Consider the following 42,720-nt stretch of genomic DNA (forward strand, 5'->3'; position numbering starts at 1 on the left):
CGACGGCGGCCTCGCGGGCGGCGAACGCGTCTTCCTCGCCGGCGAGTTCGAGCCAGTACACGCCGCCGAGTCGGACCGCCGGTCGCAAGAGGATAGCGGTTCCGACCAGCCACCTTTTTAGGTGCTTCAACTGTGTATCGAGGTAGAATGGCCGATCCGAAGGAGACGATCACAATAGAGAACGTCGTTGCCTCCACGGGGATCGGGCAGGAGCTCGATCTCCAGAGCGTCGCGATGGACCTCGAAGGCGCCGACTACGACCCGGAGCAGTTCCCTGGACTCGTCTACCGCACCACGGACCCGAAGTCGGCCGCGCTGATCTTCCGGTCGGGGAAGATCGTCTGTACGGGCGCAAACTCCATCGACGCCGTCCACGAGAGCCTCGATCTGGTGTTCGACGAGCTCCGCAAGCTCCAGATTCCCATCGAGGACCCGGAGATCACGGTCCAGAACATCGTCACCTCGGCCGACCTCGGCGAGAGCCTCAACCTCAACGCGATCGCGATCGGGCTCGGCTTGGAACACATCGAGTACGAGCCGGAGCAGTTCCCCGGACTCGTCTACCGGATCGACGACCCCGACGTCGTGGCGCTTCTGTTCGGCAGCGGAAAGCTCGTCGTCACCGGCGGGACGAGCCCCGACGACGCCGCGGCCGCCGTCGACGTGATCGTCGAGGAGCTCGACGGGCTCGGGCTCCTCGCCTGACGGCCGCCGCGCTCGTTCCGATTCCGCGACCACTTTTACCCGTCACCTCGTAGGCCACCTATGCTCCTCCAGACGGTGACGCCGATCACGGTGCTGGGGACGACCGTCGCGCTCGCGTTGTTTCTCTCCGTGACCGCCCACCTCGCGGCGCGGAACGTCCTCGGCGACGTGGACCCGCGCCGCGCGCTCTACGTCGGTCCCCTCCCCGCGGTCACCGCGATCGTCGGCGTCACGTACGCACTGCCGGAGGCCCTGATCGTTCTCGTCGCGCTCCTTTTTGACGCCACCATGTTCGCGTGGAGCTACGACCAACCCCGTCGACTCATTGTCGGGATGACCGTGATCCACGCCGTGATCACGACGCTACTCGCGATCGTGTTGTTTAGCCTCACGCTGCTGTTCGCGACGATGCCGGGATGACGCGTCACGGCTCCGGGGGCACTCCCTCGTACGCGTCGTGGTCGCCGTAGAAGTTCAGCATCGCGAACTTCAGCTTCGCCGGATCGATGTCGAGCAGCTCCGCGCGCTCCTCCGGCGGGAACGCGCCGCGGACCGAGTACTTCCCCATGTCCGCGGACGTGTACCGACGGTCCGCGAGGATCCGGACGCCGAAGTCGTCGGGACCGCGGACGACCCGCCCGAGCGCCTGTCGAGTCTTGCGGACCGTCGGGATCTCGACCGCGTACGCCCAGCCGGGGTCCCGGGCGCGGTCGCGGTCGGCGAACGCCCGGTCGTAGGCGTCCTGCACCGCCTCCATCCGGTCCGACAGGTGCGGGTACGGGACCCCGACCACCACCGCCGTCCGGGCGTCGTCGCCGTCGAAGCTCACGCCCTCGGCGAGCGTTCCCCACAGCGAGGTGAAGAGGGTCGCGTCGTCGCTCTCGACGAACCGCCGGCGAAGCTCTTCCTCGTCTTCACCCGGGCCGTCGAGGTAGCGGCTTCCGAGGCCGNNCGGCCTCGGCGTACGAGGGGAAGAAGGCGAGCGTGTTCCCCGGCGTGAAGCGGATCGCGTCGCGCAGCAGCGCCGACACCGTCTCCTGCGTCTCCGGGTCGTTGCGCTCGGAGGCGAACAGCGGGGGCGTATCGACCGCGAACGTCCGGCGGTTCTCCTCGGGGTATCCCATCTCGTACGCCAGCGCCGCCACGTCCTCCAGCCCGAGCACGTCCTTGGTGACGTCGAAGGGGCGGAGCGTCGCGCTCATCAGCACCGACGCGGCGACCTCGTCGAACAGCGCCTCGGTGACGCGGCGGGGGATGCAGGTGTACAGCTCCGCGCGGCCGTACACCTCGTCGGTGGCGCCGTCGCGGCGCACGGAGACCACCGGATACTGCCCCAGTTCGGTCCCCTCCTCCATCCACGTCGAGACGAACCGGGCGACCTGCAGGGTCTGACACTCCGTGCGGGTCGTGGTCTCGCCGTCGCGGTAGCGGCGCTCGTACTCCTCGTCGAGCGCCTGCCCGAGCTGGACGGCGAGCTCGGTCTCCGTGTCGATCCCCTTCCCCTCGTAGTTGCGGAGGAACGCGAGCGTCAGGTCGTCGCGGCGGTCGTCGTTGGCGATCGACAGGTCTTCCCAGTTCTCGCCGACCGACTCGCGCTGCCCGACGCCGAGCGCGTCGTCGCGAGTCTCCACGAGAGCGTCGCGGAAGGCCCGTACGACGTTCTCGGCCGCCTCGGCGCGGGAGTCGTCGCTGTCAGCGAGCTCGTCGAGGGCGGCGTCGAGCGTGTTCTCGGTGAGGGTGCGGGTGGCGTGGTCGCGGGCGGCGTCCTCGACGTTGTGGGCCTCGTCGAAGACGGTGATTATCTCGGCGGGGTCGCGGTCGATCCACCGGAAGAACTGCTCGCGGATGTTGGGATCGAGCAGGTGGTGGTAGTTGCACACCACCAGATCGACGCCCTCCATCCCCTCCTTCAACAGCTCGTAGCCGCACAGCTCGCGCTCGTCCGCGTACGCGTACACGTCCTCGGGGGTGCGGACGTCCTCGAACAGCCACCCGAAGAACTCGTCGGTGTCCTGGACCAGGTTGTTCCGGTAGTGGGCACAGACGTTCGCGGTCTCGTACTTATCGATCGCTTCTTCCAGCTCGTCGAGCTCCTCCATCACCGACTCGCGAGCCTCGGCGGCCCCCGCGTCGCCCTCGCGGCTCTCGGCCAGCAGCTCGCGCTGGCGCGTCTCCAGCTCGCGGACCTCGCTCTCCGTCTCCACCAGCTCGCGGGTGGTGTCCCGGAGGGTCTGACACTCCTGATAGTCGACGTCGATGTGGCACATCGACGACTTCCCCTTGAAAACGACGGCGCGGATTGGCTCCTCGCGGGTGATCGCGCGGGCGTCCTCGACGAACTGCCGCATCTGCTGGTGGACGTTGGTCGTGATCACGACCGTGCGGTCGTGTTCCCGGGCGTGCTCCAAGGCGGGCACGAGCGCGGAGAGGGTCTTCCCCGTCCCCGGCGCCCCCTCGAACAGCACGTCCTGCCCGCGGTCCAGCGCGTTGGCGACCCTGTCCATCGCCTCGCGCTGGTTCGGGTACGGCTCCTCGTACGGGAAGAACCGAAGATGCGGCGACTCTGACACGGGACGAAGTTCGTCGCCATCGGCTAAAAGGGGTGGGGTGCCGCGGCGGAACTGATCGGCTCGCGTCGGACTCGGAACATTTCACACTCGCTAGTTTCAATGTTTATATACGTTCGGGGAATGTGCATCCGAGACACACGTTACCAGCATATATTACTGGTACTCTCCCGACCTCCGAGCCGCTATGGCGACTGAAACCGCGACCGCGACGACCGACGTATCGACCGGAACGGGAAGTTGGAAGGCGGGCGTCGTCGGAGGGCTCACCGGCAGCGTCGTCTTCGGACTCGTGATGACGTACGCCATTCCGAACCCGCTGTTGGCGATCGTGATCCCGTCGATGTACGGCCTTGCCCCGCCCGCGGCGCCGTTCGTCGGCTGGGTGATCCACATGTCACACGGAGCGGTTCTCGGCGTCGGCTTCGCCGCGCTCGTCGGTCTGAGGCCCTCGATCGGCGGGAACGCCGCGAAGTCTCTCGGCGTCGGTGCGGCCTACGGGATCGCCGTCTGGATAGCCCTCGCCGTGATCGTGATGCCGATCTGGCTCTCGGCGGTCGGTTCGCCCGCGAACCCGCCCCTGCCCAACGTGAGCGCGCTGAGCGCCCTCGGTCACCTCGCGTACGGAGTCGTGCTCGGAGGCACGTACGCGGGGCTGTCTGGCTGATACCGAGACACCGTAACTCTGCGATCGTCGCGCCGTTTCCCCGGTGGTCTGAGGGCTCCCCCGGGTGTTTTAACCGTTCGCGGCGACCAGCCGGAGACGAATGTTCGACGAGATCCTCGAGAAGTTCGAGGGATCGCCCAGTCAACAGGCGGTGATCCGGCTGTTCTTGGAGCGCGGCTTCTCGGTCAACGAGGAGGGCCGAGTCGTCTCCGGCGGGATCGAGATTCCGTACACCGGTATCGCGCGCGAGCTCGACGTCGATCGGCGCGTCGTGGATTCGACGACCGACGCGATACTGGCTGACCCGGAGCTGAAACGCATCTTCACCAACATCTCGTCGGTGCCGAGCCTGATGGACTTGGCCCCCGTCCTCGATCTCACGGTCCTCACGATCGAGGTCGCGGCGGCCGACGAGGCCGGAATCGTCGCCGAGGTGACCGGTATCCTCGCCGACCACGACGTCTCGATCCGCCAGGTCCTCAGCGAGGACCCGGAGTTCACCGACGACCCGAAGCTGTACGTCATCACCGACGCCGACCTCTCCGGCGACCTGCTCGTGGAGATCCGCGATCTGGCGTACGTCCGCCGCGTCGGGTTCTGAGGCGGTCGGCCGAGGCGAGAGCGACGCTCACCGATCGGCGAGCACCTGCCGACGGTCGAGCGGCGAACCCCGATCAGTTCCGCCGCGACGATGAACTGTCACCTCCCCCGGAGCCTTACGTGCGATGCCGAGCCAGTCCTGAGCGCTGTTCCCGCCCGATTTTCACTTTCACTCGGGTGTAAACCAGTCTTTATACGGGGTGGCGAACAAGAGTGGAGTACATGCCAGAAGACGAACTCGAGGACCTCCCCGGAGTCGGCCCCGCCACCGCAGACAAGCTCGTCGAGAACGGGTTCGAGAGCTACCAGTCGATCGCCGTCGCGAGCCCCGGCGAGATGTCGAACACCGCCGACATCGGTGAATCTTCGGCCGCAGACATCATCAACGCCGCCCGCGACGCCGCCGACGTCGGCGGCTTCGAGACGGGCGCGACCGTGCTGGAGCGCCGGCAGGAGATCGGGAAGCTCTCGTGGCAGATCGACGAGGTCGACGATCTGCTCGGCGGCGGGATCGAGACGCAGTCGATCACCGAGGTGTACGGCGAGTTCGGGTCCGGGAAGTCGCAGGTGACCCACCAGATGGCGGTCAACGTCCAGCTCCTGCCGGAGAACGGCGGGCTCGACGGCGGCTGCATCTTCGTCGACACCGAGGACACGTTCCGCCCGGAGCGGATCGACGACATGGTCCGCGGGCTCGACGACGAGATCCTCGCCGAGGAGATGGAGCGCCGCGAGATCGAGGGTACGCCGAGCGACGAGGAGGCGATGGAGGAACTGGTCGAGGCCTTCTTGGACCAGATCCACGTCGCCAAGGCGTTCAACTCCAACCACCAGATCCTGCTGGCGGAGAAGGCCAAAGAGCTCGCCGGCGAGCACGAGGAGGGCGAGTGGCCGATCCGGATCGTCTGTGTCGACTCGCTGACCGCCCACTTCCGCGCGGAGTACGTCGGCCGCGGCGAACTCGCGGAGCGACAGCAGAAGCTCAACAAACACCTCCACGACCTGATGCGGATCGGCGACCTGTTCAACACCGCCATCCTCGTCACGAATCAGGTCGCCTCCAACCCCGACTCCTACTTCGGCGACCCGACGCAGGCGATCGGCGGAAACATCCTCGGGCACGCGTCCACGTTCCGGATCTACCTCCGCAAGTCGAAGGGTGACAAGCGGATCGTCCGCCTCGTCGACGCGCCCAACCTCGCCGACGGCGAGGCCGTGATGCGCGTGCAGGGTGAGGGGCTGAAGCCGGAGTAGCGGCTGAACGCTCGCAGACCGATCGCTGCGTCCGCCGGCCGGTCCGGCTGACCGGCAGCCCGCTTCGGACGGATTTTGCGGCGAACGCACGTGGAACACGCGACGCTGTAGGAATGGAGTCCCCGGACCGGACGCCGACAGACAGATCGGTTGACAAACGTCATTTTCTCGCAGGACCGCCTGATACGCCCGATAGCGGGTGATTCAGGTCGGATCGGTCGTCTCCGGCGATTTTCCGGGTGGCAAGTATTTCCACCAGACGCCGCGCCCGGCGTTTTGCGGCCCGAAACCGCCCGTTCCGGCAACTTTTGACGCTCAGATAACACAACACCCGTCCGCTTTCGTCGCAAATATTGCTACTGTCTGCTGAAGAATATGTCCTTATACAACATTGATCTGACCTTATATTGAACACCTTCTGTATCATCAAACGTATTTCTTGTGAAACTCAACTAGAACGTTTATATATCCTCATTACTCCCTGTGGAAACGTGATTCAGAACATGAACACGGACGAAACGCGCTGTATGACGAACAAACGTTCACCCGAGGTGGTCGAGGCGTGACGGCCGACGTACTCGCGACCGTCGACCCGAGCACGTTCGCGTCCGCGATGAACGGGACGTGGATCCTCGTCGTGACGTTCCTCATCTTCTTCATGCACGCGGGCTTCGCCATGCTCGAAGCCGGGCAGGTCCGCTCGAAGAACGTCGCCAACCAGCTGACGAAGAACCTCCTGACGTGGAGTGTCGGGGTGACGGTGTTTTTCCTGATCGGAACGGCGTTCACCAGCGTGATGAGCGGCTCCGGCGGGCCCGTCTCGGCCGCCGGGTCGCTGTTTTCCGGCGGTGAACTCGCGGTCGACGCCGGCGCGGTCGGCCCGTACGTCAACTGGCTGTACGGCGCCGTCTTCGCCATGACGGCCGCGACGATCGTCTCCGGCGCGGTCGCCGGCCGCGCGAAGCTCCGCGCGTACGTGACCTACACGTTCCTGCTCGCCGCCGTCATCTACCCGATGGTCATCGCGTTCACCTGGTCGGCCTCCGGCGACGGACTCGTCGCGCAGCTGACCGGTACCGCCTTCCACGACTTCGCGGGCGGGATGATCGTCCACGGGATGGGCGGCATCGCTGGTCTCACGGCAGCGGCCGTCCTCGGGCCGCGGATGGACCGCTACGCCGAGGACGGCTCGACGAACGTCATCCCCGGTCACTCGCTGACCTTCGCCGTCCTCGGGACGCTCGTTCTGGCGTTCGGCTGGTACGGTTTCAACGTGGGTACGGCCTCGATCGTCAGCGGCGGCGTGTTCAACACGCTGACGCTCAACCTCGTCGCGATGGGGACGACCATCGCGATGGCGGCCGGCGGGATCGGCGCCGCCCTCGTCGTGTGGCTGAAGACCGGCAAGGTCGACACGCTCTACGTCGCCAACGGCCTGCTCGCCGGGCTGGTCGGTATCACCGCGATCCCGGACACCACGGCGTGGTGGGGGGCCCTGGTCGTCGGCGGGCTCGCCGGCGCGCAGCTCCCCATCGTCTTCGAGTTCGTCTCGGACACGCTCAAGATCGACGACGTCTGTGCGGTGTTCCCGGTCCACGGCAGCGCGGGCGTCCTGGGGACGCTTCTGTTCCCCTTCGTCGCCGCGCCGGGCACCCTCAGCGCCGGCGTCGGGGCGCACTTCATCGCCCAGCTGACCGGGGTCGTCATCATCGGCGGCTGGACGCTCACTGCGACCGCGGCCGTCTGGTACGCCCTCAAGCTGAGCGGTGAGGCACGCGTCACGCAGGAACACGAACAGGAGGGTCTCGACATCTCCGAACACGGCGTCGAGACCTACCCCGAGTTCGGTGGCGACCGCGTCGCGACCGACGGCGGCCCCTCCGTCATCGACACCACCGACGACTCCCCGCGTGCCGACGGCGGCGTGGAGGCCGGCACGGGGATCAAGATGGTTACGGCGGTCGTCCGCCCCGACAAGCTCGGGGCCATCAAGCAGGCGCTCGCGGAGATCAACGCGCCATCGCTCACGGTGACGAACGTCTCCGGCCGCGGCAGCCAGCCCGCGAAGACGGGCCAGTGGCGCGGCGAGGAGTTCACGGTCGACCTCCACCAGAAGGTGAAGATCGAGGTGGTCGTCGCGGACATCCCGGCGGACGAGGTGGCGGACGCGATCGCCGACGCCGCGAAGACCGGGGAGCCGGGCGACGGCAAGGTGTTCATCATGCCCGTGGAGGACGCGCTGCAGGTCCGCACGGGAACGACCGGTCCGGAGGCGGTGTAAGCCGGACCGACGGTTTCGACGCGGACCGACGCTGAAACGACGGCGGACGCGGCGACTTTCGGCTGCCGACTTTTGCGCGACGCTGCGTCACCCGGCGGTGGCACCGCTCGCGGTCGCGACGCGCCCCCGCGTTCCGATCGCTTCTCGTTGCCCGGTTCGGCAACAACTTTCACCCCGCCGACCGAACGCCGGGACATGAACCACGAGCGCTCTCGCGGGCTGTACGACCGCGCCCTGTCGGTCATGCCCGGCGGCGTCAACTCTTCCGTCCGAGCGACGATGCCGCACCCGTTCTTCGTCGAGCGCGGGGACGGCGGCCACGTGATCGACGCCGACGGCAACCGGTACGTCGACTGGGTGATGGGGTACGGCCCCCTCCTCTACGGCCACGACCTCCCGGAGCCGGTCGAGGCGGCGATCCAGTCCCACGTCGCCGCGGGCCCGATGTACGGCGCCCCGACCGAGATCGAGGTCGAACACGCCGAGTTCGTGGCGCGGCACGTCCCGAGCGTGGAGTCGATCCGGTTCGTCAACTCGGGGACCGAGGCCACCGTCTCGGCGGTGCGACTCGCGCGCGGCCACACCGACCGCGACAAGATCGTCGTCATGCAGGGCGGCTACCACGGCGCCCAGGAGTCGACGCTCGTCGAGGGGTCCCCCGACGACCATCACCCCTCGACGAAGGGGATCCCCGACGAGTTCGCCGAACACACACTCCCGATCCCGTTCAACGACCCGCAGGCCGCCAAGGAGGTGTTCGCCGAGCACGGCGACGACGTCGCGGCCGTCCTCGTCGAACCGATCCTCGCAAATATGGGGATCGTGACGCCGATCGACGGCTATCACGAGACGCTCCGTGACCTCTGTGACGACCACGGCTCGCTGTTGATCTTCGACGAGGTGATCACCGGCTTCCGCGTGGGCGGGCTCGGCTGCGCGCAGTCGAAGTTCGGCGTCACGCCCGACGTGACGACGTTCGGCAAGATCATCGGCGGCGGCTTCCCGGTCGGCGCCATCGGCGGGAAAGCCGAGATCATCGAGGAGTTCACCCCCGCGGGCGACGTGTTCCAGTCCGGCACGTTCTCCGGCCACCCGGTGACGATGGCCGCCGGGAAGGCCGGGCTGGAGTACGCCGCCGAAAACGACGTGTACGAACACGTCAACCGCCTCGGGCGGAAGCTCCGCGAGGGAATCGCCGAGATCTGCGCGGAGCGCGCGCCCGAGTACACCGTCGTCGGCACCGATTCGATGTTCAAGACGGTCTTCACCCGCGAGGCGCCCGACGACCCGACCGCCTGCTGCGCCGGCGGCTGTCGGCAGGACCCCGACTGCGACCGCTACGACGGCTGCCCGAAGACCGGCGCCGACGTCGCCGACGCCGCCACCGACCGATGGGAGCGCGTCTTCTGGCAGGAGATGAAAGACCAGGGCGTGTTCCTCACCGCCAACCAGTTCGAGTGCCAGTTCACGTCGTACGCGCACACCGAGGAGGATGTCGCGGAAACGCTGGCGGCGTACCGGGAGGCGCTGTAGCCGACGCCGCCGACCGGCAAACGTTGCGATCGGTCACCAAGTGCGGAACGCTTTTATACCGGAGATCAGATAGTTACGGACGATGATCGCGGAGGCTCGTCTCGACGCCGCCCTCGGCCGAGGCCGACGAGCCCCGCGACCGCGACGAGGCGTCCGACCGCCGCGACCGGCTTCCGGCGCGGCGCGACGACCGGCCCCTTCGGGCCAGTAACCTTCCTCCCTCGTCGCGTTCGCGCCGCTCCGTTCCGGAGAGTGACAGCTACGTCGTCGGTTAGCGCCTGCGCCGCCATTTGTTTACAACATCTAAAGCGATGAATTTAAGGGGTATAGGCTACTCTACTCCGGTAATGGCAACCGTTGCACTCGCGTTCAGTGGGGGACTCGACACGACAGTCTGCGTGCCGCTGTTGAAAGAGGAGTACGGCTACGACGAAGTCATCGGCGTTAACGTCGACGTCGGGCAGCCGACTGAGGAGTTCGACGAGGCCGAGGAGACCGCGGAGGCGCTCGGCCTCGACATCCACGTCGTCGACGCGAAAGCGGAGTTCGCGGACCTGTGTTACGACGCGGTGAAGGCGAACGCGACGTATCAGGGGTACCCGCTCGGCACCGCGCTCGCGCGTCCCGTCATCGCCGAGGCGATCCTCGGCGTCGCCGAGGAGGAGGGCTGCGACGCCATCGCACACGGCTGCACGGGGAAGGGGAACGACCAGCTCCGGTTCGAGGCCGTCTGGCGCGGCTCCGACCTCGAAGTGATCGCCCCCGTGCGTGAGCTCGGCCTCACCCGCGAGTGGGAGATCGACTACGCCGCGGAGAAGGACCTGCCCGTCGAGGCCGGCGACGGCGGCGTCTGGTCCATCGACGAGAACATCTGGTCGCGCGCGGTCGAGGGCGGCAAGCTGGAGGACCCGAACTACGAGCCGCCGGAGGACATCTACGAGTGGACCGCGGAGCCGGAGGGCGAGACCACGATCGAAGTGGCGTTCGAGGAGGGCGTCCCCGTCGCCGTCGACGGCGAGGCGATGGACCCGGTCCCGCTCATCCAGCACCTCAACGAGTACGCCGGCGGCTACGGCATCGGCCGCACCGACGTGATGGAGGACCGCATGCTCGGGCTGAAGGTGCGCGAGAACTACGAGCACCCGGCGGCCACCGTCCTCCTGACGGCCCACCAGGCGCTCGAGGACCTCGTCCTCACCAAGAACGAGCGCTCCTTCAAGAAGGGGATCGAGCAGGAGTGGTCGGAGAAGGCGTACCAGGGACTCGTCTTCGCCCCGGTCGTCGACGCGCTCGACGCGTTCATCGACGAGACGCAGGACGTGGTGACCGGCACCGCGACCGTGAAGGTCTCCGGCGGCAACTGCCGCGTCGTCGCCCGCGACTCCGAGTACGCGGTCTACTCCGAGGAGATGGCCTCGTTCAACACCGAGGACGTGGCCGGCATCGCGCAGGAGGACGCCACGGGCGTCGCGAAGTACCACGGGCTGCAGGAGCGCCTCGCCAACGACGTGAAGCAGTCGGTGTCGAAGCCCGAACTGGCGACGGACGGCTCCGGCGAGGCGGACGAGAAGTAGATGACCGACGACGATCCCCACCCGGTGGCCGACGACGCGGACGCGTCCGACGCGACGAGCGGAACGGCCGTCCGCCGCAACCGCTTCAGCGGCGGTCCCGCCCGCGAGTTCCTGTCGAGCCTCGCCGCCGACGCGGCGATCTTCGAGGCCGACCTCGCGGTCGATCGCGCGCACACGGTGATGCTCGCCGAGCAGGGGATCGTCGACGACGAGACCGCCGGGGAGATACTCGCCGCCCTCGGCGACGTGGAGTCCGCGGGCCACGACGCCCTCCCCGACGGCGAGGACGTTCACGAGGCGATCGAGACGGCGGTCATCGACCGGATCGGCCCCGACGGCGGACGGATGCACACCGCCCGCTCGCGCAACGACGAGGTGGCGACCTGTATCCGGTACCGCCTGCGCGAGGACCTGCTCGCGGCGGCCGAGGCGACGGTGACGCTCCGCGAGGCGCTCGTCGACGCGGCGAGCGAGCACACCGAGACCACGATGCCCGGCTACACGCACCTCCAGCCGGCCCAGCCGACGACGGTCGCGCACTACCTGCTCTCCTACGAGAGCGGGGTCGCCCGCGACACCGAGCGCCTGCTCGACGCGTACGACCGGGTCAACCGGTCGCCGCTCGGCGCGGCCGCGTTCGCGGGGACGCCGTTCGACGTCGACCGCGATCGGACCGCCGAGCTGCTTGGCTTCGGCGGGACGGTCCGGAACTCGACGGACGCGGCGTCGGCGCGCGACTTCCTCGCGGAGGGCGCGACCGCGTGCGCGACGCTCGCGACGACGCTGTCGGGGCTCGCGGAGGACCTCATCCTCTTCTCCAACAAGGGGTTCGTGGAGCTGTCGGACGCGTACTCCTCGACCTCCTCGATCATGCCCCAGAAGAAGAACCCCGACACGCTGGAGCTGACTCGCGGCGTCGCCGGCGACGCGATCGGTGAGGCGACGGGGACGCTGAGCCTCCTCAAGGGGCTCCCCCGCGCGTACAACCGCGACCTCCAGCGCGCCCACGCGAGCGTGTTCGAGATCGTCGACGACGTGCGCGAGGCGACCGAAGTCGCCGCGGGCGCGGTCGCGACCGCCGGCTGGGACGAGACGACCCTCGCGGACGCGGCCGGCGAGGGGTTCTCGACGGCGACCGGCGTGGCCGACCTGCTCGCGATGGGCGGTATGCCGTTCCGGACCGCTCACGAGATCGTCGCGACCGCCGCCGAGAGCGTCTCCGACGACGACTCGCCCGCGGCCGCAGCCGCAAAAGTTGACGAGGCCACTCGAAACGTGACGGGCGAGCCCCTCTCGACGCACGTGAGCCGCGACGACGTGGAGTCCGCGCTCGATCCGGCCGCCAGCGTCGCGAGCCGCGACTCCGCCGGCGGACCCGCCCCCGACGCGGTCGCCGACGAGCTCGCGACCGCCGAGGCGGGGATCGAGGCCGACGCCGGGTCGCTCGCCGACGAGCGGGAGTCGCTCGCGGCGGCGGCGGCGCTGCTGGACGCGGAGGTGGAGTCGTATGCGTGAGCCGCCGGCCCCCGTTTCCGGACGGCGACCGCGACCGCCGCGCCGACCGGCGCCGTCGACGGTCGGGTCCCGACCGCCGACGACGCCGCCGTCCCCGCGAGGGGACACACTAACTACTGAAATCTGACACCGGATTTCACACGGCGGTTGTACAACCGATTTTCGCCCGCTAGCGGGTAGCTTATTTACTGTAATCTGTTTTACAAGTTCGAAGGGTTTATGCGGGTTCACGGTCGAGTAGGTGGTACGATGACGAGCGACACTGATCCGGTGATGGCAGAGGACCCGATTACGGGCGAGGAGATCGAGCTTCCGGCCGATGTCGAGGTCGGTGAGATCATCGACAGCCCGGTCACCGGGACCGAGCTGGAGGTCATCTCGCTGGACCCCGTCGTGTTGGAAGAGGCCCCCGAACTCGAGGAGGACTGGGGCGAGTAGATGGCGACGACCGCCACGACCGCGACACGCGAGTGGTCGACATGCAAATAGGGATCCTCTACTCGCGGATCCGGAAAGACGAGAAGCTGCTGCTCGGTGAGCTCCGCGAGCGCGGCCACGAGGTCACCAAGATCGATGTCCGCAAGGAGCGGTTCGGGTTGGAGTCGACCACGGCCGACGTCGCCGACCTCGATCTGGTCGTCGACCGCTGCCTGTCGACCAGCCGCTCGCTGTACGCGACCGAGTTCCTCGACAGCTACGGCGTCCCGGTGGTGAACGCCCCCGAGACGGGCGACGTCTGCGCCGACAAGGCGAAGAACTCGCTCGCGCTCGCGGAGGCCGACATCCCCACCCCGGCGACGGAGGTCGCGTTCACCAAGGAGACCGCGATGGAGGCCATCGAGGAGTTCGGCTACCCCTGCGTGCTCAAGCCCGTCGTCGGCTCGTGGGGCCGGCTGATGGCGAAGATCGACACGCGGAGCGCCGCAGAGGCGATCTTAGAGCACAAGGAGACGCTCGGCCACTACGAGCACAAGGTGTTCTACATCCAGGAGTTCGTCGATAAGCCCGGCCGCGACATCCGCGTGCTGGCGGTCGACGGCGAGCCGGTCGCCGCGATGACCCGGTCGTCAGACCACTGGCTCACGAACGCCGCGAAGGGCGGCGAGACCCAGTCGTTCGAGCTCGACGACCGCGCGCTGGAGCTGGTCGAGCGCGCGTCTGCGGCCGTCGGCGGCGGCATGCTCGGCGTCGACCTGATGGAGGTGGGAGTCGAGCCGGAAGCTGACACCGGGGAGACCGGCGGCGCCGGCTCCGGCGAGTACACCGTCCACGAGGTGAACCACACGGTCGAGTTCAAGGCGCTGAACACCGCCACCGACGTCGACGTGCCCGCGAAGGTCGTCGACTGGCTGGAGGCGAAGGCGGCCGCGGCGGCCGGTGACGACGCCGCGGAGGCGCACACATGACCGACGAGACGTACACCGCGAGCGTCGTCGGCGGCACCGGCTTCACCGGCGGCGAGCTGTTGCGGATCCTCTCTGGTCACCCCGAGTTCGAGGTCGTGCAGGCCACGTCGCGGTCGGCCGACAACATGACCGTCGGGCGCTCGCACCCGAACCTGCGCGGGCTCGACCTGCGCTTCTCCGACCCCGACGACCTCGAATCGGTCGACGTGCTGTTCTCGGCGACGCCTCACGGCGTCTCGATGGGCCGGATCGACGAGTACTTCGAGGCCGCCGACACGGTCGTCGACCTCTCGGCGGACTTCCGGCTGCCCGAGGCCGCGCTGTACGACGAGTGGTACGACGGCCACGAGTCGCCCGAGTACCTGGAGCGCGCGGAGTACGCGCTCCCCGAGCTCAACCGCGACAACCTCTCCGGCGCCGACCTGATCGCCGGCGGCGGCTGCAACGCGACCGCGACGATCCTCGGGCTCAAGCCCCTCGTCGACGCGGGCGCGCTCGGTCCCGACGCGGGCGAGGTCGTCGTCGACGTGAAGGTGGGCTCCTCGGAGGGCGGCGCCGGCGGCGGCGCGGCCTCCTCGCACCCGGAGCGGTCGGGCGTCGTGCGCCCGTACGCGCCCACGAGCCACCGTCACGAGGCGGAGATAGAGGCGTACCTCGGGCTCGACGTCTCCTTCACCGTCCACGCGGTCGAGATGGTGCGCGGCGCGAGCGCGACCTGCCACGTCTTCCCCGACGAGCCCGTCTCGAAGGCGGACCTCTGGCAGGCGTACCGCGGCGCCTACGCGGACGAGCCGTTCATGCGGATCGTCTCCGGCGGGGGCGGCGTCTACCGCTACCCCGAACCGAAGGCGGTCGCCGGCACCAACCACGGCGAGGTCGGCTTCGAGCTCGACCCCGGCAACCGCCGCATCGTCGTCTTCTCGGCGATAGACAACATGATGAAAGGCTCCGCCGGGCAGGCGGTCCACGCGGCGAACGTCGCACTCGAACTGCCAGAAGACGCCGGCTTGGAGTTTCAGGGGCTTCACCCCGTGGGATCGCCATGACGGGCGAGCAGTCCCGTGCCGGCGGCACGCCCGCCGACGAACCCCCCGTCGTGGTCAAGATCGGCGGCGCGAAGGCGGTCGATCCGGCGGGCGCCGTCGGCGACGTGGCCCACCTCGCCGCCAACGGGCGGCGGGTCGTCGTCGTTCACGGCGGCTCGACCGTCGTGGACGAGGTCATCGAGCGGCTCGGCATGGAGCCCGAGTACGTCGAGTCCGCCTCCGGCGTCACGGGTCGGTTCACCGACGCGGAGACGATGGAGGCGTTCACGATGGCGATGGCCGGCAAGCTCAACACCGAGCTGACGGCGCAGTTCCGCGAGGCCGGCGTCGACGCGGTCGGCCTCTCCGGCGTCGACGGCGGGCTCCTCTCGGGGCCGCGCAAGTCGGCGGTCCGGGTCATCGAGGACGGGAAGAAGAAGATCCGCCGCGGCGAGCACTCCGGCCGGATCGAGTCGGTGAACGCCGACCTGCTCTCCGGCCTCCTCGCCGACGGCTACACGCCCGTCGCCTCGCCCCCGATGGAGGGGACGGAGAGCGACGGCGGCGTCACGCCCGTTAACGCCGACGCGGACCGGGCGGCCGCCGCGGTCGCGGGCGCGCTCGGCGCAGATCTCGTCCTGCTCACGGACGTGGCCGGCGTGTACGCGGACCCCGACGACCCCGACACGCTGATCGAGTCGGCGGCGACGCCCGACGAACTGGCGACGGTCGAGAACGCCGCCGAGGGGTTCATGGGGAAGAAGGTGATGGCCGCGACGGAGGCGCTCTCCGGCGGCTCCGGGCGCGTCGTCGTCGCCGACGCCAACATCAACGATCCCATCGTCGCCGCGCTCGGCGGCGGCGGGACGACGATCGAGCGGTCGGCGCTCGGGGACGAGGCAGACGGCGACGCCGAGGAGGCGGACGCCGAAACCGGAGGTGAGACCGCATGAGCGGGTTCGTCTTCTCCGAGAAGCCGATCGAGATCGCCTCGGGCGACGGCGTGACGCTCACCGACACGAACGGGACCGAGTACCTCGACTTCGGCGCGAGCTACGCCTGTACGCCCGTCGGCCACTGCCACCCCGAGGTCGTCGACGCCGCGACGAGTCAGATAGAGGAGCTCATGTACGTGCAGGCGTCGTACCCGCACGCGGCGCGGACCGCGCTGTACGAGCAGCTCTCCGACGCCGGGCCGGGCGACGTGGACAACGTCTGGCTCTGTAACTCCGGCACCGAGGCCAACGAGGCCGCCCTGAAGTTCGCCCGGCACGCCACCGGTCGCGAGAAGATCGTCGCGACGGCGCAGGGGTTCCACGGTCGGACGATGGGCGCGCTCGCGACCACCTGGAAGGAGAAGTATAAGGACGGGTTCGAACCCCTCGCGGGCGGGGTCGAGTTCGTCGAGTACGGCGACGCCGACGCGATGCGCGAGGCGGTCGACGACGAGACCGCCGCGGTGATCCTCGAGCCCCTGCAGGGCGAGGGCGGGATCAACCCCGTCGCCACGGGGTATCTGCAGGCAGTCCGGGAGGCGACGGACGAAGCGGGCGCGGCGATGGTCCTCGACGAGATCCAGACCGGGCTCGGTCGCACCGGCTCGCTGTGGGCGGCCGAGCGCCACGACGTGGTGCCCGACGTGCTCACCACCGCGAAGGGGCTCGCCAGCGGGCTCCCGATCGGCGCGACGCTGTGTCGCGACTGGATCGCCGAGGACGCCGGCAACCACGGCTCGACGTTCTCCGGCGGGCCCGTCGTGTCGGCCGCGGCGGGGGCCACGCTCGACGTGATCGAGCGCGAGGACCTCGCCACGCACGCCGACGAGACGGGCGCGTACATCCGCGGGCAGATCGAGGAGCGCCTCGGCGACGACGTCCGCGACGTCCGCGGTGACGGCCTGATGATCGGCATCGAGGTGAAGCGCGGTTCGAACCGCCTGCTGCGGGACCTGGCGATCGAACACCAGGTGCTCGCGCTGCCGGCGGGCCGCACCGTGTTGCGTCTGCTCCCGCCGCTGACGATCGACCGCGAGCACGCCGACGCGGTCATCGACGCGATCGCGGAGGTGATCGGGTGATGTCGACCGGGAAGGAGCGCGACGCCGCCGACGCGGACGATCCGGTGACCGAGTCGGACGCGGACGAGTCGTCGGCGGCCGGGACCGACGTGGTCGCGGGCGGCGGCTACCCCGAGGCCTGCGACACGCCGGCTCGGAAGCTGCTGTACGACATGGTCTCTATCCCCTCGCCGTCGGGCGAGGAGGAGCAGGCGGCGAAGCGCCTCGTCGACTTCTTCGAGGCCAACGGCCGGGCGGCGCGGATCGACGAGGCCGGCAACGTCCGCGCGCCCGCCAGCGACGCGGTCCTGCTGACCTCGCACATCGACACCGTTCCCGGCGACATCCCGGTCGAGGTGAAGCCGGCGGCCGAGGACGGCGCGGTCGGCGAGCCGGGCGAGCCAGTGCTCTGGGGGCGCGGGAGCGTGGACGCCACCGGGCCGCTCGTCGCGATGGCGGTCGCGGCGGTGAAGACGGGGGTCTCGTTCGTCGGCGTCGCCGGCGAGGAGACGAACTCTCGGGGCGCCCGGTTCCTCGTCGAGGACCGCGACGCGCCCGAGGCGGTGGTGAACGGCGAACCCTCCGGCTGGGACGGCGTCACCCTCGGCTACCGCGGGTTCCTCGCGGGCACGTACGTGAACACGAGCGAGTCCGGACACACCTCGCGTCCGGAGCCGAACGCGATCCAGCACGCGATCGACTGGTGGCACGGCGTCGAGGAGGCGTTCGACCCCACCGACGACGACACGCCCGTCTTCGAACAGGTGACGACCAAGCCCGTCTCGGTCGACGGCGGGCTCACCGACGACGGGCTCGCCGTCGAGGCGACGATGGACGTGCAGCTCCGCGTCCCGCCCAACCGGACGGTCGACGAGATCCACGAGCTGGCCGAGACGGAGCTGTCGACCGGCTCGGTCCACTGGAAGGAGCCCATCCCGCCGGTGATGGAGAGCCCGCGGACGGAGCTGGCGCGGGCGTTCCGGGTCGCGATCCGGGGCGCCGGCGGCGACGTTCGGCTGCTGCGCAAGACCGGCACGAGCGACATGAACCTGTTCGCGGCCGCGTGGGACTGCCCGATGGTCACCTACGGCCCCGGGAACTCGGACCTCGACCACGCGCCCGACGAGCGGCTCCCCCTCTCGGAGTTGGACCGCGCGACGACGGTGTTGAGCGACGTCTGCCGGGACCGACCGTAGGCGTCACGGCACCGCCCGTGGCGCCGGCTCCTTTTGACCCGCCTCGCGTCGCTTCCGACGATTGACCGCACCGCGGTCACGACCCAAGACCACCGACACCATCTCGACTCTACACACACCACTTACCCATGCCACTCGCCACCGACGACTTCCTCGACATCGACGACGTGACGCCAGTCGAACTGGACGCCCTGCTCGACCGCGCCGCCGCGATGAAGGCGGGCGAGACCGACCCCCGACTCGGAGATTCGACGCTCGGAATGATCTTCGAGAAACCCTCGACGCGCACCCGCGTCTCCTTCGAGACGGGGATGACCCGACTGGGCGGTCACGCGATGTTCCTCGGGCCCGACGACATCCAACTGGGCCACGGCGAGCCGCTGCGCGACACCGCTCGCGTGCTCGGTCGGTACGTCGACGGGGTGATGGCGCGGCTGTTCGATCACGACGACGTCGAGACGCTCGCCGAGTACGCCGACTGCCCCGTGATCAACGGGCTCACCGACGAGGCGCACCCCTGCCAGACGCTGGCCGACCTCCTGACGATCCGCGAGACGGTCGGCGAGGACGCCACGGTCGCGTGGGTCGGCGACGGCAACAACGTCGGGCAGTCGTTCGTCGTCGGCGCGGCGATGGCCGGGATCGACGTCGAGGTCGCCACCCCCGCCGACTACGGTATGAATCCCGCCGTCTTCGATCGCGCCGCGGCGTTCGGCGCCGACGTGACCCCGACGACCGATCCCGAGGCCGCGATCGACGGCGCCGACATCGTCTACACCGACGTGTGGATCTCGATGGGGCAGGAGGACGAACGCGAGGAGAAGCTCGCCGCCTTCGACGGGTTCCAGGTGAACGCTGACCTGCTCGCCGGCACCGACGCGAAGGTGATGCACTGTCTACCCGCACATCGCGGCGAGGAGGTCACGAACGACGTGCTCGAATCCGACCGCGCGCTCGTCTGGGACCAGGCCGAAAACCGGATGCACGCGCAGAACGCGCTGCTCGTCGAGCTGCTCGGCGGGGAGTGACCCGGTACGCCGGCGGACCCACTGATTAATACCTCGGCGGCGGATCGTGCGACTGCGAAGCCATGAACGTGCCCTCCAAGCGATCGATAGACGCGCTCGCGGTCGGAACGATGGCGCTCCCGCTCGTCGCCGCGGTCCTGCTCTGGGGATCGCTTCCGGCGGAGATGGCGGTTCACTGGAGCGGCGGGACGCCGGACACGGTGGCGTCGAAGCCGGTCGCGACGGTCGGCCTGTTCGCGTTCGGCGTCGCGACCGTCGCCTTCGTCCGGATCGCGCCGGACTCGATGACGAACACGCCGGGCGGGACGACCCTCTCCGTGCTCTTTCTCGGCGCCACGTTCGGCTGGGTCCAGACGATCGTCCTCGTCTGGAACCTCGGGTACCGGTTCGACGTGACGCTCGCGCTGCTGCCGATCCTCGCGGTCGCCGCGCTGCTGGTCGCGTTCGCGGTCCGAACGGGTCGGCGCTGACTGGGGACGCCCGCCGGGCCGCGCGGCCCGCGGCCCGCGATCAGCGACGGTCACGGCCGCCGCGGCGGCTCGCGGTCGTCCATGAGGAAGACGCTGTCCTGGTTCGGGTCGAAGTACACCTCCAGCGCGCGGAGGGCGCCCACGTACGCCGCGACCGCGGCGAACACGAACGAGACGGCGGCCGGAACGAGGAGTCCGAGGACCATACCGAGCCGATCTGCCGCGGCGGACTAATGCGTATCGGCGGAGCGGCTGGGGCTTTGGGGGTGATCGTCGGCGATCAGCAGGTGTCTGCGTATAGCCGAGCGGCTGAGTCTTTGACAATGTCCGCCGTCGATCCGCAATCAATGGTGTAAACAGCACCGACCCGATCTAGTTGCCGGTCCAGCGCAGCACCGCGAGCGTCCCCTCGTACAGGATGATCATGGTGAGCGTCACGATGATCGGCGCCATCCCGGTCGGGTCGGGGCTAAAGAGGAACGCGATCCCGAGGAACGACCCCCAGAAGATCAGGCGCTTCGCCTCCAGCCACTGCCGGGTGACAAGGTTCATCATGATCGCGAGCATGATGAACAGCGGGATCTGGAACACGATCGCCATGAACGCGAGCATGATGACGATCAGGTTGAACGTCTCCGCGAGGCCGAACGCGATCGTCGCGGCGTCGGACGTGTAGGTGGTGAAGTACGAGAAGATCGCGGGCAACACGAGGAAGTGCGCGAACGCGATGCCGACGCCGCCGAGGACGAGACTCGTCGGGACGGCGGCGAGGTAGTAGCGCCGCTCGTTCTCGTACAGCCCCGGTTTCATGAACCGGTAGGTCTGGTAGACGAACGCCGGGAGCCCGACGACGACGCCCGCGAGCCCGGCGACCTTCAGCCGCGTGAGCGGGAGCTCGAGGGGGCCGTACAGCCGCGGGCGGTTCTCCATCGGCGCGGGGATGTGGTAGCTCCAGAAGTAGTTGATGAGGTCGGTCGACTCCGTGACGACGACCAGCGTCGCCAACCCGCCGAAGACGAAGACGACCGCGAGCCGCCGCATCATCTCCTCGATGTGGGCCGCGAGCGGCATCTCCTCGTCCGTCTCGGGAGCCTCGATCCCGCTGAACTCCTCCTCGCTCTCGACGGACCCCCCACTCGCGATACCGCCGTCTTCGACGGTCAGCGCGTTTGCGTCGTCCGCGTCTGTATCGTCGCCATCTGCGTCGTCCGCGTCGTCGTCGGAGTCGGAACCGAGATCCGGCTTCCTGCTGTCGTCGAGGTGCTTCGCGCTTCCCGGCTCGTGCGCGTCGAAGGTGTCGTCGCCGTCCTCGTCGCCCGCGCTGTCCTCGTCCGTCCCGATCTCCGACGTGACCTCGGGCGAGACCTCCGGCTCGACGCCCGCCGACTCGCCACCTTCCTCGTCGCCTACTCGGCCGTCTCCGGGAGTCTCATCGGATTCTTCGGCCGATCCGTCCTCCGGAGAGTCGGCGCTGTCGACCCTCCCGTCGTCGGCGACCGAGTCGTCCTCGGGGGCCGAGGGCTCGTCACGCGACCGGTCCGAGTCGTCCATTCACTTCTTCTACGCAACCGGGTGACTATAGGCCTTTTCGGATGGCGGCGAGCGCCGCCGCGGCACGCGGACGCGAGCGCGGTCGAAAAGGTTGATAACGGCGACGGACTTCCGGTCTCGTATGGCGAGTGCCCTCGACGAGGATACCCAGCAGTCGCTCGCGGAGGGACGCGAGTCTGCGAAGGCCTTCCTCCGGTCGGTTCAGAAAGACCTCCAGAAGGTGTTCGTCGTCTTCCTGCTGGGGTTCCTCGCGACGTTCTGGGCGCTCCGCGTCTACATCTGGGACCAGCTTCGGGCGATCACCGAGGCCAACATGTCGCCCTCGGTCGCCGCCGAGACGGACGTGATCGCGACGACCCCGTTCGAAGTGATCCTCCTGCAGGCGAAGATCGGGCTGATCGTCGGCGTCATCTTCGCGATTCCCCCCTTCATCTACGTCTCCCGCGACGAGCTCCGCGCTCGCGGGGCGTGGCCGCAGTCGCCGATCCAGCGCTGGAAGCTCGCCGGAATCGGTCTCCTCGGCTTCGGTCTGTTCGCGGTCGGCGTCGGGTACGGCGTGTACGCCTTCTTCCCGATCATGTTCTCCTTCCTCGCCGGCTTCGGGTTGGAGGCCGGGCTCCAGCCCACCTACGGGATCGTGATGTGGACGGAGTTCATCGTCTTCCTCTCGCTCTCCTTCGGGCTCGCCGGGCAGATGCCGCTTCTCATCACCGGGCTCTCCTACTCGGGGATCGTCCAGTACGAGACGTTCCGCGACAAGTGGCGCTACGCGGTCGTCGCCATCTTCGTCTTCGGTGCCGTGTTCTCGCCGCCGGACCCGTTCACCCAGCTGATGTGGGCGTTCCCGCTGATCGTTCTGTACGGCTTCAGCCTCTACCTCGCGAAGCTCGTCGTCACGGCCAAACGAAGCTCCGACCGCATCCACGTGCTCGGCGCGGCCTGGAACCACTGGAACGTCGTCGGCGGAGCGGCCGTCCTCGGCGGCGGGCTCGTGTACGCCTTCTACGAGTACGGCGGCCGGACCGCCGTTAACGATCTCCTCCGCCTCGCCAACAGCGACTGGCGCTTCCTCGAGCCCGGCGCGGGCCTCGGCACCGACCCCGCGACGGCGGCCGGCATCTACGCCGCCGTGTGGGCGCTCGCGTTCGTCGCTGTCGCGACGCTGTGGGCCGTCTACGCCGACCTCGACACGACGAGCGCGGGGTACCAGTACGGCGATCCGTCGGCCATCGACGTGAGCGAACTCGACGCCGCCGGCGTGCGCGCAGCGCCGGACGACGTGTTCGCGGCGATGGACGAGGAGGAGTCGCTCGCGATCGCGCAGGCCGCGATCGACGACGACGACCCGGAGAAGGCGCAGGCGGTCCTCGACCGGTTCGACGCGGTGCACGACGGCGACGCTGGGGGCGGTGACGGCGACGGTTCGGCTGCCCCCGACGCGACGGGAGGCGGCGGCGGTGCGGGTGGCTCCGGCGGTTCCGGGGGTGGCGACGGCCTGGTGGGCACCGTTCAGGACCGGACCTCTCGGGCCAGCTCCACGTTCCTCTCCGAGCTCACCGACGGCGACGAGGACGAGGCGGAAGACGACATCGGCGGCTACTACAAGGACCTCAAGTTCATCTTCGACTCGCTGCGGTCGCGGTCGTTCCGACTCGTCGCCGTCTTTGGCGGCGTGATGGCGGCCGCGTTCACGTGGCTGTACCTCGGCGGGCTCGCGACGGTGCGCAACGACTTGGAGTCCCGCGTCCCCGCCGAGATCGGGGGTGGGATCAACATCATCACGCTCCACCCGGTCGAGGCGCTGATCTTCATGGTGAAGTTCTCCGTCCTGCTCGGGATCGTCGCCGTGTTCCCGGTCGCCCTCTACTACGCGTGGCCCGCCCTCCGCGAGCGCGGTTTCGTCGCCGGCCGCATCTATCAGGTGTATCTCTGGGCCGGCGCGCTGTTCGCCGGGCTGTTCGGCGGCTTCGCGCTCGGGTACGCCTACATCGCCCCCGGGATCATCGGGTGGCTCGTCACCGACGCCGAGCTGGCGAACATGGTCATCACCTACCAGGTGAGCGACTTCCTCTGGCTCGTCGTCTACACCACCATCGGGATCGGCTTCCTCGCGGACATCCCGATCGCGATGCTCCTGTTGAACAACGCCGGGGTTCCGTACCGGGTCTTCCGGAGCCGCTGGCGCGAGGTCACCGTCGGGATCATGCTGTTCGCGGCGGTGTTCACCCCCGCCGACGTGATCACGATGCTCCTCGCGACGCTCCCGCTGATGGCGGCGTACGGCGTCGGTGTCGGCGTCCTGTTCCTCGTCACCTTCGGGGGCCGGCGGAACCTCTCGCCGCCCTCGGAGTTCGTCGGACGCTGACGCGCACCGGGGTCGGTTCTCGCTCCTCGTCGTCCCTCTTCTCGCTCCGCCAGCGCCGCAGACCGCCGAGACCGACGGGTATTCCCGCGCGCGCACGCAACAGGGGACAAGAATGAGCAAGGACTACATCGAGGTCCGCGGCGCCGAGGAACACAACCTCAAGGACCTCGACGTCCGGATCCCGCGCGAGGAGTTCACCGTCGTCACCGGGCTCTCCGGGTCGGGGAAGTCGTCGCTCGCGTTCGACACCGTCTACGCCGAGGGGCAGCGCCGGTACATCGAGTCGCTTTCGGCGTACGCCCGCAACTTCCTCGGGCAGATGGACAAACCGCAGGTGGAGTCGGTCGAGGGGCTCTCGCCGGCGATCTCCATCGACCAGAAGAACGCCGCGAACAACCCCCGCTCGACCGTGGGGACCGTCACCGAACTCCACGACTACCTCCGGCTGCTGTACGCCCGGATCGGCACCCAGTACGACCCCGTCACCGGCGAGGAGGTCGGCGAGCAGTCCGCACAGGACATGGTGAACCAGATCCTCGAACTGCCCGAGGGGACCCGCGCGAAGGTCGCCGCGCCGGTCGTCCGCGACCAGAAGGGCGCGTTCGAGGACCTGTTCGAGGAACTCGTAAGCGACGGGTACGCCCGCGTCGAGGTCGACGGCGAGGGGATGGACCTGACCCTCGACGACCCCGACCTCGACGAGAACTACGACCACACCATCGACGTGATCGTCGACCGGATCCGGGTGTCGCCCGACGCCCGCTCGCGGATCACGGACTCGGTGGAGACCGCCTTGGAGGAGGCGGACGGCGCGCTCAAGCTGATCGTTCCCGACCCGCCCGAAGACGTCCCCTTCGCCTCGAACGCGCGGTCGACCGGGTCGCTGGCGGCGGACGCCGACGCCGACGACCGGCTGGTCGTCGAGTTCTCCGAGGAGCTCGGCAACCCCAACTCCGACGTGCAGTTCTCCGCGATCGAGACGCGCTCCTTCTCCTTTAACAGCCCGTACGGCGCCTGTCCCGAGTGCGAGGGGATCGGCTCGACGAAGGAGGTCGACGAGGACCTCGTGATCGAGGACCCCTCGAAGCCGCTCAAACACGTCTTCGAGCCGTGGAGCTACGACCGCACCTACTACTCCCGCCAGCTCGACAACGTCGCCGACCACTTCGGCGTCTCGCTCGACACGCCCTTCGCGGAGCTCGACGAGTCGATTCGGCGGCAGTTCCTCTACGGCACCGACGACCTCGTCCATTTCGAGTGGACCACGAAGAACGGCACGCGCGAGAAGACCGAGCGCTTCGAGGGGGTCATCCCGAACCTGGAGCGTCGCCACGTCGAGACCGACTCCGAGCGCGCCCGCGACCACATCGAGGAGTACATGGCCGTGACGACGTGCCCGGAGTGTGACGGCACTCGCCTGAAAGAGCAGTCGCGACACGTGCTCGTCGCGGGCACCGCGATCACCGAGGTGAACGAGATGTCGATCGCGGAGGCGCGGGAGCACTTCGAAGGGATGGAGGCCGAGCTGAACGAGCGCGACACGACGATCGCCGAGGAGATTCTCAAGGAGATCCGCGCGCGCCTCGGCTTCATGGAGGAGGTCGGCCTGGAGTACCTCACCCTCGACCGCGAGGCGTCGACGCTCTCCGGCGGCGAGAGCCAGCGCATCCGGCTCGCCACGCAGGTCGGCTCCGGGCTCGTCGGCGTGCTGTACGTCCTCGACGAGCCGTCGATCGGGCTCCACCAGCGCGACAACGACCGCCTGCTGAACACCCTGGCCGGACTGCGCGACCTCGGCAACACGCTCGTCGTCGTCGAGCACGACGAGGAGACGATGCGCCGCGCCGACGAGATCATCGACATGGGGCCCGGCCCCGGCAAGCGCGGCGGCGAGGTGGTCGCGCAGGGCGACTTCGACGACGTGATCGCCGCCGACGAGTCGGTCACGGGGGACTACCTCGCGGGCCGCAAGGAGATCCCGGTGCCCGAGGAGCGCCGCGAGCCGGACGGCGAGCTGACGGTGCGCGGCGCCCGCCAGCACAATCTCGCGGACCTCGACGTGTCGGTCCCGCTCGGCACGCTGACGACCGTCACCGGGGTCTCGGGCTCCGGGAAGTCGACGCTCGTCAACGACATCCTGTACAAGGGGCTCGCCCGCGAGATGAACGACAACACCTCCGTCGACCCCGGCGAGCACGACGCGATCGACGGCGTCGATCGGGTCGAGACGGTGCGGCTCATCGACCAGTCGCCGATCGGGCGGACCCCCCGCTCGAACCCCGCCACGTACACGGACGTGTTCGACTACGTCCGCGAGCTGTTCGCGGAGACCAAGCTCTCCAAGCGCCGCGGCTACGAGAAGGGGCGGTTCTCCTTCAACGTGAAGGGCGGGCGCTGCGAGGAGTGCGGCGGACAGGGGACCGTGAAGATCGAGATGAACTTCCTCTCGGACGTGTACGTCCCCTGCGAGGAGTGCGGCGGCGCGCGCTACAACGACGAGACGCTCGACGTGGAGTACAAAGGCGCGACCATCTCGGACGTGCTCGACATGAGCGTCGACGAGGCGTACGACTTCTTCGAGAGCCACCAGGGGCTCCAGCGCCGCCTGAAGCTGTTAAAGGACGTGGGGCTCGGCTACATGGAGCTCGGCCAGCCGTCCACCACCCTCTCCGGGGGCGAGGCCCAGCGCGTCAAGCTCGCCGAGGAGCTGGGGAAGAAGGCGACCGGCGACACCCTCTACCTGCTCGACGAGCCGACGACGGGGCTCCACAAGGCGGACGAGCGGAAGCTGATCGACGTGCTCCACCGCCTCGTCGACGCCGGCAACACCGTGGTCGTCATCGAACACGAGCTCGACCTGGTGAAAAACGCCGACCGCGTGATCGACCTCGGCCCGGAGGGCGGCGACGGCGGCGGCGAACTCGTGGCGAGCGGCACGCCCGAGGCGGTCGCCCGCAGCGACGACTCCCACACCGGACGCTACCTGCGCGACCTTCTCCCCGATGTCGACATCGCGGGGCCGCGAGACGACCGGCGAAAGCCGGCGGCCGCGGACGACGACTGAGCGCCGTCGTCCGCGCGGAGATCGCCCCGCGCTCCCGATCTCGCCGTGCATCCGGGTCGGAGCGACCCGCAGTTTGATGCCGCGGGGCGCCGTCGCTCCGAGCGATGCACGAGATCACGACGGACGACGTGCCCGAGGCGCTCGGGCCGTACTCGCAGGGGATCGTCTCCGGTGACACGGTGCACGTATCGGGGAAGACCGGCGTCGACCCCGACACCGGCGAGGCCCCCGAGTCGGTGGCCGAGCAGACGACGCAGACGCTCGCGAACGTCGCCGCGATACTGGAGGCGGCCGGCACCACCCCGGACGCCATCGTGACGGCGACCGTCTACCTCACGGATATGGACGACTACGACGCCGTGAACGAGGCGTACGAGTCGTTCCTCTCGGAGCCGTACCCGGCCAGGACCTGCGTCGAGGTGTCTCGGCTCCCGGCGCCGCTCGACGTCGAGATCACCGTCACGGCCGAACTCGACGACGACTGAGCCCGGACGGGTCGCCATCACCCCCCGGCTCAGAACTTCTCCAGCAGCGACTCGTAGAACTCGGTGTCGCGGTCGCCGGCGAGCTTCTCGACGATGAGCTCCGGCGTCGACCGCGCGAGGTGTCCCTTCCGCGGCGACCGGTTCACCCGGAGTTCGCCGTCGACGAGGCCGGCGGCCTCGATCCCGTCGACGGCGACGTCGAAGTCGGCGGCGTCGCGGATCTCGCGGGCGAGGTGGGAGACGAAGACGGCGGTCGCGTCCTGCTCGTCGAGCGCTTCGAGGATGCCCGCGATGATCTTCGCGGAGGCGCCCGGCTCCGTGATCGACTCCAGCTCGTCGACGAGGACGAGCCGGCCGTCGGCGCCCTCGACGAGGTCGCCGAAGTCACGGAGCGTCGCCTCGAACGCGCCCGCGTCGAGGGTGCCCTGCGACTTGGCGTAGTAGTGGACCTCCTCGAAGCGCTCGACGGTCGCGGACGCGGCGGGGACGGGCATCCCCATCTGCGCCAGCACCACCACGAGCGCCACGAGGTCGAGCGTCGACGTCTTCCCGCCGGAGTTGACCCCCGAGAGCAGCGTCGCGCCCGACACGGCGTAGTCGATCGGCTCCGCGTCCTCGAACGCGACGTCGAGAAGCGGGGAGCGACCGTCCTCGATGCGGAACCCCTTCCCCGCCGTCTCCGGTTCACCTTCTGCGTCCGGCTCGACCACGTCCGGCATGACGCAGTCGAAGTCGCGGGCGAACCGCGCGATCGCCAGCTCCACGTCGAGTTCGAGGGCGTCCCGCACGAGCTCCTCGACCGGCTCGCGCAGCTCGCCGAGATCGCTCGCGAGCTCCGCCTTCAGTCGGGCGGCCCGTCGGTCGCGCGCCGCCGAGAGCTCGGTGCGCAGCCGAGAAACCGCGCTCTCGTCGTGCTCGACGGGGAAGGAGGGGTCGCCGCCGAAGACGCGCTCGGCCAGCTCCGCCTCCTCGGGCTCCAACCGGAGCGCGTCGGCGAACTGCTCGCGGGCACGGGCGATCGCCTCGTCGTACTCGTCGGCGAGCTCCCGGTCGAGGAGCGAGTCGACGCGGGCGCCCTGCTCGACCAGCGAGAGGAAGTCGGTCCCCTCGATCGTCACGTCCCGCTCCCGGATCGCCTCCCGGAGCCGGTCGTCGGCGACCGACTCGGCGGTCGACACCGCGGCGTCCAGATCGTCGACGGCGGCCGTCAGCCGTTCGAGCTCCGCGTCGCCCACGACCGTCCCGTCGTCGTCGAGCCGCGCGAGCGCGTCGCGGAGGCTTCCGAGATCCGCCGCGGGTGAAAGGTCAGCCGCCTCGTGGACCGCCGCGGCCGCCTCCAGCCGCTCGCGGTTCGCCGCGAAAAAGGCGAGCAGGCGTTCGGGGACGGTCTCGGCGGGGGTCTCCAGCGCGTCCGGGCGGACGTGCACGTCGCCCTCGACGTCCAGTCCGGCGAACGCCTCGTCGAGGACGATCACGGTGGCGTACGACCGCGCGAGCTCGGAGATGTCGCGGGCGTCCTCGACGGTCTCGACCGACAGCTCCGGGACGGCGGACTCGGCGCGGGCCAGCGTCTCGGCGTCGGCGGTCGCGAGACACCGGTCGCGCACGCGGACGGTCGGCGGGTCGGTGAGGGGTTCGACGCCGGTCAGCGCATCCCGGACCGCGGGGTCGGGATCGCGCTCCGTCGCCGCCTCGACGAACGACTGCGCCTCGTCGATCCGCGAGGCCGAGGCGCTCGGGTAGAACGTCTCCAGTCGCTTCGCGGCGTAGTCGGTGACGGTGCGCTCGCGCAGCAGGTCGATCGCCGAGCGGTACACCTCGCGGGCCCGGTCCGTCGCCAGCACGCGCCCGTCGTCGCCGTGCCGGCGGCGGATCGCGCCGCGGGCGATGCGGGCCGCGCGGGCCTCGTTGACGCCGGGGGCGCGAGCGATCGCGGCCACGTCGCCGGACTCGACGGTCGTGCCCGGATCGTCGAGCTCGCGCAGCGCCGCGGCCGTCTTCGCGCCGATGCCGGGGATCGCCTCCAGCTCCATCTGTCCGCGGATATCGCGGCAACGCGCAAAAGGATAGGGGGTCCGGGCCCGCCGAGATCGCTCGCTCGACCCGCGCTGATTCCCGATCGTCCGCGGCCGACGCGCTTTTTCCCGCCGACCGCGAACCCGGAGCCATGAGCCAGCACACTCTCGCCGCCGAGGGCGATCTCGCCCCCGAGACGGCGGCGAAGGCGGCGGCCGCCCGCGACGCGATCGGCGAGCGCGACGGGGTCCTCGTCGCGTTCTCCGGCGGTGTCGACTCCTCGGTCGTCGCGGCGCTCGCGCGCGACGCGCTCGGCGACGACGCGGTCGCCTGCACGGCGCGCAGCGAGACGCTCCCGGCCGCGGAGCTCGACGACGCGAAGCGCGTCGCCGACGAGATCGGCATCCGCCATGAGACGGTCACCTTCTCGGAGCTCGACGACCCGAACTTCGTCGCCAACGACGGCGACCGCTGTTACCACTGCCGGACGATGCGGCTCGGCCGGATGTACGAGACGGCACAGGAGCTCGGGATCGGCACGGTCTGTGACGGGACCAACGCCGACGACCCCGGCGAGGGCCACCGCCCCGGCCTGCGCGCGGTCGAGGAGCTCGACGTGTTCTCGCCGCTTCTCGACGCCGCGATCACGAAGGCGGAGGTCCGGGCGATCGCCGAGGCGTACGACCTGTCGGTCGCCGACAAACCCTCGATGGCGTGTCTCTCCTCCCGGATTCCGACCGGGTTGGAGGTCACCGAGGAGCGGTTGACCCGCGTCGAGAAGGCCGAGCGGGTGCTCCGCGAGTGGGGGTTCGAGGGGTTCCGCGTCCGCGACCACGACGGGCTTGCGCGCGTCGAGATCGCCCCCGACGAACTGGAGCGCGCGCTCGATCCCGCCTTCGCCGATGCGGTCCACGAGCACCTCACCGACGTGGGGTTCGACTACGTCACCCTCGACATGGCCGGCTACCGAACCGGGAGCGTGAGCCCGGGCGGCGACGGCGAGCCGACCGACGAGGAGACGAGCGACAACACGGGCGACAGCGGGACGAGCGCCGATCTCGGCCGGCAGTACCCGCGCTGAGACGACTGCGGGAGACCGCGATGCGGGCAGACCCAGTCGGTCGCGATGCGGGACTGACTCGACCGAACGCGAGCAAGGCGTTATCACCCGAGAGAACCCGACGCGAACGTTTATCTACAGTGTTGACGAACCGACACGTATGAGCGAATCGAAGACGCTCGCGATCATCGCCGGCGGGGTGGGCGGGGCCGTCGGCTCGTTCGTCGGCGTCGCGATCGGCGGGACCACGCTCACCGTGACGCTGACGACGCTCGTCGTCGCGATTCTCGTCGGCGCCGCGGTGATCGCGAGCGCCGTCATCGCCGGCGACGTGGAGTTCTTCGCGAGTGCCGACGGCGAGTGAGCTGCCGCTTCGACGGCGGCTCCGTTCTCGATCCCTCGACTCCGACAGGAGCAGCGTGCTGCGTGGTGGGCGCGTATACGATCCGCTCAGTCACGGCTGTTCCGCAGACGAAATCAAGGGGTACGCAAACGCGGGCGGCGCGGTTCGATCGACGAACTGCCTCCGGGAATCGCCATATTGCGTCGGCGTCGATGTGAGGATATGGAGACCTACTGAGTGCAATTTGGTGTGTTTCTCGTGGAGACGGAGAGCGTCGACCCCGCCTCTCACGGAAGATGCGACGGCGTCTCGCAGGCGATTTCGCGAGCCGGCGACCGCCGCCCTCAGAACACGCCGGGGCCGCCCTCGGTCTGCTGTCGGCGGCCGCTGATGATGCTCGGAGTCCCGCCGGTCTGGATGATGTTGAACGCGGTCATCAGGTCCGTCCGGGAGATGATCCCGACCAGCTCGCCGCTCCGGTCGACGACCGGGAGCCGACCGACGCCGTTCTCCTGCATCGTCTGCAGCGCCGTCACCGCGTCCGCCTCGGGGCCGACGCCGACGATGTCCCTCTCCATCACGTCCTCGACGGTGTAGGCGTCGCGCTCGACGTCTCGGACGGAACGCGCGTCCTCTAAGGTCACCATCCCGACGAGGTCGTCGCCCCGGAGCACGGGGTAGCCGGTGTGACGCTCTTCGAACATCCGGCTCATCAGGTCCGCGACCGAGGTGTCCTCGCTGACGGTGTGGAGGGACTCGCGACGAGTCATCACGTCGGCGACGGTGACGTCTTCGAAGGCGGCCTTCAGGGTCGTCTGTTGGGCCTCGCCCGAGGCGGCGATGTAGATGAAGAACGCCAACACGATCAGCAGCAGCTGGAAGGTGAACAGCCCGATCAGCCCCATGAAGAAGGCGAACACCTTACCGACCGCGGCGGCGCGCTGGGTCGCCTGCGCGTGCGGCTGGTTCCGCGCGAGGAGCGCTCGGAGAACGCGCCCGCCGTCCATCGGAAAGGCGGGGAGCATGTTGAACACCGCGAGCACGAGGTTCAGCAGCGCGAGGTAGCCGAAGACGAACAGCGCGGCGTTCGAGCCGACCGGCGCGAGCACGAACACGCCGTAGCAGGCGAGCCCCACCGCGATGCTGACGACCGGTCCCGCGATCGCGATCCAGAACTCGTGTTTCCAGTCCTCGGGGAACTCCGCGAAGTTCGCCAGTCCGCCGAGCAGCCACAGGGTGATCGACTCGATCTCGTAGCCGTACCGCATCGCGACGATCGAGTGCCCGAACTCGTGGAGCAGGACGCCGCCGAACAGTCCGAGCGCGGCCGCCAGCCCGAGCGCCCACGGCGTGAATCCTCCGGCCAGCCCGGCGGGGTCGATGCCGGCGCCGAGCGACTCGTTCATCACCTCGGCGATCATCCCGACCTGCGAGCCGATGAGGTACGCGAAAAGCGGCAGTACGATCAGAAACGTCCAGTTGAGCCTGACCGGGATCCCCAGCACCGTCCCGATCTTGAGTCCTCGCATACCCGCGAGTTGGGCGGGTGGGTGGTTAAACGTCCGGGCGCCGCCGAAGACGGCGCTCCGGCGTTTATAAGCCGCCGGCGGTCGATCGGCCGGTATGCGTGACACCACCGACGACGCGGCGACGGCTGACGACCCGGCCCCCGTTGTGAAGCGCGGCGACGAGATCGGCTACGAGGCCGTCGACGCCGCCGAGGGCCTCCGGAAGGGCGTCCTCCTCGACGAGTCGGACGGCGCCCCGAACTTCGCGATGCGGCGGTTCGAGCTCGCTCCCGGCGCCGCGGTCCCGCGTCACACGAACGCGGTCGAACACGAGCAGTACGTGCTCGCCGGCGAGTACGTCGTCGGGATCGGCGAGGCGGAACACGTCGTCGGTCCCGGCGACGCGCTCCTCATTCCGGCGGGCGTCGAGCACTGGTACCGGAACGAGGGCGAGGAGCCGGGGGCGTTCATCTGTGCGGTGACGAACGGCGACGACGAGATCGAGCTGGTCGAGTAACCGTCGGCCGCCCCCTCACTCGATCGTGCCGACCCGGTCCGCGACGTAGCCGAACTGGTCGCGGTAGCCGTACGGCGACAGCAACACGGGGTAGAAGGGTTCGTCGGCGCGGAGCTGCTCGTCGCCGGCGGCCGCGAACGCCTCGCCGGCCTCGACGCGCTCGAAGTTGTGCGCGAACACCTCGTACACCTCGGCGTCCGGCTTGGGGATCCGGTCGCGGAGGCGGAACACCTCCACGTCCTCGCGACCGCCGGCGTCGACCACGCTCTCCGCGCCGGGCGCCGGGGTGACGCCGGTCGCCGCGAGGAAGGCCCGCGCGAGCCAGTAGGCGTTGTCCGCGGCGCCGTCGGAGCCCTGCAGGCCGGCCTCCACTTCGAGGGTGTGCGGGTGCTCGATGAGCCGCCCCTCGGTGAACGCGTCGGTCTGGATAACCGCGTCGACCGGCAGGTGCGGGGCGACCGCCCGAGCGACCTCGTCCATCGAGTCGACGACGGCGAACGGCTCGGCGTACGACTGCGTCGAGTGGATCGCGAGCGTGGAACAGCCGTCGAGCGCGCCGAGCAGCTCGTCGGCCAGCCGCTCCTCGTGCGCTTCCGCGTCCGGATCGCCGGGGAACGACCGGTTGAGGTCGGCGTCGAGGTAGCGGACCTCGGCGTCGAGCGCCGCATCGTTGGCGACGATCAGCCGGACCGGTCGCTCGACGTCGAGGTCGGCGTCGACGAGCCGTCGGACCGCGCGGGCACCGCAGGGCTCGTCGCCGTGGATCGCGCCGACGACCGCGATCTCCGGCTCCCCCTCGCCCAGATCGTGAACGTCCATACGTCCGCGAGGAGCCCTGCCGATAAGTGGCGTTCGGATCCGGAACGCGGCTCGGTGCGCTCGCCGCTCCGACGCGAGCGTCGGCTCAGTGCTCCTCGTCGACCCGCTCCGCGTACTCGTAGTCGGCCGGGTACGCCTCCGGGCGGGCGCCGTCGATGGCGATCTGCCACCCGTCGACGGCGGACGGATCGTCCAGCGCGTCCCGGAGTGTCGCCCGGACCCCGTCGAGATCGACCCCGTAGAAGTCCCCCGGAAGCCCGCGGAGGTACCCCAGTGCGGTCTCGAACAGCGAGCGCATCCCGTCGTCGTTCTCGAAGCCGACGCGCTTGTACGCGCCCGCGGCGACCTGCACCATCCCGTGGAGGAAGGCGCTCTCGGCGGTGCCGCTGCCGTAGTTGTACCACTCGTCCTCGAAGCAGTCGTGGGACTCGTGGTACGCGCCGGCGTTGAACAGCCGGACGCCGTGTTCGGTCGCCCGCCGGAGGGTCGCGTGCTCCCAGTGACCGCCGGCGATCCGCGCGTCGGCGGCGGGATCTTCGTCCGCCGCGGCGCCCTCGTCCGCCGCGGCGCCCTCGTCCGCCGCGTGCCACCCGGTCGGGTTCCCGAGCGGCGGGGCGACGCCCGGATCGCGGGTGTGGTCGTCCATGGGGTCGTGTCGCGCCCGCAGCGACCTAACCGTTTCGCGGGGGTGACCGCTTCCACCGGATCGAACGCTTCTTTCCCCCGCCGGGCGTCGGGTCGGCCAATGGACGCCGGCCTCCTCTCCGCGATCGGCGCCGCGGTCGTCTGGGGGACCTACATCTTCGTCCTCAAGCGCTCCTTCGCGGGGTATCCGCCCGCCGGGCTCACGGTGCTGATCAACGCCTCGGCGATCGCGTGGTTCCTCCCGGTCACCCTCGCGACGACCGATCTCGCGACCGGCGGGATCGGGGGAATCGTCCGCGGGGTGGCCGGCGCGGGCCTCCCGGCCGTCGCCGTCGTCGCCGGTACCGCGGCGGCGACCGCGGCCGCGTTCGTGCTGTTCCTCCGGGCGATCGACGAGGGGGACGTCTCGTACGTGACCCCGATCAACAAGGTCGTCCCGATGTTCGTGCTCCCGCTAGAGGTGCTGTTGCTCGGCGAGGTGCTCGCGCCGATACAGGTCGCCGGGGTCGTCGTCGCCACGGCGGCCGTGTACGTCGCGAACTACGAGCCGGGGGGCCTCCTCGCGCCGCTCACCAGCGCGGTCCACTCTCGTCCGGCCCAGCTCGCCCTGGTGAGCGCGGCGTGTTACGCCGTCGCCGACCTCGGGAGGCGGGTGGCGCTTCAGGAGCTCGCGATCCAGGGGACGCTGTGGGTCCCGCTGCTGCTCGCCGGCGTGGCGCTCGTGTTGCTCCCGAGCGCCCTCCGGAACCCGGCGAGCGTGACCCGCCGCGACGCGCCGAAGTTCCTCGCCGTCGGCGCTCTGGTCGCGCTCGGCGAACACCTGACCACGGTCGCGTTCGCGGCGCTGCCCGCTAGCGTCGCCTCTCCCGTGATCAACACGCAGGCCATCGTCGCCGTCGTGCTCGGCGGGGTGATCCTCGGCGAGCGCTACTTCCGCGTCCGACTCGTCGCGGCCCTCCTCGCGGTCGCCGGCGTCGGGATGATCGCGCTGTGAGGTCGCCGGAGTCAGACGCTGGACCTCCCCCGACCGCTCGCCGGGCGCGACCAATCGATGAAATAAAGGGAGGTGACACCCAAGCCCAGTCCGCGTGCGAGGGTAGCCAAGCCCGGAAACGGCGGCGGATTCAAGCTCCGCTCCTGTAGAGGTCCGTGGGTTCAAATCCCTCCCCTCGCATCGTCGGGGTTCACCCCCGTGATGCGGAAGACGCTCTCGGAGCGCTCTTCCCTCGCAACACTTCACTCGAACGCCACCAGCGTCGGCTACTTGGCTCCGTGATCGGGAATCGGTGATCTCGATCGCGAGGGAACTGCGCCTGATGCGATGGCGCGCGCCTCGCCCCCAAGTCGTCGCAGCAGGGGGGTTGGAGGTGTTTCCCGCCGTCCGTCTCTGTTGCCGTATCGGTTACGAACCCTCAGTAGGCGTCTGTATCGCCCACGCCATCACCGCTGAAACTGCGGGAGGGACTCGTCGGAACAGGGGGCGTCGGCATCAGAGTTCAACCTTGGCGTCGGTGAGGAACTCCTGTTTCGCCCGTTTGGCCTCTGGCCCCTCATCGACGAGGCCGGGCGTCGACGGCTCGCCATTGAACCGGTCCGGGTCCGGGGAAAGGGACTCCAGTATCTCGTTGAACGTGGCTCCGTTCCTCCCGGTGATATGGACGAACCCTCCGTATCGGCGCTGTTCGAACGGCGTCGTATCCGGATCTGGGACGGCTTCTCGAATGCAGTCGGTTTTCTCCCGAAGATATTTCGCAGCTTCGTGCTGTGAGCGCTGGCAGTCGCCGTACAGCTGTTGTTTATCCTGCTCGTCGAGGTCGGCTTCGACGTGTTTGGTGGACTCGTATCTAACACCCTCGGGGCCGAAATCGCCGGTGAGGAAACTGAGGTTCACGGTGAAACAGTTCGGGTAGCGCAGAATCACCAAAAAGAAGATCTGCTCGTCAACCGTGTAGCGTTCCTGCAAGCGATAATAACACTCCAAGTAGTACGCCGCGAGTGCGCCAACCCAGTCGTCGCGATCGCCCTCGAGATACGCGGTTGCGATATCGTAGTAGTTCTCGCCAGCAACGTGTTGCAACCGATGCTCGAAACTCCGCCGCATCTCGGCCAGCTCGTCTTCGTAGACATCCGTCAACGGCACGTCCGGGTCGTCAAGCAACTCGCTTTTTCGGTCGCCAGCGGCCGCGATTCGCATCATGTTCTGGTGGAAGGACCGCTCTGCCTCCACGTCTGGGAGCGGAACCCGAACCGCTTGTCGGCGCAGAATCTCCGAACTGGATTCCAAGCGCTCGCTCCAATTCTCCATGAGAGTATGACAAATTCTTAAAAAATCAACCTTTCGGTGGAACGTATTCTTTTGGTTCGCACGCCCGTTCTCCCGGTTCATTCGCACCGGGCTCACCCGCGCATCCGCGATCGACCGAGCGCGAGCCCGGCGAACGCGACGATCGCCAGCTCGACGCCGACAGCGGCGGCGGAGCCGAGCGTGCCGACGGCGGCGATCCACCGCTGATTGGGACCGAGCCACAGGACGACGGCGCCGGATGCGACGAGGTACGCGATTCCGCCGATTGCGGCGGTGGCCAGCGTCGTCGCACCGGCGTCGATCGCGTCGCCGTCGCGGCGACCGACGCGGTACGCGACGCCGAGGAGCAGTCCGTAGACGAGGACGAACGCGGCGGCGCGCCCGCCGAGCGTGTAGAGGCTGAGCGCGCCCGGGCCGGGGATTTCGATGGGCGATTCCACGACGATCGGCGGAATGCGACGCACGAGGCCGACCGCGACCGCGACGACGGCCGCGACCGCGGGAGGGAGTGGGGACCAGTTCATGGGGCGACTGGGGCGTGCGTCCCCGTTCCGTGAGTAGTTTTCGCTCCCTCGTCGCCCGTTCCACGCCGCAGTTGCGACCCGCTCGCGTTCCGCGCGACAGAACGTCACGAACGTCCACTCGAAACGAAGGGTCCGAAACGGTTTTGCCGGCCCCTGACGGACGGTCGATATGCCAACGGATCCCGACACCGGGTACGACCCCTCGCTGGGTCGGAAGTTCGTGTTCGTCACGGGCGGGGTGATGTCTGGACTGGGCAAGGGCATCACCGCCGCCAGCACCGGGCGCCTCCTCGCGAACGCGGGCTTCGACGTCACCGCCGTGAAGGTGGACCCCTATCTCAACGTCGACGCTGGGACGATGAATCCCTACGAGCACGGCGAGGTGTACGTCCTCAAGGACGGCGGCGAGGTCGACCTCGACCTGGGCAACTACGAGCGCTTCCTCGGCACCGACATGACGTTCGATCACAACGTCACCACGGGGAAGACGTACCAGCACGTCATCGAGCGCGAGCGCGCCGGCGACTACCTCGGGAAGACCGTCCAGATCATCCCGCACGTCACCGACGACATCAAGCGGCGCATCCGGGAGGCCGCCGAGGGCTCCGACGTCTGCCTCATCGAGATCGGCGGCACGGTCGGCGACATCGAGTCGATGCCGTTCCTCGAGGCGCTCCGCCAGTTCGCCCACGAGGAGGACGACGAGGACATCCTCTTCACCCACGTCACGCTCGTCCCCTACTCGAAGAACGGCGAGCAGAAGACGAAGCCGACCCAGCACTCGGTGAAGGAGCTGCGGTCGATCGGCCTCCAGCCCGACATCTTGGTCGGGCGCTCTGAGAACCGGCTGGATCCGGAGACGAAAGAGAAGATCGCCCTGTTCTGCGACGTGCCCACGGACGCCGTCTTCTCGAACCCCGACGTCGAGGACATCTACCACGTCCCCCTGATGGTCGAAGACGAGGGGTTAGACGAGCACGTGATGGAGCGGCTCGGGCTCGCCGACGAGGCGCTCCCGAAGGCGGAGCGGTCGACGGAGTGGCGCGAGCTCGTCACCCGCGACCGCGACCGCGAGATCGACGTGGCGCTCGTCGGCAAGTACGCCCTCGAAGACGCGTACATGTCCATCCACGAGGCGCTGAAACACGCCGGGATCCACACCGAGACGGAGGTGAACGTGCTGTGGGTCGACGCCGACGAGACCACGGACCAGCACGAGGAGCGGCTCGCGTCGGCCGACGCGGTCGTCGTCCCCGGCGGCTTCGGCTCCCGCGGGACGGACGGGAAGATCGAGGCGGTCCGGTACGCCCGCGAGAACGACGTGCCGTTCCTCGGGCTCTGCCTCGGCTTCCAGATGGCGGTCGTCGAACACGCGCGCAACGTGCTCGGGCTGGAGGGCGCCCACTCCGCCGAGATCGACCCCGACATGCCCCACCCCGTCATCGATCTGCTCCCCGAGCAGTACGAGACGGAGGATATGGGCGGGACGATGCGGCTCGGCGCCCACGAGACCGACATCGAGCCCGACACGCTCGCGGCGCGGGTGTACGACGCCGACTCCTGCACGGAGCGCCACCGCCACCGCTACGAGGTGAACCCCGAGTACATCGACGAGCTGGAGGCCGACGGGCTCACCTTCTCCGGCCGCGCGGACAACCGGATGGAGATCCTCGAACGCGCGGACCACCCGTTCTTCTTCGGGACGCAGGCGCACCCCGAGTTCCGATCGCGGCCGGACCGCGCGAGCCCCCCGTTCGTCGCCCTCGTCGAGGCGGCGCTGGGATCGACGGACACAACCGAGCGGAACGCGGACGTGAGGCTATAGATGGTCGAGACGGAGGAATTCATCGCGGAGGCGAAAGCGGAGATACGGGAGGCGATCGGCGACGCGAACGCCGTGATCGCCCTGTCGGGGGGCGTCGACTCCTCGGTCGCGGCGACGCTCGCGTACGAGGCGGTCGGCGACCAGCTCACCCCGGTGTACGTCGACACCGGGCTGATGCGGAAGGGCGAGACCGACGAGATCCGCGACACGTTCTCCTTTATGGAGTCGCTGCGGGTGATCGAGGCGCAGGACCGCTTCTTCGACCGACTGGCGGGCGTCACCGACCCCGAGGAGAAGCGCCACGTCATCGGCGAGGGGTTCATCGACGAGTTCGAAACCGTCGCCCGCGACGTGGACGCCGACTTCCTCGTGCAGGGGACGATCTACCCCGACCGCATCGAGTCCGAGGGGAACATCAAGTCGCACCACAACGTCGGCGGGCTGCCCGAGGTCGTCGACTTCGAGGGGATCGTCGAGCCCGTGCGCGACCTCTACAAGGACGAGGTCCGCGAGGTCGCTCGCGAACTCGGCTTAGAGGAGATCATCTCCGAGCGCATGCCGTTCCCCGGCCCCGGCCTCGCGGTCCGGATCGTCGGCGAGGTCACCCCCGAGAAGGCCGCGGTCGCCCGCGAGGCGACCCACGTCGTCGAGGAGGAGCTGGAGGAGTACGACCCGTGGCAGGCGTTCGCCGCCGTGCTCGGGAAGGCGACGGGCGTGAAGGGCGACAACCGCGTCCACGGCTGGGTCGTCGCCGTCCGCTCGGTCGAGAGCCGCGACGGGATGACGGCGCGCGCCCAAGAGCTCGACTGGAGCACCCTCCAGCGGATCCAGAGCCGGATCACCGGCGAGAACGAGAACGTGGCGCGCGTCGTCTACGACGTGACCCACAAGCCGCCCGCGACGATCGAGTACGAGTGATGGCGGACCAACCCATCGCGGTCGTCGCCGGCCCCGACGAGCACGGCCTCGGCGAGGAGCTCGACGCGCTCGGCGTCGAGATCCGCCGCATCGAGGGGCTCGTCACCGCAGACGCGCTCTCCGCGACCGGCATCGCCGAGGCCGCCTACTTCGTCCTCACCGACGTGGAGGAGGCGACCGGCATCCCCGTCGCCAAGGAGCTGCACCCGGAGGTGCTCGTCGTGACGTACGCGGGGCGGTCGCTGCCGGAGTTCGTCGCGGGCGTCGCCGACCTCGCGGTCGACCCGGACCTCATGGACCCCGAGACGGTCGCTGAGGAACTGGTCGGCGGCGCGGCCGATCGGGAGACGTAACCCCGCGTCGTCTCACGGGACCTGTGCTGTATCTATTCGAACACAGTACATCTTTTAATCCGAACACATCTGTTCCGACCGAAGTTCCGTCGGCATCTGTATAAACGCCGAATAAACCGCGGAAATCGGCCATATAGTCTGTTTAAACGAGGCTTAAACGACCACAACGATACTCTGATCGCTGTCGAGTAAACAGAGCCAAAGTGGCTGATTTCTGTTTAGAAAACGTATACGGTGGTCTGAAGGCCTAAATCTGTCATCGTCTTCGCTCTCCCCGACTAGTATAATATTTCTTGGGTTATGTAGAAAGTATGTATTTTCTTATGTTTCTATCGCTGCCCCTCGCCCGATCCGCCGTCCGGTCCCGACGACTCGGGTGCCGCGTTCGCCTCGCAGTCGCATCCCCCCGCCGAGAGCAGTTCGGTGACGCCGTACCGCGAACCGCAGTCCGTACAGAGCACGCCGACGTCGACCAACACCTGAAACTCCCCGAGGGTGAGCGCCGGCGTCTGTCGGAGGGCCCGGAGCTTCGACTCCGTCACCGCGACCAACCGACCGCGGAGCTTCCCGATCGCCCGTGCCGCGGTCCCCGCGCGGTCGTCGCTGTCGCGCTCGTACTCCGCGCCGCGGTGGTCCCGGAGGTAGCTCCGGACCGCCTGATAGCTGACCACGTCGCGGTCCAGCGCGTCGACGTCGACCCCCTCGCGTTCGAGCCGTCGCCGGAGCTGCATCCGGTCGGCGGCGGTCTCTTCTTCCCCCGTCAACAACCCGACCACGGCGGTGAGCTCTCCCACTGATAACCGCACTCCGGCCTCGTCGAGGCGCGTCTCGACGAGCCGCCGATTGAACTCCTCGGCGAGGTCGCGCAGGCTCGTGTGGGCGTCACCGGTCGCGGTCCATCGCGCCTCCAGCTCGTCGCCGACGCCGCCCAGATCGTACTCGTCGACGAGACGCGCCACTTTGTTCCGGCGGCCCCCCGCATCGTCCGTGTCGCTCATTCGTCTGGATCACCGTCGAGCAGCGGCAAAGGTATTGCCGTGGGGTTCCCGCCGCAACCGCCCGGACCGACCGGGACGGTCGACATCCGCCGCGGCCTCGACCGGTCCCCGCTTTGGGAATTTATAAGGCCCCCCTTCCGGATCCGAAAGACGAGCAATGATGCGCCACGATGTCGCCATCGTCGGTGGCGGTTGCGTCGGGCTGTCGGTCGCCAAACACCTCGCGGAGCGCACCGACCTCGACGTCGCCGTCTTGGAGAAGGAACACCACCTCGCGTCCCACCAGAGCGGCCGGAACTCCGGCGTGCTCCACCCGGGGTTCAACTACCCGCCGGACTCGAAGAAGGCGCGGTTCGCCACCGAGGGCACCGCCCGGATGAAGGCGTACTGCGACGAGCACGACGTGCCCTGTGACGAGCTCGGCGTTCTCGTCATCGCGACGGACGACGAGGAGGAGGCGCGGCTCGACGACCTCGCCGAGCAGGCCGAGGCCAACGGCGTCGCTTACGAGCTGCTCGACTCCCGCGAGGCGATCCGCGAACACGAACCGCACGCCGAGGGGCAGGCGGCCCTCCACGCTCCCGAGGCCGCCTCCGTCGACGCCGAGCAGTACGTCTACGCGCTCGCGAGGGAGGTCCGGGACGCGGGGGTCACGGTGTACACGGGGTACGAGGTCTCGCAGATCGAGTCGGCGGCCGAGGGGTACCGACTCGACACGAGCAACGGTCGGTTCGAGGTCTCGTACCTCGTCAACGCCGCGGGGCTTCATGCCGACACCCTGGCCCACCAGGTCGGCGTCGGCGAGGAGTACCAGGTCGTTCCGTTCCGCGGGGAGTATTACGAGGTCCGCCCCGAGCGCAGCGAGCTCTGTGAGACGATGATCTATCCGACGCCGAACCCCGAACTCCCGTTCCTCGGCGTCCACTACACGCGCCGCACCGACGGAAAGGTGATCGTCGGCCCGAACGCCGTCCTCGCGTTCGGCCGCGAGGCGTACGACAACACGGACGTGAATCCACGGGAGCTGCTGGACACGCTCAGCTACGTCGGGTTCCAGCGGCTGCTCGCCTCGCCGCTGATGCTCTCGGTCGCGTGGTCGGAACTGAACAAATCCTACCGCAAAGAGAAGTTCGCGGCCGCCTCCCAGAAGCTGGTGCCCGCGGTTCGGGCCGAGGACCTCCGGAAGAGCTACGCGGGGATCCGCGCTCAGCTCGTCAGCGAGGACAGCGAGCTGGTCAAGGACCCGCTGTTCGTCGAGCGCGAGGACGCCGTCCACATCCTCAACGCCGTCTCGCCCGGGCTCACCTCCTCGCTGCCGTTCGGCGATCACATCGCGGAGCGGCTCGCGGCGAAGGTGTGACCGCGGGTCCGCGCCCCGCCGCTGCGTCCCGATCGGGACGACGCGGGCGACGCACCCTTCCCCCGAAGCTCATGGTTTAAGTCCCGGCCCTCCGAGGCTTCGACCACCACGCGCGGGGCCGGGCCGAGGAGGCGTCCCAAGCTTCCGCCGCGCGACCCGCCCCGCCCCCACGATCATGTCACCACAC

Annotated in this window: 37 protein-coding genes, 1 tRNA gene and 1 pseudogene; 29 read left to right on the forward strand and 10 right to left on the reverse strand. The window is 68.9% G+C overall.

The genetic code is table 11. The annotated features are described in order from the left end of the window. Nucleotides 1-147: 147 nt before the first annotated feature. Both DJ69_RS17460 and DJ69_RS17465 read left to right on the forward strand, forming a co-directional pair. The gene (locus tag DJ69_RS17460) at nucleotides 148-705 is read left to right on the forward strand and encodes a TATA-box-binding protein (protein WP_099256849.1); all 558 of its coding nucleotides are present in this window, start codon (nucleotides 148-150) and stop codon (nucleotides 703-705) included. A gap of 60 nt (nucleotides 706-765) precedes the next feature. Beyond that, the gene (locus tag DJ69_RS17465) at nucleotides 766-1,125 is read left to right on the forward strand and encodes a DUF7473 family protein (protein ID WP_099256850.1); all 360 of its coding nucleotides are present in this window, start codon (nucleotides 766-768) and stop codon (nucleotides 1,123-1,125) included. 4 nt (nucleotides 1,126-1,129) lie between these two features. Here DJ69_RS17465 and DJ69_RS17470 read toward each other — a convergent pair. Beyond that, nucleotides 1,130-3,275: pseudogene (locus tag DJ69_RS17470) on the reverse strand (ATP-dependent DNA helicase). A 184-nt stretch (nucleotides 3,276-3,459) separates the two neighbouring features. Here DJ69_RS17470 and DJ69_RS17475 point away from each other — a divergent pair. The 15 genes from DJ69_RS17475 (at nucleotide 3,460) to DJ69_RS17545 (ending at nucleotide 19,877) form a co-directional block, all read left to right on the forward strand. Beyond that, complete coding sequence (locus DJ69_RS17475; RefSeq protein ID WP_099256851.1) at nucleotides 3,460-3,939, forward strand: histidine kinase; 480 nt, start codon at nucleotides 3,460-3,462, stop codon at nucleotides 3,937-3,939. 100 nt (nucleotides 3,940-4,039) lie between these two features. Further along, entirely contained in the window at nucleotides 4,040-4,540 is a 501-nt protein-coding gene (locus DJ69_RS17480; RefSeq protein WP_008847308.1) for an ACT domain-containing protein, read from the forward strand. Nucleotides 4,541-4,761: 221 nt separating this feature from the next. Then, nucleotides 4,762-5,793: a DNA repair and recombination protein RadA gene (gene radA, locus DJ69_RS17485; RefSeq protein WP_099256852.1), complete on the forward strand. Its 1,032-nt coding sequence runs from the start codon at nucleotides 4,762-4,764 to the stop codon at nucleotides 5,791-5,793. A 562-nt stretch (nucleotides 5,794-6,355) separates the two neighbouring features. After that, nucleotides 6,356-8,074, forward strand: coding sequence for an ammonium transporter (locus DJ69_RS17490; RefSeq protein WP_180271874.1), 1,719 nt, complete (start codon nucleotides 6,356-6,358; stop codon nucleotides 8,072-8,074). Nucleotides 8,075-8,269: 195 nt separating this feature from the next. Further along, the gene (hemL, locus tag DJ69_RS17495) at nucleotides 8,270-9,607 is read left to right on the forward strand and encodes a glutamate-1-semialdehyde 2,1-aminomutase (RefSeq protein ID WP_099256853.1); all 1,338 of its coding nucleotides are present in this window, start codon (nucleotides 8,270-8,272) and stop codon (nucleotides 9,605-9,607) included. A 347-nt stretch (nucleotides 9,608-9,954) separates the two neighbouring features. Continuing rightward, entirely contained in the window at nucleotides 9,955-11,181 is a 1,227-nt protein-coding gene (locus DJ69_RS17500; protein ID WP_099256854.1) for an argininosuccinate synthase, read from the forward strand. Continuing rightward, nucleotides 11,182-12,696 (forward strand): argininosuccinate lyase, encoded by a 1,515-nt coding sequence (argH, locus tag DJ69_RS17505; RefSeq protein WP_099256855.1) that lies wholly within the window; start codon nucleotides 11,182-11,184, stop codon nucleotides 12,694-12,696. It abuts the gene before it with no gap. Between the two features lie 249 nt (nucleotides 12,697-12,945). After that, the gene (gene lysW / locus DJ69_RS17510) at nucleotides 12,946-13,134 is read left to right on the forward strand and encodes a lysine biosynthesis protein LysW (protein WP_004047516.1); all 189 of its coding nucleotides are present in this window, start codon (nucleotides 12,946-12,948) and stop codon (nucleotides 13,132-13,134) included. 41 nt (nucleotides 13,135-13,175) lie between these two features. Next, on the forward strand, nucleotides 13,176-14,102 hold the full coding sequence (gene lysX / locus DJ69_RS17515; protein WP_099256881.1) for a lysine biosynthesis protein LysX: 927 nt from the start codon (nucleotides 13,176-13,178) through the stop codon (nucleotides 14,100-14,102). Next, nucleotides 14,099-15,148, forward strand: coding sequence for an N-acetyl-gamma-glutamyl-phosphate reductase (gene argC / locus DJ69_RS17520; protein WP_099256856.1), 1,050 nt, complete (start codon nucleotides 14,099-14,101; stop codon nucleotides 15,146-15,148). The genes lysX and argC overlap by 4 nt, the downstream gene beginning before the upstream one ends. Next, entirely contained in the window at nucleotides 15,145-16,080 is a 936-nt protein-coding gene (locus tag DJ69_RS17525; protein ID WP_099256857.1) for an acetylglutamate/acetylaminoadipate kinase, read from the forward strand. Before argC ends, DJ69_RS17525 begins: the two co-directional genes overlap by 4 nt. After that, nucleotides 16,077-17,204 carry an aspartate aminotransferase family protein gene (locus DJ69_RS17530; RefSeq protein WP_099256858.1) on the forward strand — a complete coding sequence of 376 codons (1,128 nt, stop codon included), beginning with the start codon at nucleotides 16,077-16,079 and terminating at the stop codon, nucleotides 17,202-17,204. The genes DJ69_RS17525 and DJ69_RS17530 overlap by 4 nt, the downstream gene beginning before the upstream one ends. Further along, nucleotides 17,204-18,379 (forward strand): [LysW]-lysine hydrolase, encoded by a 1,176-nt coding sequence (locus tag DJ69_RS17535; RefSeq protein ID WP_180271875.1) that lies wholly within the window; start codon nucleotides 17,204-17,206, stop codon nucleotides 18,377-18,379. Before DJ69_RS17530 ends, DJ69_RS17535 begins: the two co-directional genes overlap by 1 nt. Nucleotides 18,380-18,507: 128 nt before the next feature. Further along, a complete protein-coding gene (gene argF, locus DJ69_RS17540; protein WP_099256859.1) occupies nucleotides 18,508-19,407 on the forward strand; it encodes an ornithine carbamoyltransferase in 900 nt (299 codons plus the stop codon). A 62-nt stretch (nucleotides 19,408-19,469) separates the two neighbouring features. Next, on the forward strand, nucleotides 19,470-19,877 hold the full coding sequence (locus tag DJ69_RS17545) for a DUF1648 domain-containing protein (RefSeq protein WP_099256860.1): 408 nt from the start codon (nucleotides 19,470-19,472) through the stop codon (nucleotides 19,875-19,877). A gap of 50 nt (nucleotides 19,878-19,927) precedes the next feature. On the opposite strand, the gene DJ69_RS18625 is transcribed toward DJ69_RS17545, so the two are convergent. Further along, on the reverse strand, nucleotides 19,928-20,083 hold the full coding sequence (locus DJ69_RS18625) for a hypothetical protein (RefSeq protein ID WP_180271876.1): 156 nt from the start codon (nucleotides 20,081-20,083) through the stop codon (nucleotides 19,928-19,930). A 166-nt stretch (nucleotides 20,084-20,249) separates the two neighbouring features. After that, nucleotides 20,250-21,428, reverse strand: coding sequence for a twin-arginine translocase subunit TatC (locus tag DJ69_RS17550; protein ID WP_099256861.1), 1,179 nt, complete (start codon nucleotides 21,426-21,428; stop codon nucleotides 20,250-20,252). Between the two features lie 121 nt (nucleotides 21,429-21,549). On the opposite strand from DJ69_RS17550, the gene tatC reads away from it, so the two are divergent. From tatC to DJ69_RS17565, 3 genes are all read left to right on the forward strand, one after another. Continuing rightward, nucleotides 21,550-23,793: a twin-arginine translocase subunit TatC gene (tatC, locus tag DJ69_RS17555; protein WP_099256862.1), complete on the forward strand. Its 2,244-nt coding sequence runs from the start codon at nucleotides 21,550-21,552 to the stop codon at nucleotides 23,791-23,793. 112 nt (nucleotides 23,794-23,905) lie between these two features. Then, a complete protein-coding gene (gene uvrA, locus DJ69_RS17560) occupies nucleotides 23,906-26,857 on the forward strand; it encodes an excinuclease ABC subunit UvrA (protein ID WP_099256863.1) in 2,952 nt (983 codons plus the stop codon). 104 nt (nucleotides 26,858-26,961) lie between these two features. After that, a complete protein-coding gene (locus DJ69_RS17565) occupies nucleotides 26,962-27,342 on the forward strand; it encodes a RidA family protein (protein WP_099256864.1) in 381 nt (126 codons plus the stop codon). A 29-nt stretch (nucleotides 27,343-27,371) separates the two neighbouring features. Here the strand turns inward: DJ69_RS17565 and DJ69_RS17570 are convergent, their stop codons facing one another. Next, a complete protein-coding gene (locus tag DJ69_RS17570) occupies nucleotides 27,372-29,375 on the reverse strand; it encodes a MutS-related protein (protein WP_099256865.1) in 2,004 nt (667 codons plus the stop codon). A 134-nt stretch (nucleotides 29,376-29,509) separates the two neighbouring features. Here DJ69_RS17570 and larE point away from each other — a divergent pair, with 134 nt between their 5' ends. Together larE and DJ69_RS17580 are read left to right on the forward strand one after the other, a co-directional pair. Next, entirely contained in the window at nucleotides 29,510-30,439 is a 930-nt protein-coding gene (gene larE / locus DJ69_RS17575; protein ID WP_099256866.1) for an ATP-dependent sacrificial sulfur transferase LarE, read from the forward strand. 139 nt (nucleotides 30,440-30,578) lie between these two features. Next, nucleotides 30,579-30,782, forward strand: coding sequence for a hypothetical protein (locus tag DJ69_RS17580; protein WP_099256867.1), 204 nt, complete (start codon nucleotides 30,579-30,581; stop codon nucleotides 30,780-30,782). A gap of 323 nt (nucleotides 30,783-31,105) precedes the next feature. Here the strand turns inward: DJ69_RS17580 and DJ69_RS17585 are convergent, their stop codons facing one another. Continuing rightward, entirely contained in the window at nucleotides 31,106-32,290 is a 1,185-nt protein-coding gene (locus DJ69_RS17585; RefSeq protein ID WP_099256868.1) for a CBS domain-containing protein, read from the reverse strand. Between the two features lie 94 nt (nucleotides 32,291-32,384). Here DJ69_RS17585 and DJ69_RS17590 point away from each other — a divergent pair, with 94 nt between their 5' ends. Further along, nucleotides 32,385-32,786, forward strand: a complete 402-nt coding sequence (locus tag DJ69_RS17590; protein ID WP_099256869.1) for a cupin domain-containing protein — start codon at nucleotides 32,385-32,387, stop codon at nucleotides 32,784-32,786. Between the two features lie 15 nt (nucleotides 32,787-32,801). Here DJ69_RS17590 and DJ69_RS17595 read toward each other — a convergent pair whose 3' ends face one another. Beyond that, the gene (locus DJ69_RS17595) at nucleotides 32,802-33,605 is read right to left on the reverse strand and encodes a M14 family metallopeptidase (RefSeq protein WP_099256870.1); all 804 of its coding nucleotides are present in this window, start codon (nucleotides 33,603-33,605) and stop codon (nucleotides 32,802-32,804) included. 85 nt (nucleotides 33,606-33,690) lie between these two features. Further along, nucleotides 33,691-34,251, reverse strand: a complete 561-nt coding sequence (locus DJ69_RS17600) for a DUF309 domain-containing protein (protein ID WP_099256871.1) — start codon at nucleotides 34,249-34,251, stop codon at nucleotides 33,691-33,693. Between the two features lie 99 nt (nucleotides 34,252-34,350). Between DJ69_RS17600 and DJ69_RS17605 the strand changes: the two genes are divergently transcribed. After that, on the forward strand, nucleotides 34,351-35,244 hold the full coding sequence (locus DJ69_RS17605; protein ID WP_099256872.1) for an EamA family transporter: 894 nt from the start codon (nucleotides 34,351-34,353) through the stop codon (nucleotides 35,242-35,244). Between the two features lie 96 nt (nucleotides 35,245-35,340). Beyond that, nucleotides 35,341-35,424, forward strand: a tRNA-Leu gene (locus DJ69_RS17610). Between the two features lie 315 nt (nucleotides 35,425-35,739). Here the strand turns inward: DJ69_RS17610 and DJ69_RS17615 are convergent. Both DJ69_RS17615 and DJ69_RS17620 read right to left on the reverse strand, forming a co-directional pair. Beyond that, nucleotides 35,740-36,555 carry a hypothetical protein gene (locus DJ69_RS17615; protein WP_099256873.1) on the reverse strand — a complete coding sequence of 272 codons (816 nt, stop codon included), beginning with the start codon at nucleotides 36,553-36,555 and terminating at the stop codon, nucleotides 35,740-35,742. A 92-nt stretch (nucleotides 36,556-36,647) separates the two neighbouring features. Beyond that, nucleotides 36,648-37,079 carry a hypothetical protein gene (locus DJ69_RS17620; protein WP_099256874.1) on the reverse strand — a complete coding sequence of 144 codons (432 nt, stop codon included), beginning with the start codon at nucleotides 37,077-37,079 and terminating at the stop codon, nucleotides 36,648-36,650. A gap of 169 nt (nucleotides 37,080-37,248) precedes the next feature. Here DJ69_RS17620 and DJ69_RS17625 point away from each other — a divergent pair, with 169 nt between their 5' ends. Genes DJ69_RS17625 through DJ69_RS17635 form a run of 3 tightly spaced genes read left to right on the forward strand, consistent with a single transcriptional unit; the run spans nucleotide 37,249 to nucleotide 40,175 of the window. Next, nucleotides 37,249-38,904: a CTP synthase gene (locus DJ69_RS17625; protein ID WP_099256875.1), complete on the forward strand. Its 1,656-nt coding sequence runs from the start codon at nucleotides 37,249-37,251 to the stop codon at nucleotides 38,902-38,904. Continuing rightward, nucleotides 38,905-39,822 (forward strand): glutamine-hydrolyzing GMP synthase, encoded by a 918-nt coding sequence (gene guaA, locus DJ69_RS17630; RefSeq protein ID WP_099256876.1) that lies wholly within the window; start codon nucleotides 38,905-38,907, stop codon nucleotides 39,820-39,822. After that, nucleotides 39,822-40,175 carry a DUF7126 family protein gene (locus DJ69_RS17635; protein ID WP_099256877.1) on the forward strand — a complete coding sequence of 118 codons (354 nt, stop codon included), beginning with the start codon at nucleotides 39,822-39,824 and terminating at the stop codon, nucleotides 40,173-40,175. Before guaA ends, DJ69_RS17635 begins: the two co-directional genes overlap by 1 nt. 329 nt (nucleotides 40,176-40,504) lie before the next feature. Here the strand turns inward: DJ69_RS17635 and rdfA are convergent, their stop codons facing one another. Continuing rightward, entirely contained in the window at nucleotides 40,505-41,173 is a 669-nt protein-coding gene (rdfA, locus tag DJ69_RS17640) for a rod-determining factor RdfA (RefSeq protein WP_099256878.1), read from the reverse strand. Nucleotides 41,174-41,330: 157 nt separating this feature from the next. Between rdfA and lhgO the strand changes: the two genes are divergently transcribed. Then, nucleotides 41,331-42,533 carry an L-2-hydroxyglutarate oxidase gene (lhgO, locus tag DJ69_RS17645; protein ID WP_099256879.1) on the forward strand — a complete coding sequence of 401 codons (1,203 nt, stop codon included), beginning with the start codon at nucleotides 41,331-41,333 and terminating at the stop codon, nucleotides 42,531-42,533. Nucleotides 42,534-42,720: the final 187 nt, after the last annotated feature.

The organism is Halorubrum persicum (assembly GCF_002727125.1).
In the GTDB taxonomy this organism is placed as follows: Archaea; Halobacteriota; Halobacteria; order Halobacteriales; family Haloferacaceae; genus Halorubrum; species Halorubrum persicum.

Bases quoted from the DNA above. Each gene is read 5' to 3' on its own strand.
- DJ69_RS17460 (WP_099256849.1), top strand. From the start codon at position 148: ATGGCCGATCCGAAGGAGACGATCACAATAGAGAACGTCGTTGCCTCC.
- DJ69_RS17465 (WP_099256850.1), top strand. From the start codon at position 766: ATGCTCCTCCAGACGGTGACGCCGATCACGGTGCTGGGGACGACCGTC.
- DJ69_RS17475 (WP_099256851.1), top strand. From the start codon at position 3,460: ATGGCGACTGAAACCGCGACCGCGACGACCGACGTATCGACCGGAACG.
- DJ69_RS17480 (WP_008847308.1), top strand. From the start codon at position 4,040: ATGTTCGACGAGATCCTCGAGAAGTTCGAGGGATCGCCCAGTCAACAG.
- radA (WP_099256852.1), top strand. From the start codon at position 4,762: ATGCCAGAAGACGAACTCGAGGACCTCCCCGGAGTCGGCCCCGCCACC.
- hemL (WP_099256853.1), top strand. From the start codon at position 8,270: ATGAACCACGAGCGCTCTCGCGGGCTGTACGACCGCGCCCTGTCGGTC.
- DJ69_RS17500 (WP_099256854.1), top strand. From the start codon at position 9,955: ATGGCAACCGTTGCACTCGCGTTCAGTGGGGGACTCGACACGACAGTC.
- argH (WP_099256855.1), top strand. From the start codon at position 11,182: ATGACCGACGACGATCCCCACCCGGTGGCCGACGACGCGGACGCGTCC.
- lysW (WP_004047516.1), top strand. From the start codon at position 12,946: ATGACGAGCGACACTGATCCGGTGATGGCAGAGGACCCGATTACGGGC.
- lysX (WP_099256881.1), top strand. From the start codon at position 13,176: ATGCAAATAGGGATCCTCTACTCGCGGATCCGGAAAGACGAGAAGCTG.
- argC (WP_099256856.1), top strand. From the start codon at position 14,099: ATGACCGACGAGACGTACACCGCGAGCGTCGTCGGCGGCACCGGCTTC.
- DJ69_RS17525 (WP_099256857.1), top strand. From the start codon at position 15,145: ATGACGGGCGAGCAGTCCCGTGCCGGCGGCACGCCCGCCGACGAACCC.
- DJ69_RS17530 (WP_099256858.1), top strand. From the start codon at position 16,077: ATGAGCGGGTTCGTCTTCTCCGAGAAGCCGATCGAGATCGCCTCGGGC.
- DJ69_RS17535 (WP_180271875.1), top strand. From the start codon at position 17,204: ATGTCGACCGGGAAGGAGCGCGACGCCGCCGACGCGGACGATCCGGTG.
- argF (WP_099256859.1), top strand. From the start codon at position 18,508: ATGCCACTCGCCACCGACGACTTCCTCGACATCGACGACGTGACGCCA.
- DJ69_RS17545 (WP_099256860.1), top strand. From the start codon at position 19,470: ATGAACGTGCCCTCCAAGCGATCGATAGACGCGCTCGCGGTCGGAACG.
- DJ69_RS18625 (WP_180271876.1), bottom strand. From the start codon at position 20,083: ATGGTCCTCGGACTCCTCGTTCCGGCCGCCGTCTCGTTCGTGTTCGCC.
- DJ69_RS17550 (WP_099256861.1), bottom strand. From the start codon at position 21,428: ATGGACGACTCGGACCGGTCGCGTGACGAGCCCTCGGCCCCCGAGGAC.
- tatC (WP_099256862.1), top strand. From the start codon at position 21,550: ATGGCGAGTGCCCTCGACGAGGATACCCAGCAGTCGCTCGCGGAGGGA.
- uvrA (WP_099256863.1), top strand. From the start codon at position 23,906: ATGAGCAAGGACTACATCGAGGTCCGCGGCGCCGAGGAACACAACCTC.
- DJ69_RS17565 (WP_099256864.1), top strand. From the start codon at position 26,962: ATGCACGAGATCACGACGGACGACGTGCCCGAGGCGCTCGGGCCGTAC.
- DJ69_RS17570 (WP_099256865.1), bottom strand. From the start codon at position 29,375: ATGGAGCTGGAGGCGATCCCCGGCATCGGCGCGAAGACGGCCGCGGCG.
- larE (WP_099256866.1), top strand. From the start codon at position 29,510: ATGAGCCAGCACACTCTCGCCGCCGAGGGCGATCTCGCCCCCGAGACG.
- DJ69_RS17580 (WP_099256867.1), top strand. From the start codon at position 30,579: ATGAGCGAATCGAAGACGCTCGCGATCATCGCCGGCGGGGTGGGCGGG.
- DJ69_RS17585 (WP_099256868.1), bottom strand. From the start codon at position 32,290: ATGCGAGGACTCAAGATCGGGACGGTGCTGGGGATCCCGGTCAGGCTC.
- DJ69_RS17590 (WP_099256869.1), top strand. From the start codon at position 32,385: ATGCGTGACACCACCGACGACGCGGCGACGGCTGACGACCCGGCCCCC.
- DJ69_RS17595 (WP_099256870.1), bottom strand. From the start codon at position 33,605: ATGGACGTTCACGATCTGGGCGAGGGGGAGCCGGAGATCGCGGTCGTC.
- DJ69_RS17600 (WP_099256871.1), bottom strand. From the start codon at position 34,251: ATGGACGACCACACCCGCGATCCGGGCGTCGCCCCGCCGCTCGGGAAC.
- DJ69_RS17605 (WP_099256872.1), top strand. From the start codon at position 34,351: ATGGACGCCGGCCTCCTCTCCGCGATCGGCGCCGCGGTCGTCTGGGGG.
- DJ69_RS17615 (WP_099256873.1), bottom strand. From the start codon at position 36,555: ATGGAGAATTGGAGCGAGCGCTTGGAATCCAGTTCGGAGATTCTGCGC.
- DJ69_RS17620 (WP_099256874.1), bottom strand. From the start codon at position 37,079: ATGAACTGGTCCCCACTCCCTCCCGCGGTCGCGGCCGTCGTCGCGGTC.
- DJ69_RS17625 (WP_099256875.1), top strand. From the start codon at position 37,249: ATGCCAACGGATCCCGACACCGGGTACGACCCCTCGCTGGGTCGGAAG.
- guaA (WP_099256876.1), top strand. From the start codon at position 38,905: ATGGTCGAGACGGAGGAATTCATCGCGGAGGCGAAAGCGGAGATACGG.
- DJ69_RS17635 (WP_099256877.1), top strand. From the start codon at position 39,822: ATGGCGGACCAACCCATCGCGGTCGTCGCCGGCCCCGACGAGCACGGC.
- rdfA (WP_099256878.1), bottom strand. From the start codon at position 41,173: ATGAGCGACACGGACGATGCGGGGGGCCGCCGGAACAAAGTGGCGCGT.
- lhgO (WP_099256879.1), top strand. From the start codon at position 41,331: ATGATGCGCCACGATGTCGCCATCGTCGGTGGCGGTTGCGTCGGGCTG.